Annotated in this window: 51 protein-coding genes and 1 tRNA gene (1 of these 52 running past the window's edge); 25 read left to right on the top strand and 27 right to left on the bottom strand. The window is 73.9% G+C overall.

Annotated elements, in window-relative coordinates:
- The 3 genes in view from GFJ45_RS04015 to mfd are tightly spaced (at most 26 nt apart) and all read right to left on the bottom strand, a layout consistent with a single transcriptional unit that may run on beyond the window.
- Window positions 1–954, bottom strand: partial view of a MazG family protein gene (locus tag GFJ45_RS04015; protein WP_228386450.1) — the 5' portion only. It extends 102 nt beyond the left edge of the window; only the first 954 of its 1,056 coding nucleotides appear in the window; it begins with the start codon at window positions 952–954; the stop codon falls past the left edge of the window.
- Window positions 903–1,460, bottom strand: a complete 558-nt coding sequence (locus GFJ45_RS04010; RefSeq protein ID WP_153394396.1) for a SurA N-terminal domain-containing protein — start codon at window positions 1,458–1,460, stop codon at window positions 903–905. The genes GFJ45_RS04015 and GFJ45_RS04010 overlap by 52 nt, the downstream gene beginning before the upstream one ends.
- A gap of 26 nt (window positions 1,461–1,486) precedes the next feature.
- Entirely contained in the window at window positions 1,487–5,065 is a 3,579-nt protein-coding gene (mfd, locus tag GFJ45_RS04005; protein WP_407670376.1) for a transcription-repair coupling factor, read from the bottom strand.
- A gap of 139 nt (window positions 5,066–5,204) precedes the next feature.
- Between mfd and GFJ45_RS04000 the strand changes: the two genes are divergently transcribed.
- Together GFJ45_RS04000 and GFJ45_RS03995 are read left to right on the top strand one after the other, a co-directional pair.
- Window positions 5,205–7,247, top strand: coding sequence for a TPM domain-containing protein (locus GFJ45_RS04000; RefSeq protein ID WP_194288506.1), 2,043 nt, complete (start codon window positions 5,205–5,207; stop codon window positions 7,245–7,247).
- 85 nt (window positions 7,248–7,332) lie between these two features.
- Window positions 7,333–8,049, top strand: a complete 717-nt coding sequence (locus GFJ45_RS03995; RefSeq protein WP_153394392.1) for a PspA/IM30 family protein — start codon at window positions 7,333–7,335, stop codon at window positions 8,047–8,049.
- Window positions 8,050–8,134: 85 nt separating this feature from the next.
- On the opposite strand, the gene pth is transcribed toward GFJ45_RS03995, so the two are convergent.
- From pth to glmU, 4 genes are all read right to left on the bottom strand, one after another.
- On the bottom strand, window positions 8,135–8,725 hold the full coding sequence (gene pth, locus GFJ45_RS03990) for an aminoacyl-tRNA hydrolase (protein WP_153394389.1): 591 nt from the start codon (window positions 8,723–8,725) through the stop codon (window positions 8,135–8,137).
- Between the two features lie 61 nt (window positions 8,726–8,786).
- Complete coding sequence (locus GFJ45_RS03985; protein WP_153394386.1) at window positions 8,787–9,485, bottom strand: 50S ribosomal protein L25/general stress protein Ctc; 699 nt, start codon at window positions 9,483–9,485, stop codon at window positions 8,787–8,789.
- Window positions 9,486–9,707: 222 nt separating this feature from the next.
- Entirely contained in the window at window positions 9,708–10,691 is a 984-nt protein-coding gene (locus GFJ45_RS03980) for a ribose-phosphate diphosphokinase (protein ID WP_153394384.1), read from the bottom strand.
- Window positions 10,688–12,166 carry a bifunctional UDP-N-acetylglucosamine diphosphorylase/glucosamine-1-phosphate N-acetyltransferase GlmU gene (gene glmU, locus GFJ45_RS03975; protein WP_153394382.1) on the bottom strand — a complete coding sequence of 493 codons (1,479 nt, stop codon included), beginning with the start codon at window positions 12,164–12,166 and terminating at the stop codon, window positions 10,688–10,690. Before glmU ends, GFJ45_RS03980 begins: the two co-directional genes overlap by 4 nt.
- A gap of 187 nt (window positions 12,167–12,353) precedes the next feature.
- Between glmU and GFJ45_RS03970 the strand changes: the two genes are divergently transcribed.
- The gene (locus GFJ45_RS03970; protein WP_153394380.1) at window positions 12,354–12,686 is read left to right on the top strand and encodes a PadR family transcriptional regulator; all 333 of its coding nucleotides are present in this window, start codon (window positions 12,354–12,356) and stop codon (window positions 12,684–12,686) included.
- 39 nt (window positions 12,687–12,725) lie between these two features.
- Window positions 12,726–13,730, top strand: a complete 1,005-nt coding sequence (locus GFJ45_RS03965; RefSeq protein WP_153394378.1) for a permease prefix domain 1-containing protein — start codon at window positions 12,726–12,728, stop codon at window positions 13,728–13,730.
- On the opposite strand, the gene GFJ45_RS03960 is transcribed toward GFJ45_RS03965, so the two are convergent.
- Window positions 13,719–13,797 (bottom strand) — tRNA-Gln (locus tag GFJ45_RS03960). The genes GFJ45_RS03965 and GFJ45_RS03960 overlap by 12 nt on opposite strands.
- An 82-nt stretch (window positions 13,798–13,879) precedes the next feature.
- Between GFJ45_RS03960 and GFJ45_RS03955 the strand changes: the two genes are divergently transcribed.
- Window positions 13,880–14,536: a TetR/AcrR family transcriptional regulator gene (locus tag GFJ45_RS03955; protein WP_228386454.1), complete on the top strand. Its 657-nt coding sequence runs from the start codon at window positions 13,880–13,882 to the stop codon at window positions 14,534–14,536.
- 9 nt (window positions 14,537–14,545) lie between these two features.
- Here the strand turns inward: GFJ45_RS03955 and GFJ45_RS03950 are convergent, their stop codons facing one another.
- The 9 genes from GFJ45_RS03950 to GFJ45_RS03910 form a co-directional block, all read right to left on the bottom strand.
- Window positions 14,546–15,055: a MarR family winged helix-turn-helix transcriptional regulator gene (locus tag GFJ45_RS03950; RefSeq protein ID WP_153394374.1), complete on the bottom strand. Its 510-nt coding sequence runs from the start codon at window positions 15,053–15,055 to the stop codon at window positions 14,546–14,548.
- 123 nt (window positions 15,056–15,178) lie between these two features.
- Window positions 15,179–16,999: an ABC-F family ATP-binding cassette domain-containing protein gene (locus GFJ45_RS03945; protein ID WP_153394372.1), complete on the bottom strand. Its 1,821-nt coding sequence runs from the start codon at window positions 16,997–16,999 to the stop codon at window positions 15,179–15,181.
- Entirely contained in the window at window positions 16,999–17,958 is a 960-nt protein-coding gene (locus tag GFJ45_RS03940) for a 4-(cytidine 5'-diphospho)-2-C-methyl-D-erythritol kinase (protein ID WP_153394370.1), read from the bottom strand. Before GFJ45_RS03940 ends, GFJ45_RS03945 begins: the two co-directional genes overlap by 1 nt.
- Window positions 17,959–17,968: 10 nt before the next feature.
- A complete protein-coding gene (gene rsmA / locus GFJ45_RS03935; RefSeq protein WP_153394368.1) occupies window positions 17,969–18,832 on the bottom strand; it encodes a 16S rRNA (adenine(1518)-N(6)/adenine(1519)-N(6))-dimethyltransferase RsmA in 864 nt (287 codons plus the stop codon).
- A 4-nt stretch (window positions 18,833–18,836) separates the two neighbouring features.
- A complete protein-coding gene (locus tag GFJ45_RS03930; protein ID WP_153394366.1) occupies window positions 18,837–19,682 on the bottom strand; it encodes a TatD family hydrolase in 846 nt (281 codons plus the stop codon).
- A 3-nt stretch (window positions 19,683–19,685) separates the two neighbouring features.
- Complete coding sequence (gene metG, locus GFJ45_RS03925; protein ID WP_153394364.1) at window positions 19,686–21,500, bottom strand: methionine--tRNA ligase; 1,815 nt, start codon at window positions 21,498–21,500, stop codon at window positions 19,686–19,688.
- A gap of 87 nt (window positions 21,501–21,587) precedes the next feature.
- Window positions 21,588–22,688 (bottom strand): hypothetical protein, encoded by a 1,101-nt coding sequence (locus tag GFJ45_RS03920; protein ID WP_153394362.1) that lies wholly within the window; start codon window positions 22,686–22,688, stop codon window positions 21,588–21,590.
- A complete protein-coding gene (locus GFJ45_RS03915; RefSeq protein WP_228386449.1) occupies window positions 22,672–23,181 on the bottom strand; it encodes a SigE family RNA polymerase sigma factor in 510 nt (169 codons plus the stop codon). The genes GFJ45_RS03920 and GFJ45_RS03915 overlap by 17 nt, the downstream gene beginning before the upstream one ends.
- 81 nt (window positions 23,182–23,262) lie before the next feature.
- Window positions 23,263–25,110 (bottom strand): hypothetical protein, encoded by a 1,848-nt coding sequence (locus GFJ45_RS03910; protein ID WP_153394358.1) that lies wholly within the window; start codon window positions 25,108–25,110, stop codon window positions 23,263–23,265.
- 160 nt (window positions 25,111–25,270) lie between these two features.
- Between GFJ45_RS03910 and GFJ45_RS03905 the strand changes: the two genes are divergently transcribed.
- On the top strand, window positions 25,271–25,882 hold the full coding sequence (locus tag GFJ45_RS03905) for a DUF4126 domain-containing protein (RefSeq protein ID WP_153394356.1): 612 nt from the start codon (window positions 25,271–25,273) through the stop codon (window positions 25,880–25,882).
- Window positions 25,883–25,945: 63 nt separating this feature from the next.
- On the opposite strand, the gene rsmI is transcribed toward GFJ45_RS03905, so the two are convergent.
- The 4 genes from rsmI to GFJ45_RS03885 are packed head-to-tail and all read right to left on the bottom strand — an operon-like array spanning window position 25,946 to window position 30,250.
- On the bottom strand, window positions 25,946–26,791 hold the full coding sequence (gene rsmI / locus GFJ45_RS03900; protein ID WP_153394354.1) for a 16S rRNA (cytidine(1402)-2'-O)-methyltransferase: 846 nt from the start codon (window positions 26,789–26,791) through the stop codon (window positions 25,946–25,948).
- 18 nt (window positions 26,792–26,809) lie between these two features.
- A complete protein-coding gene (locus GFJ45_RS03895; protein ID WP_153394352.1) occupies window positions 26,810–27,550 on the bottom strand; it encodes a succinate dehydrogenase/fumarate reductase iron-sulfur subunit in 741 nt (246 codons plus the stop codon).
- Complete coding sequence (locus GFJ45_RS03890; protein WP_153394350.1) at window positions 27,547–29,517, bottom strand: fumarate reductase/succinate dehydrogenase flavoprotein subunit; 1,971 nt, start codon at window positions 29,515–29,517, stop codon at window positions 27,547–27,549. Before GFJ45_RS03890 ends, GFJ45_RS03895 begins: the two co-directional genes overlap by 4 nt.
- 31 nt (window positions 29,518–29,548) lie before the next feature.
- A complete protein-coding gene (locus tag GFJ45_RS03885; RefSeq protein ID WP_153394348.1) occupies window positions 29,549–30,250 on the bottom strand; it encodes a succinate dehydrogenase cytochrome b subunit in 702 nt (233 codons plus the stop codon).
- Between the two features lie 47 nt (window positions 30,251–30,297).
- Between GFJ45_RS03885 and GFJ45_RS03880 the strand changes: the two genes are divergently transcribed.
- Complete coding sequence (locus GFJ45_RS03880; RefSeq protein WP_153394346.1) at window positions 30,298–31,881, top strand: dolichyl-phosphate-mannose--protein mannosyltransferase; 1,584 nt, start codon at window positions 30,298–30,300, stop codon at window positions 31,879–31,881.
- Window positions 31,882–31,903: 22 nt separating this feature from the next.
- On the opposite strand, the gene GFJ45_RS03875 is transcribed toward GFJ45_RS03880, so the two are convergent.
- The 6 genes from GFJ45_RS03875 to GFJ45_RS03850 are packed head-to-tail and all read right to left on the bottom strand — an operon-like array spanning window position 31,904 to window position 37,440.
- Window positions 31,904–32,221 carry a tetratricopeptide repeat protein gene (locus GFJ45_RS03875; RefSeq protein ID WP_153394344.1) on the bottom strand — a complete coding sequence of 106 codons (318 nt, stop codon included), beginning with the start codon at window positions 32,219–32,221 and terminating at the stop codon, window positions 31,904–31,906.
- 20 nt (window positions 32,222–32,241) lie between these two features.
- Window positions 32,242–33,924, bottom strand: a complete 1,683-nt coding sequence (locus GFJ45_RS03870; protein ID WP_153394342.1) for a PH domain-containing protein — start codon at window positions 33,922–33,924, stop codon at window positions 32,242–32,244.
- Window positions 33,921–34,448, bottom strand: coding sequence for a PH domain-containing protein (locus tag GFJ45_RS03865; protein ID WP_153394340.1), 528 nt, complete (start codon window positions 34,446–34,448; stop codon window positions 33,921–33,923). Before GFJ45_RS03865 ends, GFJ45_RS03870 begins: the two co-directional genes overlap by 4 nt.
- Window positions 34,445–34,858: a Rossmann-fold NAD(P)-binding domain-containing protein gene (locus tag GFJ45_RS03860; RefSeq protein WP_153394338.1), complete on the bottom strand. Its 414-nt coding sequence runs from the start codon at window positions 34,856–34,858 to the stop codon at window positions 34,445–34,447. Before GFJ45_RS03860 ends, GFJ45_RS03865 begins: the two co-directional genes overlap by 4 nt.
- A gap of 3 nt (window positions 34,859–34,861) precedes the next feature.
- Window positions 34,862–35,062, bottom strand: a complete 201-nt coding sequence (locus GFJ45_RS03855) for a hypothetical protein (protein WP_153394336.1) — start codon at window positions 35,060–35,062, stop codon at window positions 34,862–34,864.
- 5 nt (window positions 35,063–35,067) lie between these two features.
- The gene (locus tag GFJ45_RS03850; RefSeq protein WP_323368707.1) at window positions 35,068–37,440 is read right to left on the bottom strand and encodes an MMPL family transporter; all 2,373 of its coding nucleotides are present in this window, start codon (window positions 37,438–37,440) and stop codon (window positions 35,068–35,070) included.
- An 81-nt stretch (window positions 37,441–37,521) separates the two neighbouring features.
- On the opposite strand from GFJ45_RS03850, the gene GFJ45_RS03845 reads away from it, so the two are divergent.
- From GFJ45_RS03845 to GFJ45_RS03760, 18 genes are all read left to right on the top strand, one after another.
- On the top strand, window positions 37,522–38,853 hold the full coding sequence (locus GFJ45_RS03845; protein WP_153394408.1) for a replication-associated recombination protein A: 1,332 nt from the start codon (window positions 37,522–37,524) through the stop codon (window positions 38,851–38,853).
- Between the two features lie 80 nt (window positions 38,854–38,933).
- Window positions 38,934–41,615 (top strand): alanine--tRNA ligase, encoded by a 2,682-nt coding sequence (gene alaS / locus GFJ45_RS03840; RefSeq protein WP_153394334.1) that lies wholly within the window; start codon window positions 38,934–38,936, stop codon window positions 41,613–41,615.
- Window positions 41,616–41,617: 2 nt separating this feature from the next.
- The gene (ruvX, locus tag GFJ45_RS03835; protein WP_153394332.1) at window positions 41,618–42,130 is read left to right on the top strand and encodes a Holliday junction resolvase RuvX; all 513 of its coding nucleotides are present in this window, start codon (window positions 41,618–41,620) and stop codon (window positions 42,128–42,130) included.
- Complete coding sequence (gene mltG / locus GFJ45_RS03830) at window positions 42,127–43,380, top strand: endolytic transglycosylase MltG (RefSeq protein ID WP_153394330.1); 1,254 nt, start codon at window positions 42,127–42,129, stop codon at window positions 43,378–43,380. The genes ruvX and mltG overlap by 4 nt, the downstream gene beginning before the upstream one ends.
- Entirely contained in the window at window positions 43,374–44,210 is an 837-nt protein-coding gene (locus GFJ45_RS03825; RefSeq protein WP_153394327.1) for a shikimate dehydrogenase, read from the top strand. Before mltG ends, GFJ45_RS03825 begins: the two co-directional genes overlap by 7 nt.
- Window position 44,211: 1 nt before the next feature.
- The gene (locus tag GFJ45_RS03820) at window positions 44,212–44,943 is read left to right on the top strand and encodes a prepilin peptidase (RefSeq protein WP_153394325.1); all 732 of its coding nucleotides are present in this window, start codon (window positions 44,212–44,214) and stop codon (window positions 44,941–44,943) included.
- Between the two features lie 21 nt (window positions 44,944–44,964).
- Complete coding sequence (aroC, locus tag GFJ45_RS03815) at window positions 44,965–46,239, top strand: chorismate synthase (RefSeq protein WP_153394323.1); 1,275 nt, start codon at window positions 44,965–44,967, stop codon at window positions 46,237–46,239.
- On the top strand, window positions 46,236–46,751 hold the full coding sequence (locus GFJ45_RS03810) for a shikimate kinase (protein WP_153394321.1): 516 nt from the start codon (window positions 46,236–46,238) through the stop codon (window positions 46,749–46,751). The genes aroC and GFJ45_RS03810 overlap by 4 nt, the downstream gene beginning before the upstream one ends.
- Window positions 46,748–47,878: a 3-dehydroquinate synthase gene (gene aroB, locus GFJ45_RS03805; protein WP_153394319.1), complete on the top strand. Its 1,131-nt coding sequence runs from the start codon at window positions 46,748–46,750 to the stop codon at window positions 47,876–47,878. Before GFJ45_RS03810 ends, aroB begins: the two co-directional genes overlap by 4 nt.
- Window positions 47,875–48,312, top strand: coding sequence for a type II 3-dehydroquinate dehydratase (locus GFJ45_RS03800; protein ID WP_228386445.1), 438 nt, complete (start codon window positions 47,875–47,877; stop codon window positions 48,310–48,312). Before aroB ends, GFJ45_RS03800 begins: the two co-directional genes overlap by 4 nt.
- A gap of 82 nt (window positions 48,313–48,394) precedes the next feature.
- Window positions 48,395–48,955 carry an elongation factor P gene (gene efp, locus GFJ45_RS03795; RefSeq protein WP_153394317.1) on the top strand — a complete coding sequence of 187 codons (561 nt, stop codon included), beginning with the start codon at window positions 48,395–48,397 and terminating at the stop codon, window positions 48,953–48,955.
- 4 nt (window positions 48,956–48,959) lie between these two features.
- Complete coding sequence (gene nusB / locus GFJ45_RS03790) at window positions 48,960–49,373, top strand: transcription antitermination factor NusB (RefSeq protein ID WP_153394315.1); 414 nt, start codon at window positions 48,960–48,962, stop codon at window positions 49,371–49,373.
- Window positions 49,374–49,545: 172 nt separating this feature from the next.
- A complete protein-coding gene (gene pyrR, locus GFJ45_RS03785; protein WP_153394313.1) occupies window positions 49,546–50,154 on the top strand; it encodes a bifunctional pyr operon transcriptional regulator/uracil phosphoribosyltransferase PyrR in 609 nt (202 codons plus the stop codon).
- Window positions 50,151–51,086 (top strand): aspartate carbamoyltransferase catalytic subunit, encoded by a 936-nt coding sequence (locus GFJ45_RS03780; RefSeq protein ID WP_153394311.1) that lies wholly within the window; start codon window positions 50,151–50,153, stop codon window positions 51,084–51,086. The genes pyrR and GFJ45_RS03780 overlap by 4 nt, the downstream gene beginning before the upstream one ends.
- Window positions 51,083–52,399 (top strand): dihydroorotase, encoded by a 1,317-nt coding sequence (locus GFJ45_RS03775; RefSeq protein ID WP_228386443.1) that lies wholly within the window; start codon window positions 51,083–51,085, stop codon window positions 52,397–52,399. The genes GFJ45_RS03780 and GFJ45_RS03775 overlap by 4 nt, the downstream gene beginning before the upstream one ends.
- Window positions 52,396–53,613 (top strand): glutamine-hydrolyzing carbamoyl-phosphate synthase small subunit, encoded by a 1,218-nt coding sequence (gene carA, locus GFJ45_RS03770; RefSeq protein WP_153394308.1) that lies wholly within the window; start codon window positions 52,396–52,398, stop codon window positions 53,611–53,613. Before GFJ45_RS03775 ends, carA begins: the two co-directional genes overlap by 4 nt.
- A complete protein-coding gene (gene carB, locus GFJ45_RS03765) occupies window positions 53,600–56,938 on the top strand; it encodes a carbamoyl-phosphate synthase large subunit (protein WP_153394306.1) in 3,339 nt (1,112 codons plus the stop codon). Before carA ends, carB begins: the two co-directional genes overlap by 14 nt.
- A 42-nt stretch (window positions 56,939–56,980) precedes the next feature.
- Window positions 56,981–57,671 (top strand): ferredoxin reductase domain-containing protein (locus GFJ45_RS03760; protein ID WP_153394305.1); only part of this gene is annotated, 691 nt, incomplete at its 3' end.

The following is a 57,671-nucleotide window of genomic DNA, read 5'->3' as shown; positions in this document are numbered from 1 at the left end:
GCCCGCCTCGCGGGCCCGGACGACCTCGGCCATCAGCTGGGCGCCGCGGTCGTCCCCGGCGGCGGCGACCTGCCCGCGCAGCCAGTCCCCGAGCCCGGCGCGCTCCAGCCGGGAGGTGACCTTGGCGGCGCGGGACAGCTCGGGCAGGGCGGCCGGCACGCCCTCCAGCGGGTGCGTCCGGGAGGGCTTCTCCTGCGCCTTGATGCGCTCCCAGCCGGCCTCCACGGCTGCGGCGTCGGAGGCGTCGGCGTCGCCGAACACGTGCGGGTGGCGCCGCACCAGCTTCTCCACCAGGCGGGCCGCGACCTCGTCCACGCCGAACGGCTCCTCCTCGTGCTCCTCCGCCAGCCGGGCGTGGAAGAGCACCTGCAGGAGCACGTCGCCGAGCTCCTCGGCCATGTGCTGACGGTCACCGGACTCCAGCGCCTCGACCGCCTCGTGCGCCTCCTCCAGCAGGTAGGGCACCAACGAGCCGTGGCTCTGCGCCGCGTCCCAGGGACAGCCGCCGGGCGAGCGCAGCCGGTCCATGACCGCCACCGCGTCCAGCAGCCGGGCCCCGGGGGTGTCCCAGGACCCGATGAGGACCTCCACCTCGGGTGCCTGGCCGCTCCTGGCCACCTCGGCGGCGAGGGCGTCCGTGAGCCCCGGGTCACCGTCCGGCGAGCCGACCCAGACGACGGTGCCGTGCCGGGCGCGGTCCAGCAGCTCGCGCGCGAGCGCGGCCGGGTGCTCGGCCTCGGCGACCGCCACCGCCAGCCCCTCCTCGGCGAGCGCGGCCGGCTGCGGGTCCTCCGGGCGCCGGGCGAGCACGACCGCGGCCTCCTCCAGCGCCCGCCAGGCACTGCGGGCCAGCAGCCCCGGCGCCAGCCGGGGGCTGGTCAGCAGCAGGACGAGTCGCTCGCTCAGCGCTGGTCCTCGCCGGAGGCCTGCTCCTCCTCGACGGGGGTGATCCACTCCGGCGGGTCGGCGCTCACGGTGGCCGACTCCGGGTCCCAGCTGCCGTACCGCGGGTTGAGCTGGACGTCGAGCTCGGCCAGCGCCTCGGCCGGGACCTCCTCGCCCAGCTGCGGGAGGGTGTTCTGGATGTTGAGCCCGCGCAGGAAGTCCACAGCGAGCGGGTGCGGGTCGGACAGGCCGGCCTCGACCATCGCGTTGCGGTACTCGTCGTCGGTGAAGTCCACGCCCGCCTGGTCGCCCACCTCGTCCAGCACCGGCAGCTGCACCAGCACCTCGAGCACCTGCGCCGGGGTCACCGGCTGCTGGGCGATCTGGTTGAACTGGCGGGTGGCCTCGTGCAGGCCGGACTCGCTGATCTCCTGCCCCTCGACGGTCGCGGCGGTGCCGGCGTCCATGGCGCAGCCGGAGAGCAGCAGCAGGCCGGCGGTCACCACGGCGACCACCCGGCGCACGGGAGGCAGCGCGCGGCCGCGGGCACGCGTCATACGGGTCGAGTCGGTCACGGCGTCCATGATGACATCCCCTGCGGTCAGCGCTGCGCCGCGGTCCCCGCGGTAGCGGCCTGGTCCAGCAGCACCGCCCGGAGCAGCGTGGCGGCCCACTCCAGCACCGCCTCGTCGCGCAGCGGCTTGCCCCCGACCCGGGCGGTCTTGGGTGCGGGCACGAGCAGGGTGCGCGTGGCCGGCTTGAGGATGACGCCTGGGTAGAGCCGGTTGAGCCGCAGCTGCTGGCTCTCCCGGAGCTGCCCGACCGGGGCGAACCGGATCATCGCGCCCTGCATGCCGATGTCGCTGACGCCGGCGGCCCGCGCGACGGTCCGCAGCCGGGCGACCTCCAGCAGCACCTGCACCGGACGCGGCGGCGTGCCGTAGCGGTCGACCAGCTCGGCCTTGATCTCCTCCAGCTCGGGCTCGTCCTTGACCTGGGCCAGCTTGCTGTAGGCCTCCAGCCGCAGCCGCTCCGAGGGCACGTAGTCGTGCGGCAGGTGGGCGTCGACCGGCAGCTCGATCTTCACCTCGGCCGGCGTCTCGTCCTTCTCGCCCTTGAACTCGCTGACCGCCTCGCCGACCAGTCGCACGTAGAGGTCGAAGCCGACGCCCTCGATGTGGCCGGACTGCTCGCCGCCGAGCAGGTTGCCGGCGCCGCGGATCTCCAGGTCCTTCATCGCCACCGCCATGCCGGACCCGAGGTCGGTCTGCGAGGCGATGGTCTGCAGCCGGTCCACCGCGGTCTCGGTCAGCGGCCGCTCCGGCGGGTAGAGGAAGTAGGCGTAGGCACGGTCCCGGCCGCGCCCGACCCGCCCGCGCAGCTGGTGCAGCTGGGAGAGGCCCATCTGGTCGGCGCGCTCGACGATGAGGGTGTTGGCGTTGGAGATGTCCAGCCCGGTCTCCACGATGGTGGTGCACACCAGGACGTCGGAGCGCCGCTCCCAGAAGTCCACCACGACCTGCTCCAGCTTCCGCTCCCCCATCTGGCCGTGCGCGGTGACGACCCGCGCCTCGGGCACCAGGTCGCGCAGCCGGCTGGCCGCCTTCTCGATGGTGGTCACCTTGTTGTGCACGTAGAACACCTGGCCCTCGCGCAGCAGCTCCCGGCGGACCGCGGCGGCGATCTGCTTGTCGTCGTAGGCGCCCACGTAGGTGAGCACCGGGTGCCGCTCCTCCGGGGGTGTGGCCAGGGTGGACATCTCCCGGATGCCGGTGACCGCCATCTCCAGCGTCCGCGGGATCGGCGTGGCCGACATCGCCAGCACGTCGACGTTGGTCCGCAGCGCCTTGAGCTGCTCCTTGTGCTCGACGCCGAAGCGCTGCTCCTCGTCCACGACCACGAGCCCGAGGTTCTTGAACCGCACGGCCGACGACAGCAGCCGGTGGGTGCCGATGACCAGGTCGACCGAGCCGTCGGCCAGCCCGTCGATGGTGGCCTTGGCCTCGGCGTCACTCTGGAACCGGGACAGCGCCCGCACCGTCACCGGGAACTGCGCGTACCGCTCGGAGAAGGTCTGGAAGTGCTGCTGCACCAGCAGCGTCGTCGGCACCAGCACGGCGACCTGGGCGCCGTCCTGGATCGCCTTGAACGCCGCCCGCACCGCGATCTCGGTCTTGCCGTACCCGACGTCCCCGCACAGCAGCCGGTCCATGGGCACGGTGCGCTCCATGTCGGCCTTGACCTCCTCGATGGTGGTCAGCTGGTCCGGTGTCTCCACGAACGCGAACGCGTCCTCCAGCTCCCGCTGCCAGGGGGTGTCCGGCCCGAACGCCCGGCCCTGGCTGGCCATCCGGGCGCTGTAGAGGCGGATCAGCTCCCCGGCGATCTGCCGGACGTGGCGGCGGGCCCGGGACTTGGTCTTCTGCCAGTCCGAGCCCCCCAGCCGGTTCAGCGTGGGCGCCTCCCCGCCGACGTAGCGGGTGACCTGGTCCAGCTGGTCCGTGGGCACGAACAGCCGGTCGGCCGGCTGGCCGCGTTTGGACGCGGCGTACTCGAGCACCAGGTACTCGCGGGTGGCGCCCTGCACGGTGCGCTGGGCCATCTCCACGAACCGGCCCACGCCGTGCTGCTCGTGCACGACGTGGTCCCCGGGGCGCAGCTGCAGCGGGTCCACCTGCTTGCGCCGCCGCGAAGGCATGGTGCGCATGTCCTTGGTGGAGGCCGCGGCCTGGGTGCCGGTCAGGTCGCTCTCCCCGACCAGCACCAGCGCCGCGTCCGGCGCGACGAAGCCGCGGCCCACCGAGCCGGTGGTCACGTGCACCACGCCCGGCTCGGTGGACTGCAGCGGCACCTCCACCCGGTGCGGCACCTCGTGCTCGCTGAGCACCTCGGCGACGCGCCGGGCCAGCCCGGCCCCCTCGAGCGCGACGACGACGTGCTGGTCCTCGCTCACCCAGCGCCGCAGGTCGGCGACGACCGCGTCGGTGTCGCCGCGGTAGGCCGGGGCGTCCTGGGCCGCGACGGTGCGCTGCACGGGCCCGCCGCCGCTACCGGTCTCCTCGGCCAGCTCGGCGTCACCGGCGAACGGGGTCAGCGTCCACCAGCCCCGGTCGGTCTGCAGCGCGTGGGCGCGGACGTCGGCCAGGGACCAGTAGGCGCCGGCGCCCAGCACCTCCTGGAGGTCCACCGGCACGGCGTTGCCCGCGGCGGCGTTGGCCCAGCTGGCCTGGAGGAACTCCTCGCTGGTGGCCAGCAGGTCGTGGGCGCGGGTGCGGACCCGCTCCGGGTCCAGGACGACCACGCGGCTGCGGTCGGGCAGCACGTCCAGCAGCGGCTCCATGCCGTCGACCAGCACCGGCGCCAGTGACTCCATGCCCTCGACGGCGATGCCGTCGGCGACCTTGGCCAGCAGGTCGGCCACGCCGGGGAGGCGGTCGGTCAGCGTGGCGGCCCGCTGCCGCACCGCGTCGGTGAGCAGCACCTCCCGGCACGGCGGCGCCCAGAGCCCGTGGTCGGCGACCTCGAGGGAGCGCTGGTCAGCGACCCGGAACCACCGGATCTCCTCGACCGTGTCGCCCCAGAACTCCACCCGCAGCGGGTGCTCCTCGGTGGGCGGGAACACGTCGATGATCCCGCCGCGGACCGCGAACTCTCCGCGCCGCTCGACCATGTCCACCCGCGCGTAGGCGGCACCCGCGAGCGCCTCCACGACCTCCTCGGGGTCACGCTCGTCACCGGCGTGCAGCTGCACCGGGACCAGCTCGCCCAGCCCCTGGACCAGCGGCTGCAGCACCGCCCGCACCGAGGCGACGACCACCCGCAGCGGCCCGGAGGCCTCGTCGGCGGCGTCGGGATGGGCCAGCCGGCGCAGCACGGCCAGCCGGCGGCCGACAGTGTCGCTGCGGGGGCTGAGCCGCTCGTGCGGCAGCGTCTCCCAGCTCGGGAAGGTGGCGACCTGCTCACCCGGCAGGTAGCAGCCCAGCGCGGCGGTCAGGTCGTCGGCCTCCCGCCCGGTGGCGGTGACCGCCAGCAGCGTCCGCTCCGCCGCCATCGCGCCCAGCAGCGCCGGCCGGGCCCCCGCGGGGATCGCCACGTCGGTCTCGTCGGTCTCGAGCGCGCCGAGGAGCCCGGCCACCTGCGGGTCGGTGGCGAGCAGGTCGCGGACGGGGTGCAGGCTCACGGGTCCTCCAGGGTCTGGGCACGCACGAACGCCCCCGACCGGCACGCGGGAGGGGGTGGCAGCCAGTCTAGTTGTCCGGTGGCACGCCGGAGCCTGCCGCTGGTTGCGTCGACCGCCCTTCCCGACAAGGATCGAGGACGTGCGACGTCAGGCGGGACCACCAGGGACGGCCCCGCTGTGGCGGGGGCTGCTCGCAGCTGTGCTCACCGGCCTGCTGCTGTGCGTCCCCGGCGCGGCCGCCCTCGCCGAGCCCCCGCTCGACCTGCCCGACCAGGTCTATGACCCGGCCGGCGCGCTCGAGGGCGGCGACGAGGAGGTGCAGGCGGCGCTGGAGCGGGCCCAGCAGGAGGCCGGCGTGCAGCTGTTCGTCGCCTTCGTCGACAGCTTCGACGGCCGCTCCGGGGCCGAGTGGGCCCAGCAGACCTACGACGCCTCCGGCATGGGCGGTGACGACGTGCTGCTCGCGGTCGCCGTGCAGGACCGCCGCTACGGCTCCGCCGCGCACGAGTCCGGACCGGTCGGCCCCGGCCAGGTCGCCGCCGTCGAGCAGGAGTACGTCCAGCCGGCGCTGGGCCAGGAGGACTGGGTCGGGGCCGTCGCGGCCGCCGCGGACGGCTACACCGAGGTCGTCGCCGACGGCGGGGGGCAGGCCCGGTCCGGCGGCGGCGCGGTCGCGCCCTCGGCTCCCTCGGTCGGCCTCGGCTGGCTGCTGCTGGTGCCGCTGCTGGCGGTCGGCGCCTCGGCGCTGGTGTCGATGCGTGGCAACAAGTCCGCCCGGCGTCACCCGCACGCCGGCCAGCAGGTGCCGGCCGAGCCGGAGGAGCGTCGCGGGCTGTCCACCCCCGAGCTGCAACGGCAGGCCGCCGCCGCGCTGGTCTCCCTGGACGACGAGCTGCGCTCGGCGCAGGAGGAGCTCGACTTCGCCGAGGCCCAGTTCGGCCGGGAGCGCACCGAGCCGTTCCGGCAGGCCATCGAGGGCGCCCGCGAGCAGGCCCGGCAGGCGTTCGCGATCCGGCAGGAGCTGGACGACGACGTGGCCGAGCCGGAACCGGTCGCCCGCACCATGCTGGGGCAGCTGCTGACCCTGGCCGCCTCGGCGCAGGAGACGATCGAGCGGCACGCCGAGCAGTTCGCCACGCTGCGCTCGGTGCGGGAGCGGGTGCCGCAGGTGCTGGAGGACCTGGCCGGCCGCTCCGGGGAGGTCGGCCAGCGGCTACCCGCAGCCCGGCAGACCCTGGAGGGGCTGGCCGCTCGGCACCCCGAGGCGGCCCTGGGCACGGTGCGCACCCACCTGGAGCAGGCCGACGACCTGGTGGAGAGCGCCCAGCAGTTCGTGGTGGCCGGCCGGGCGGCGCTGGAGCGGGGCGACCGGGAGTCGGCTGTCGAGGCCGCCCGCGCGGCCGAGGAGTCGCTCGGGCAGGCGGTGCGGCTGCTGGCGGCCATCGAGCGCGCCGGGGAGGACCTGGACAACGCCCGCGAGTCGCTGGCCCGCGCCATCGGCGCGCTGCAGGCCGACATCCAGGACGCCGAGCGGCTGGCGCCGGCCGACCCGTCGGTGCGCGCGGCGGTCCAGCACGCGCGCGAGGTGATCGCGCAGGCCCAGCAGCGGCGCGAGGGTGACCCACTGGCCCAGCTGGCCCGCCTCGACGAGGCCGAGTACGACCTGGACGCGCTGCTGGAGCCGGCCCGGGACGCGGCGGAGCACCGGGCCAAGCAGCAGCGCGACTTCCAGGCCCGGGTGGACCGGGTCGGCGCCCGGCTGCGCAGCATCGACGAGACGATCGGCACCCGCCGCGGTGCCGTCGCCGCCGGCGCCCGCACCCGCATCTCCGAGGCGCTGCGGCTCTACGACCAGGCGCAGCAGGTGGCCGCCGACGACCCCGCCCGGGCCGCGGGGCTGCTCAACCGCGCCGAGCAGCTCGGCGAGCGGGCGCTGGTGGAGGCCGATCGCGACCTGGACCGGTTCTCCGGTCCGGGCGGGAGCGGCTACGGCGGGGTCCGCGGGGGGCGGCATCACAGCCACGACGTGCTCGGAGCCCTGGTCCTCGGCGGCATCCTGAGCGGCGGGGGCCGGCGCCACCACGGCGGCTGGGGCACCGGCGGCGGGTTCGGCGGCAGCTTCGGCAGCGGCGGCGGCTTCGGGGGAGGAGGGGGCAGCTTCGGCAGCGGCGGGCGCTTCTGACCCCACCGGCGCCCTGCCCGGCAGCGGACCACCACACCAGCACACCGGCCGTCGCCGACGGCCGCAGGAGAAAGGACCAACCCGGATGACCCAGAAGCAGACCATCCTCGGACGCATCAGCCAGCTGGGGCGTGCCAACATCAACGCCATGCTCGACCGGGCCGAGGACCCGGAGAAGATGCTCGACCAGCTGGTCCGCGACTACACCAACTCGATCGCCGAGGCCGAGGAGGCGGTCGCGCAGACCATCGCCAACGTGCGGATGGCCGAGTCCGACCTGCGCACCGACGAGGCGGCCGCCCGCGAGTGGGGCGACAAGGCGGCTGCGGCCTCCCGCAAGGCCGACGAGCGGCGCGCCGCCGGCGACACCGCCGGCGCGGACAAGTTCGACCACCTGGCCAAGGTCGCGATCGGCCGCCAGATCGGGTACGAGCGCAACGTCGAGGCGGCCCGTCCGGCCATCGAGCAGCAGAACGCCACCGTGGACCAGCTCAAGACCGGCCTGACGCAGATGAAGACCAAGCTCGCCGACCTGAAGAGCAGGCGGGACACCCTGGTCGCGCGGGCCCGCTCCGTGGCGGCGCAGGACCGGGTGCAGTCGGCGCTGGGCCACCTGGACGTGATGGACCCGACCAGCGAGCTGGGCCGGTTCGAGGACAAGATCCGCCGGGAGGAGGCGCTCGTGCAGGGCCGGGCCGAGGCCCAGTCCACGTCGCTGGAGGACGCCTTCGACGAGCTGGAGGAGGCTGACACCGACGCGGAGGTGGCGGCGCGGCTGGCCAGCCTGAAGAACCAGTCCTGAGACCGGCTACCGCTGAGCCGATGGTGTGACAGACCGTGCGCCGGAGCGCACGGTTTGTCACACCGTCAGCGGTGTCACCGTCGGCTCAGCGGGAGTGGAACCGCTGCTGGGCGGCAGGGAGCCCGAGGTGGACCAGCTCCTCCACGGCGTCTGCGCCGTCACCGGCCAGCAGCTCCACCTCGTCCCGGTCCCGTGCCGGGAAGTCGGTCAGCACGAAGTCGGCCGGGTCCTGCCGCCCCGGGGGCCGCCCGATGCCCAGCCGCACCCGTAGGTAGTCCCGGCCGCCGAGGGACTGGCTGATCGAGCGCAGCCCGTTGTGGCCGCCCTCGCCGCCGTCCCGCTTGACCCGGACCGCCCCGAAGTCGATGTCGAGCTCGTCGTGCAGCACGACGACCTGCTCGCGGGGCACCTTGTAGAAGCTCGCCAGCTCCGCGACCGGCCCGCCGGAGACGTTCATGTAGGTCATCGGCCGGGCCAGCACCGCCCGGGGGCCGGGCAGCCCGCCGGGCGCGGTGCCGAGCCGGACCTCGGCGACCCAGGCCCGGCTCTTGTGCTGCTTCAGCGTGGCGGAGCAGCGCCGGGCGAGCTCGGCGAGGGCCATGGCGCCGACGTTGTGCCGGTTGCCCTCGTACCGCGGGCCGGGGTTGCCCAGCCCGACGACCAGCCACGGCTCCACGGCCGACCTCCTCGTGCGGTGCGCGGCCCGGGGCGACGCCCGGCGGATGGACGCAGCGGGCTCAGCCCTCCTGGGTCTCCTCGGCCGGCTCGCCCTCGGCGGTCTCCGTCTCGGCGGCCTCGGCGGCCCCGCCGTCGGCGGCCTCCTCGGTCTCCGGCTCCTCCTGCTCGATGCCGGCCTCGGCCTCGGCCTCGGCGAGCTCGGCCTCGAGGGCCTCCTCGGAGATCGCCTGGGTAACGTTGACGACCAGCAGCTCCGCGTCGGAGGCCAGGGTCACGCCCTGCGGCAGCGTCACCTCGCCGGCGTGGATCTGGGTGCCGGCCTCCAGGCCCTCGACCGAGACGGTCAGCTGCTCGGGGATCTGGGTGAAGTCGGCCTCGACGGTCAGCTCGTTGTGGTCCACCGTGACGACGGTCTCGGGGGCGGCCTCGCCCTCGACGTGGACCGGCACGTCGACGGTGACCTTCTCGCCCTTGCGCACGATGACCAGGTCGACGTGCTCGATGAAGCGGCGGATGGTCTCCCGCTGCACGTCCTTGGCCAGCGCCAGGTGCTCCTGGCCGTCGACGACGATGTTGAGCACGGCGTTGGCGTGCTTGAGCGCCATCATCGTGTCGTGGCCGGGCAGGGACAGGTGCACCGGGTCGGTGCCGTGGCCGTAGAGGACGGCGGGCACCTTGTCCGTGCGGCGCAGCCGGCGGGCCGCGCCCTTGCCGAACTCGGTGCGCTTCTCGGCGTTGATGGTGATGGCGTCGGACATCTCGAGGCCTTTCGGTCACGGGGACGGATCGGTGGGTGCGGCGGCCTCGACGTGGGACGCGGCGCGAGGTGGACGCAGCGACGACCCAGCGGATCGGCACGCCGCGTCGATGGCGGACGCCGGGTGCAAGGCGGGTGACCGCCTCGTGCCGCGTCCCTCGCCGAGGCAACAGTCGGCCAGTCTAGCGGGCAGCCCCCGCCGCTACCCAATCGGTGCGCGCTCTCAGGCCCGACCGTCGAACATGCTGGTCACCGACCCGTCCTCGAAGACCTGCCGGATCGCCTGGCTGACGAGGGGGGCGATCGACAGCTCGGTGATCTTGGGCAGGTCCCGGGCGGCCTGGCTGAGTGGCAGCGTGTTGGTCACCACCACCTCGCGCGCCGCGGAGGCCTCCAGCCGCTCGACCGCCGGGCCGGAGAAGATCGCGTGCGTCGCGGCGATGACGACGCTGCTGGCGCCGTCGGCCATCAGCGCGTCGGCGGCCTGGCAGATGGTCCCGCCGGAGTCGATCATGTCGTCGACCAGGACGCAGGTGCGCCCGGTCACCTCGCCGACGACGCGGTTGGCCACGCTCTGGTTCGGCCGGTGGATGTCGCGGGTCTTGTGGATGAAGGCCAGCGGCGCACCGCCGAGCCGGTGCGACCACTGCTCGGCGACCTTGATCCGGCCGGCGTCCGGGGAGACCACGGCCAGGTCCTCGTGGCCGTACTTGTCGCGCACGTGGTCGGACAGGATCGGCAGCGCCATCAGGTGGTCGACCGGGCCGTCGAAGTAGCCCTGGATCTGCGCGGTGTGCAGGTCGACCGCCATCAGCCGGTCGGCGCCGGCGGTCTTGAACAGGTCGGCCACCAGCCGGGCCGAGATCGGCTCGCGGCCACGGTGCTTCTTGTCCTGGCGCGCGTACCCGTAGAACGGCAGCACCACGGTGATCCGCTTGGCGGAGGCCCGCTTGAGGGCGTCCACCATGATCAGGTGCTCCATGATCCACTCGTTGATCGGCGCGGTGTGGCTCTGGAGGACGAACGCGTCACAGCCGCGCACCGACTCGTCGAACCGGACGTAGATCTCGGAGTTGGCGAACTCGTAGTTCTGGCTGGGGACCAGCTCGGTCCCGAGCTCGGCGACCACCTCCTCGGCGAGGGCGGGATGGGCCCGGCCGGAGAAGACCATCAGGTTCTTGTGGGTGGTGCGCTGGATGCCGGTCACGCCTGCTCCTCCTGGTCGCCGCGCCCGAGCGCCTCCTCGGCGGCCCGCGCCTGCGGGGTGCCGGCGCGCCGGGCCTGCGCCCAGCCCTCGATGTTGCGCTGCCGGGCCACGGTGATGGCCATCGCCCCTGGCGGCACATCGGTGCGGATGACCGTGCCCGCGCCGCTGCCGGCGCCGTCGCCGATGGTGACCGGGGCGACATACATGGTGTCGCTGCCCATCCGGCAGTGCCGGCCCACGGTGGTGTGGTGCTTGGCGACCCCGTCGTAGTTGACGAAGACGCTGGAGGCGCCGATGTTGCTGCCCTCGCCGATGGTGGCGTCTCCGACGTAGGACAGGTGCGGGACCTTGGCGCCGGGGCCGATGTCGGCGTTCTTGGTCTCCACGAAGGTGCCGATCTTGCCGCCCTCGCCGAGCCGGGTGCCCGGCCGCAGGTAGGCGAACGGGCCCACCGTCGCCCCCGCGGCGACGACCGCGTCCTCGCCGTGGGTCCGCACCACCTGGGCGCCGTCGCCGACCTGGACGCTGGTCAGCGTCGTGTCCGGCCCGATGACCACGTCGGCACCCACGCTGCAGGCTCCCAGCAGCTGGGTCTGCGGACGGATGACGGTGTCGCGCCCGAGGGTGACGTCGGCGTCGATCCAGGTGGTCGCCGGGTCGATGACCGTGACGCCCTCCCGCATCCAGTACTCGACGGTGCGGCGGTTGAGCTCGGCGCCCATCCGGGCCAGCTGCACCCGGTCGTTGACGCCCTCCGTCTGCCACAGGTCCGCCACGACGTGGGCGCGGACGGAGCCGCCGGCCTCGCGGGCCAGCCCGAGCACGTCGGTGAGGTACTTCTCGCCCTGGGCGTTGTCGGTGGAGACCCGAGCCAGGCAGTCGCGCAGCACCGCGGCGTCGAAGGCGTAGATCCCGGAGTTGATCTCGGTGATGTCCAGCGCGTGCGCCAGCGGGCCGCCGGCCTCGCGCGCAGCGAGAGCGTCCTTGTGCTCGATGATGCCGGCCACCTCACCGGCCTCGTCGCGCAGGATGCGCCCGTACCCGCCGGGGTCGGCCAGCTCGGCCGTCACCACGGTGACGGCGTTGCCGGCCTCCTCGTGGGCGCGGGTCAGCGCCTGCAGCGTCGCGGCAGACAGCAGCGGCACGTCGCCGTAGGTGACCAGGATGGTGCCGGACAGGTCCGGCGGCAGCACGGCCAGCCCGCACTCGACGGCCCGGCCGGTGCCCTTGGTCTCGTCCTGGTCGGCAAGCAGGGCCCGCGGGTCGCACTCGGCGACGTGGGCCGCTACCCGCTCGCGCTCGTGCCGGACCACCACGGCCAGGTGCTCGGGGCGGCAGCCGCGCGCGGCGCGCAGCGCGTGACCCAGCAGCGACCGGCCGCCGATCGGGTGCAGGACCTTGGGGGTGGCCGACTTCATGCGGGTGCCCTCGCCGGCGGCGAGGACGACCACGGCGGCCGGATGGTGCGTGCTCACGCCGACTGGTGTCCTTCGGTCTCGACAGCCCGGTCACGACGGGCACCGCTCGGGTGCCGGTGTCGGGCCGATGCTACCCCGCGCCCTCCTCCGTCCCCCGCTCGCGTCCGGGGTGCGGCTTGCTGGCGGGGGTCCAACAACGTTGTGTGATTGACGATACTGTGTGTGACACAGTAACGTGCCGCTCATGAGCACACCGGACGAGGAGATCCTGGCGGGGCACCTGCAGGAGCTGCGCCGCGGCACCGTCGTCCTGGCGTGCCTCGCCACGCTCCAGGAGCCCGGCTACGGCTATGCGCTCCTGGAGACGCTCGGCCGGGCGGGCCTCAGCGTGGAGGCGAACACGCTGTACCCGTTGCTGCGGCGGCTGGAGAGGCAGGGCCTCCTGGACGCCGAGTGGAACACCGAGGAGTCCCGGCCGCGCAAGTTCTACCGGACCAGCGCTCAGGGCGGCGTCGTGCTCGACGCGCTCCTGCGCGACTGGGAGAGCCTGCACTCCGCCGTCCGCCGCCTCGGCTGACCACCCACCACCAACCGAACCGACACCTCGGGGGCCACCATGACCACCTCCCTGACTGACCGCTACGTCGCGGCGACCGCGCGTCACGTCGATGAGGCCCAGCGTGCCGAGCTCGAGCGCGAGCTGCGGGCCACCATCCAGGACATGGTCGACGGCCGGCTGGACGCCGGTGCGCCCGACCGCGCCACGGCCGAGCGGGAGGTGCTCGTCGAGCTCGGTGACCCGCTGCGGCTGGCGGCGAGCTACTCCGGCCGGCCGCTGCACCTGCTCGGACCGGCGGTGTACCCGGCCTGGCGCCGGCTGGTGACCCTGCTGCTCGCCACCATCGTGCCGCTGGCGGCCGCCGTGACGATGACGGCCCGGGCGCTGCTCGGGGACGACCAGACGATCGGCACGGTGGTCGCCGGTGGGATCACCACCGCCCTGATGGCCGCGGGCCAGGTGGTCTTCTGGGTCACCCTGGTCTTCGTCGTCATCGAGCGCACCGGCGCGGCCGGCACCCTGCCGGACTGGGACCCCGACCAGCTCCCTGAGCCGCAGGGCACCCGGGCGGTCACCATGACCGACACCGCCGCCACCATCATCGTCGTGGTCGTGGGGGTGCTCGCGGTGGTCTGGCAGCAGTTCGACTCGCCGGTGAGGCGCGGGGGCGAGCAGGTCCCCGTCCTCGACCCGAGCCTGTGGTCCTCGTGGATCCCGTGGATCCTCGGGGTCTGGCTGGCCACCGCGGTGTTCGGCGTGGTGCTCCATCGGACCGGGCGGTGGACGTGGCGGCTGGCCGCGGGCAACGCCCTCCTCGAGGCGGCGTTCGCGGTGCCGGTCGTCGTGCTGCTGCTCAGCCACCGCCTCCTCAACGACGAGTTCGTGGCCGCCCTCGTCGACGGTGGCTGGCAGGACGCCGAGCAGCACCTGGCGCTGACGGTCGCCGCGACCGTCGTGGTGGTCACCGTCTGGGGCGCTGTGGACGGGCTGGTCAAGGCCCGGCGGCACCAGGCGGAGCAGCCTGCCGCGGCTGCTGACCTGCGAGGCCGGCTCCCCGGGTAGGAATCGAACCTACGTCTCTCATCCTGATTCAAAGTCAGGCGGCCCCTACCAACAGAGCAACCGGGGACGGTGCCCGCGGCTGCGGGCTGGTCCCAGCCTAACGAGGCCGACCGGCCGGCCCGACCCACTGCGGTGGGTGGGTTGGCATGATGGGGCCCGTGACCTCCCCCAACCCCAAGCTCCAGCCCGCCGCTGCCCGGCACCGGATGACCGGTCCGCAGCGGCGCGAGCAACTGATCCAGGTGGGGCGCGCGCTCTTCGCCGAGCGCGGCTTCGAGGGCACCACGGTGGAGGAGATCGCCACCTCCGCCGAGGTCTCCAAGCCGGTGATCTACGAGCACTTCGGAGGCAAGGAGGGCCTCTACGCCGTCGTCGTCGACCGCGAGATCCAGGCGCTGCTCAGCGCCATCACCGAGGCACTGACCGAGCACGGCCACTCCCGCGAGCTGCTGGAGCGGGCGGCGATGGCGCTGCTGGACTACATCGAGAACTCCACCGACGGCTTCCGCATCCTGGTGCGCGACTCGCCGCCGGGCCAGTCCACCGGCTCGTTCGCCAGCCTCATCAGCGACGTCGCCACCCAGGTGGAGCACATCCTGGCCGCCGAGTTCCGGCGGCGGAAGCTGGACCACGAGATGGCCCCCCTCTACGCCCAGATGCTGGTCGGCATGGTCGCCATCCCGGGCGGCTGGTGGCTGGACTCCCGCCGGATCAAGAAGGAGGACGTGGCCGCCCACCTGGTCAACCTGGCATGGAACGGCCTCGCCGGGCTGGAGCCCAAGCCGCGGCTGCGCGGCCGCCGCTGACCGGGCCGGTCAGCTCCCCAACTCGTCGAACGGCGTCAGCAGCCGGCGCAGCAGGTCCCCCAGCGCCTCCTGCTCCTCGGACGTGAGCCCGGCCAGCAGTGCCTGCTCCCCCGCCAGCAGGTCCGCCAGTGCGGCATCGACCACGGCCAGCCCCTCCCGGGTCAGCGTCACCACCACGCCCCGCCGGTCGGTCGGAGAGGGACTGCGCTCGACGAATCCCTGCACCGCGAGCCGGTCGATCCGGTTGGTCATCGTGCCGCTGGTCACCAGCGTCTCCCGCACCAGCTGGCCCGGGGTCATCCGGTAGGGGGCACCGGATCGGCGCAGCGCCGACAGCACGTCGAACTCCCAGCTCTCCAGCCGGTGCTCGGCGAACGCGCGACGGCGGGCCAGGTCCAGGTGCCGCGCCAGCCGGGAGACCCGCGAGAGCACGTGCAGCGGGCTGCTGTCCAGGTCGGGTCGCTCCCGTTGCCAGGCGGCGACGATACGGTCGACCTCGTCGGGGCCCGCGCTGCACATGCCTCCAGCCTAGGACCTGTCAAGATTCTCGGCATCGAGAGAGCTGCTGGTCGCGCCGGCCACGACGCCGGGCCGGAGGTGTGCGCCCGCGCCATCCGGGGAACGGGGAGCTGACCCGAGGGCTCAGCCCTCGACGACCTCGGCCGTCTCCAGCCACTCGGCCTCCAGCCCCGCGATCTCCTCGCGGACCGCGTCCAGCTCGCGCGTCAGCTCGGTGAGCCGTTCAGGGTCGGTCGCCGCCTCGGCCATCCGGTGCTGCAACCGCTCCTCGCGCTCGTGCAGCCGGGTCAGCGCCTTCTCGACGCGGGCCAGCGCCTTGCGGGCCACCCGCGCCTCGGCGGCGCTGGGACCGCTCCTCTCCGCCTGCTGCGCTGCAGCCCCTCCGGAGGCGGGTCGCCCGTCACCGGAGGGCTGTTGCTGCTGGGCGTGCCGCAGTCGCAGGTACTCCTCCACGCCACCGGGCAGGTCGCGCAGCGTGCCGTCGCCCAGCAGCGCGACCTGCCGGTCGGTGACCCGCTCGAGCAGGTAGCGGTCGTGGGAGACCACTAGCAGCGTGCCGGCCCAGCCGTCGAGCAGGTCCTCCATCGCGGCGAGGGTGTCGATGTCCAGGTCGTTGGTTGGCTCGTCGAGCATCAGCACGTTGGGCTCGTCCATCAGCAGCCGCAGGAACTGCAGCCGGCGCCGCTCCCCGCCGGAGAGGTCGCCGACGCGGGACTGCTGCCTGCCCCCACTGAATCCCAGCCGGGTCGCCAGCTGACTGGCGGAGACCTCCTTGCCGCCGAGGGTCGTGAACGAGCGCACGTCGGTGATCGCGTCGATGACGCTGCGGCCGGCGACCTCGTCCAGCTCGCGCAGCTCCTGGCTGAGGTAGGCCGTCCGCACCGTGGCCCCCACCTTGAGCTTGCCGGCCTGCAACGGGACCCGGCGCTGCAGCACCCGCAGCAGCGTGGACTTGCCGGCACCGTTGACGCCGACGATCCCGAACCGGTCACCCGGGCCCAGCCGCCAGGTCACCCGGTCCAGGATCGTCCGGTCGCCGACGGTGACGGTCGCGTCCAGCAGGTCGAGCACGTCCTTGCCGAGCCGGGTGGTGGCGAACCGGACCAGCTCGACCTCGTCGCGCGGCGGGGGCTCGTCCTGGATCAGCGCGCTGGCGGCGTCGATGCGGAACTTCGGCTTGCTGGTGCGGGCGGGGGGTCCGCGCCGCAGCCAGGCCAGCTCCTTGCGCAGCAGGTTGGCGCGGCGCTCGGCGGTCACCTGGGCGACCCGCTCGCGCTCGGCCCGCGCCAGCACGTAGGCGGCGTAGCCGCCCTCGTAGGTGTGCACCTGTCCGTCGGCGACCTCCCAGGTGCGGGTGCAGGTGGCGTCGAGGAACCACCGGTCGTGGGTGACGACGAGCAGCGCGCTGCCGGCTCGGGGACGCCGGGTGGAGAGGTAGCCGGCCAGCCAGGCCACCCCCTCGACGTCCAGGTGGTTGGTGGGCTCGTCGAGCAGCAGCAGGTCCGGGTCGGCGACCAGCATCGAGGCGAGCGCGACCCGTCGCCGCTCCCCTCCGGACAGCGGCGCGACCGGGGCCTCCAGGCCGCCGACGCCGCTGGCGTCGAGGTCGCCGAGCAGCCCGGTGACGACGTCCCGCACCCGCGCGTCGCCGGCCCACTCGTGCTCGGCCAGGTCGCCGAGGACCACCGAGCGGACGGTGGCTGCAGGCCGGAAGTCGTCGGCCTGCCCGAGCCGGCCGACGGAGACGTCACCGGTGCGGATCACCCGGCCGGACTCGACCTCCAGCTCACCGGCGAGGACCCGCAGCAGGCTGGTCTTGCCGCCGCCGTTGCGGCCCACCACGCCGACGCGGTCCCCGTCGAGCACCCCGACGGAGACGCGGTCGAGCAGGACCTGGGTGCCGGCGGTCAGGCCGGCTCGGTCCAGGGAGACCAGACCCGCCATCAGCCGATGTGCAGGGTCGGCCCGGACGGCACGGGCGGACCGACGACCTGGGCCCCCATCACGGGGCCGACCGTCCGCCGGATGTCGCCCTCGGGCCCCCGCGCGGCCAGACCCACCGAGAGGTCGAGGGCCGCGGCGCTGGAGGCGACGAGGAAGGCCACGGTCGGGCCGGAGCCGGACACGACCGCGCCCTCCACCCCGAGCTCGCGCCCGGCCTCGATCACGTCGGCCAGCTCCGGGGCCAGGCTCAGCGCCGCCTGCTGCAGGTCGTTGCGCAGGCAGGCGCCCACCGCGGCGGTGTCCATGGTGCGCAGCGCCACCAGCAGGTCATCGGAAGGCTCCGGCTCAGTGACGGTGGCCTCCCCCCGCAGCCGGTCGGCCTCGGCGTAGACGGCCGCCGTTGACAGCCCGCTGTCGTGGCTGGCCCAGAGCACCCAGTGCAGCTCCCCGCGGGAGAGCACGGGCGCCAGCCGCTCACCCCGGCCGCTCCCGACGGCCGTGCCGCCGTACAGCAGGAACGGCACGTCCGAGCCCAGCGCGGCCGCGACGGAGACCAGGTCCTCCCGCGGCAGCCCCAGCCCCCAGAGCGCGTCGCAGGCCACCAGCGCGGCCGCCGCGTCGGCGGACCCGCCGGCCATGCCGCCAGCGACCGGGATCTGCTTGTCGATGGTGATCGCGACCGGCTCCTCGACGGCGTGCCGCTCGGCCAGGGCGTGGGCGGCCCGCAGTGCCAGGTTGCTCTCGTCGTCGGGCACCCGGGCGGCCAGGTCGCCGGTGGTGCGCACCGACCACTCCTCGGCGCGGACGACGGTGACGTGGTCGTGGATGCTCACGGCGTGGAAGACGGTTGCCAGCTCGTGGTAGCCGTCATCGCGCCGGGGGCCGACGACCAGCTCGAGGTTGATCTTGCCCGGGACGCGGACGGTCACCCCGGCGGGTGGCTGCGCGGCGGTCGTCATGCTGCTCACCCTATGGCGTCCGTCGCGCCGCTGCCGCGACGGCCGCGAACTGCTCCACGGTCAGCCGCTCCCCCCGGGTCGTGGGCTCGATCCCCGCCGTGCGCAGCACCGTCTCGGCACGCGCGGGACTGCCCGCCCACCCCGCCAGGGCGGCACGGAGCGTCTTGCGGCGCTGCGCGAACGCGGCGTTGACGACCGCGAAGACCTCCTCCCGCGAGGCCTCGGTGGTGGGCGGGTCCCGGCGTTCCAGGCGCACCAGGCCGGAGTCGACATTGGGCGCCGGCCAGAACACCGTCCGCCCGATCCGGCCGGCCGGGGACACCGAGGCGTACCAGGCGGCCTTGACGCTGGGCACGCCGTAGACCTTCGACCCGGGCGCGGCCGCCAGCCGCTCGGCCACCTCCAGCTGCACCATGACCAGCCCGGTGCGCAGGCTCGGGAGCAGCTCCAGCAGGTGCAGCACGACCGGCACCGCCACGTTGTAGGGCAGGTTGGCCACCAGCGCCGTCGGCGGCGGGTCCGGCAGCGCGTCCACCCGCAGGGCGTCCGCGTTGAGCACCGTCAGCCGAGGGAGCAGCTCCGGGGCGAGCTCGGCCACGGTGCGCGGCAGCTGCCCGGCAAGCGCCGGGTCGATCTCCACGGCGGTGACCTGGCGGACCCGGGGCAGCAGCGCGAGCGTCAACGAGCCCAGCCCTGGCCCGACCTCCACCACGACGTCCTGCTCACCGACGCCGGCGGCGCGCACAATACGCCGCACGGTGCCCTTGTCGATGACGAAGTTCTGCCCCCACTGCTTGGTCGGGCGGATCCCGAGCAGGTCGGCGAGGTCGCGGACCTCCGCGGGCCCGAGCAGGGCGGCGTCCTCCCCGCTCACCTGCTCACCATGGCCCGTAGACCGTCTCGCTGTTGGCCGAGAGGGCCTGGCACAGCGTCGGCACCGCCACGTTGAGGGTGGCGGCCATGGCCCGCACGGTCAGCGGCACGAGGTAGGAGGCGTTGGTGCGGCCCCGGTGCGGGCTCGGCGTCAGGTAGGGCGCGTCGGTCTCGACGAGCAGGTGCTCCGGCGGTGTGATCGCCAGCGCGTTCCGCAGGTCGCGCGCGTTCTTGAAGGTGACCGTGCCGGCGAAGGAGAGGTAGTAGCCGCGGCGCACGCACTCGCGGGCCATCGCCATGTCGCCCGAGTAGCAGTGCAGCACCGTCCGGTCCGGGGCGCCCTCCTCGGCGAGGATGCGCAGCACGTCCTCGTGGGCGTCCCGGTCGTGGATCTGCAGCGCCTTGCCGGTCTGCTTGGCGAGCTCGATGTGGCGCCGGAAGGACTCCTGCTGCGCTGCGACCCCCTCCGGGCCGGTGCGGTAGTAGTCCAGCCCGGTCTCCCCCACGACCCGGACCCGCGGGTGGCGAGCGAGCTCGGCGACCTCCTCGACCGCCTGCTCCAGGTCGCCGGCGGCGGCGTGCCCGGGCGCCTCGTTGGGGTGGATCGCCACACCGCCGACGACCTGGGGGTGCTGCTGCACGACCTGCACCGTCCACCGGGCGGCCTCCCGGTCACATCCGATCTGGACCAGCCGGTCCACGCCCACGGCGGCGGCGGCCGCTACCGCCTCGGACACCGGCGGTGCTGGGGTGCCGTCGCGGGAGATGTCCAGGTGGCAGTGGTTGTCCACCACCGGGATCGGCAGCGGCTCGGGGGCAGGCGGGCGCTCCTGCTCGCGGCGGTCGGTCATCGGTTACTCGTCGTCCACGGGCAGCCCCAGCCGCCGCCGCTCGTCGTCGGCGATGCCCGGGTCCAGCTTGGTGAAGATCGGGGTGGGCTTGGCCACGGGCGCCCCCACCGTCAGCGGGCGGGGCTCCCAGCGCGGCATCGAGGAGTACTCCCCGGTGATGACCGGGTAACCCGGCCGCTCGGGCTCGTCCAGGTCGGTGACCTCCTCGATGCGCGGCATCGGCATGAACTGGCCGTCCCCGCCCAGCGCCCGGTGCACCTGGTTGGAGCTGTGCGGCAGGAACGGGCTCAGCATGGTGTTGAGGTCGGTCACGGCCTGGGCCAGCACGTGCAGCACGGTGCCGAGCCGCTCACGCTGGTCCTCGCCCTTGAGCTTGAACGGCTGGGTGCGGGACACGTAGCCGTTGGCCTCCCCCACCAGGCGCATCGCCTCGGTCAGCGCCGCCTTCTGCCGGTGCGCGCCGATCAGCGGCCCGACGGTCTGGAAGCCCTGGCGGACGGCCGAGAGGAGCTCCTCGTCGACCGGCTCGAGCGGTCCGGCGACCGGGATCTCGCCGAAGTTCTTGGCGACCATGCTGGCGGTGCGGTTGACCAGGTTCCCCCAGCCGGCCACCAGCTCGTTGTTGGTGCGCTCGACGAACGCGGGCCAGGAGAAGTCGCTGTCGGCGTTCTCCGGCGCCGCCGCGGAGAGGAAGTAGCGCAGCGCGTCCACCTGGTACCGCTGCAGGACCTCCCGCACGTAGATGACGACCCCACGGCTGGAGGAGAACTGCCGGCCCTCCATGGTCAGGAACTCGCTGGAGACCACCTCGGTGGGCAGCTGCAGCTCCCCGTAGGGGCCAGGCTCACCCCCGCGGTCGCCCTGGCCGTTGTGGGCGATCATCTCCGCCGGCCAGATCTGGGAGTGGAAGGTGATGTTGTCCTTGCCCATGAAGTAGTAGGACAGCGCCTGCGGGTCGTTCCACCACTGCCGCCAGCGGTCCGGGTCCCCGATCCGCCGCGCCCACTCCACCGACGCCGACAGGTAGCCGATCACGGCGTCGAACCACACGTAGAGCCGCTTGGTCGGCTGCTCGCGCCAGCCCTCCAGCGGGATCGGGATGCCCCAGTCGATGTCGCGGCTCATCGCGCGCGGCCGGATGTCCTCCAGGATGTTCTTGGAGAACCGGATGACGTTGGGCCGCCACAGCCCGGAGGCCTCCCGCTGGTCCAGCCACTCCCCGAGCGCCTCGGCCAGCGCCGGCAGGTCGAGGAAGAAGTGCTGGGTCTCGACGAACTCCGGCACCTCCCCGTCGACGCGGCTGCGCGGCTCGATCAGGTCGGTCGGGTCGAGCTGGTTGCCGCAGTTGTCGCACTGGTCGCCGCGGGCCTCGGGGTACTCGCAGATCGGGCAGGTGCCCTCGATGTAGCGGTCCGGCAGCGTCCGCCCGGTGCGCGGGCTGACCGCGCCGTGGGTGGTCTTCTCGACCATGTACCCGTTGCGGTGCACGGCGGTGAACATCTGCTGCACGACCCGGTAGTGGTTGGCCGTGGTGGTGCGGGTGAACAGGTCGTAGGAGATGCCCAGGTCGACCAGGTCCTGCACGATGAGCCGGTTGTTGCGGTCGGCGAGCTCGCGGGCCGGGACGCCCTCCTTGTCGGCGGCCACCAGGATCGGGGTCCCGTGCTCGTCGGTGCCGGAGACCATCAGCACGTCGTGACCGGCCATCCGCATGTAGCGGCTGAACACGTCGGAGGGCACGCCGAACCCGGCCACGTGGCCCAGGTGGCGCGGCCCGTTCGCGTAGGGCCAGGCGACGGCGGACAGGACTCGGGTCATGGCGCCGCAGTCTAGTTGGGCCGGTCAGCCGCCCCGCTGCCAGACGGCGGTGGTCACCCCGTTGCCCGACGCCCGGCCCTCCCCGCCTTACCCGGCGTCCCGGGCGAGGTCGGAGAGGTGCCGTGGCTCGCCCGAGGCGTCCCGCCACGCCACGTCCCAGACGCCCGTGTCGGACTGCGCCACCTCCACGCCGTCGAGCAGCCGGTAGGCGAGGGTCTCCGGGCCGAGGGGGACGGTCTCGAAGGGCACCACCGTGCCGACCTCGTCGTCCAGCACGGCGCGGACCTGCTGAGCGCCCTCGGGCAGCACCACGAAGCTCCACAGCCGGCTCACCTGGCCCTCGGCCCCCTCGCCCCGGACCGGAGAACGGTAGAGCGCGTACCGGGTGAAGTGCGATGCCATCAGCGGGCTCGGCGGATCCTGGAAGGTCCCGACCAGGTCGCTTCCTGGCGACCGCCAGACCACCAGCCGCTCCCCGGCCGACTCCACCTCCGCCTGCTGCACCTCCTCCCCGCTGGCCAGCCCGATGGTGCCGTCCACCACCCAGACGACCTCGCCCACCGCGTCCGGTGGGACCGGTGTCGCGGCGGCCATCGCGTGAACCAGCAGGGTCTGGCCACCGTCGTCCACCACGCGTGCCGTCTGACCGACACCGGAGTTGCCCAGCGCACTCCAGTCGAACAGCCACTCGGTGCTCCTGCCGTCCACGCCTCGGGGGGCGGGGATGAGGAGCACGGCGTAGTCCTCCCCGGCGAAGAGCTCGCTTCCCGGCAGCCCCTGCGCGGGGGCACCGTCGAGCTGCTCCCCGTTCGTCGTGTCGGTGACCGTGAACCGCTCGGCTCCCGCGCTGCGCGTGACCTCCAGCGCGGGGACCGGTCCGTGCAGCTCCTCACCGTCGTAGGCGGACAGGCCGGTCTCGACCACCGCGGAGAAGTCGCGCGTGGTGTCCCACTCCGGGACCGACGCCGGCTCCGTCGAGGAGCGCAGCTCACCCAGGGGCCCGGTCAGCCCGAGAACCAGGGCGGTGACCAGCACCGCGGCCGCCCCGAGGGTCCCGACGGCCCGCCACATCGTTCGGCGACGACGGGCCTGCGCCGCAGCGATCACGGCGTCCGGCTCGAGGTGCATCGGGGGCGCCTCGGCGGCCGCGGTGGCGAGCAGCCGGCGCAGGTCATCGGCTGTGCGCACGCGACTCATCTCCCTCCGAGAGCAGCTCCCTCATGCGGGCCAGCCCACGCGACGCCGAGCTCTTCACCGTCCCCGGGCTCACGCCCAGCTCCTCGGCAGTGCGCTGCTCGGACTGGTCCAGGTAGTAGCGCCACACCACCACCTGCCGCTCCCGCGGCGGGAGCTGCTGCAACGCCCGCACCACGTCCACGCCCGCGCCACCGGGAGGGGATGGCCGCTCGCTGGCCGGACGTTCGGGCACGGCCTCGACCAGGACCTCACGCCGACGGCGGCGCCACCGGTCGGTGTGCAGGTTGGTCATGACCTTCCGCGCGTAGGCCAGCGGCTGCCCCGACCGCAGCCGTGGCCACCGGAGATAGACCCGTTCCAGCGCATCCTGCACCAGCTCCTCGGCGCTGTGGCGATCGGCCGTGAGCAGCCAGGCGGCGGCCAGCAGCCGCGGCGAGGCGTCGCGGACGAAACCCGCGAACTCCTCGTCGGACTCTCCTCCCACGCGGCCCCTCCTGCCGGTCATTGGCCCTCTCTACCCCAACGGCGTGCCCTCGCCGAAGGTTGAGTCGTTGCCGCGCGCCGCTCAGGAGGGGGGAGCCTCGTGCACACCGGCCAGCGACCGCCGGGTGCCGCCGGCGCTGGTCCAGGACAGCGCCGGCTGGTCGTTCTCCGTGGCGACGTCGACCCCCCGCACGACGGCGGAGCCAAGCGTGTGCTCGCCGAGTGTCGCGGTGTGCAGCCGCAGCTGGGTGCGGTCCCGGTCGTCGAGCCGCACCCGGGGCTCGCTCGCGCCACCCGGCAGCAGCGCCAGGAGCAGCCGGGCCCCGTCGGTCCGCCCGGGGCCGACGCTGCCCACGGCCAGGCTGAGCAGCTGCGGCTGGCCGGTGGTGGCCACCTGCAGCGGGAGGGCGCTCCAGGGCAGCAGCGCCCCGGCGACCTGGTGCTCGGGCACCACGAACGCCTGGCCGCCCTCACCGACGTCCGCGAGCTCGGTTGCCAGCACCGGCGTCCCGCTGGCGGCCACTACCCGGTCGCCGGTGACCCAGAGCACGTCCCGCACGTCGCTGGCCCGGACCGGGGCGTCGGCCCGGAAGACGTGCGCGAGCAGCCGCTGGTCACCGTCCTGGGTGACCACGGTGTGCTGGGTGCCGCGGCCGGGCAGGGTCCCGAGCAGCTGCGTCTCCTCGGCGTCGACGTCACCCGAGACCGGGGTGAGCAGCACGGACGTCAGCTCGCCGTCACTGAACAGCTGCGCCTGGCCCGGCAGCTCGCCCGGTACCGGCTGCAGCGGCTGGGTGCCGTCCGGCCGTTGCAGCAGCACCGTGAAGCGGTCCGCCGCTGCCTCCCTGCGGACCAGGACGGGCACCGCGAGACCGGACTCCACCGGCGCCAGCTCGACGTCGAGCTCAGCCGTGGGGTCCAGCGTCGGCGCGGAGCCCGGCGCTGCCGCACCTTCCCCCTCCCCCGCCGCTGCCTCGACGACGTCACGGCGCACGCCGGCTGCATCGAGCCAGGACAGCTCCCAGTGGCCCGACGCGCGGCGCTCCACGTCCACGCCGTCCAGCAGCCGGTAGGCGACCGTCTCCGACCCGAGCGGGACGGTCTCGAACGGCATCACCGTCCCCACGCTGTCATCGAGGACCGCCGTCACCTCACGCACCCCGGCCGGCAGCACGGCGAAGCGCCACTGCCGCGACGTCGCTCGCCCGGCCTCCCCGTCCTCGCGGACCGCCACGCCGTAGAGGTGGCCCCGGTCGAGCCCGGCACCCCACAGCCGCGGACCCCGGTCACGGGTGACGTAGCCGACCAGGTCCTGCTCGGGGGCGCGCCAGACGAGGAGCCGCCGGCCCCCGGACTCGAGGTCTGCCTGGTGCACCGTGGCACCGCTGGCCAGCCCGACCGTGCCGTCGACCACCCAGGCGATGTCCCCTACGTCCTCGGCGCGGATCGGGTGCCGCGACACCAGGACCTGCACCAGCAGGGTGTGGCTGCCGTGCTCGACCACCCGCGAGGTGCCGTAGACGGCGGAGCGGCCGAGATCCGCCGGGCCGGACAGCCAGTAGTGGGCACCGTCCTCGAGGCCCCGGGGGGCGGGCGTCAGCAGCACGGTGACCCCCGGACCCACGAACAGCTCGCTCCCGGGCAGGCTCGCGAGGGCGGTGCCCTCGAGCTCGGTGGCCGTGGAGATGGTGGAGCTCACCCGGAACCGGTCCGCACCGGCCTCGCGGACGACGTCCAGCCGGGGGTAGGTTCCCTCGCCCAGCTGGAACCGGAAGTCACGGGTGGAGTCCCACTCCGGCACGGCCACCGGGTCCGCAGGCCTCGCGAAGCGATCGGCGAGACCGGTCGCGGTCAGCACCGCGGCCAGGGCGAGCAGGCCGGCCACCGTCAGCCCGGCCGCTACGGCCCGTGCCCGGTGGCGTCCTCGCACCCGCGTCGCCTCCTCCTGACCTCATCCTCGCGCAGCCGTCACCTCCCGGGAAGGACACCGACGGCGGAACGGGCCACGAGTGCCCTGCGTCAGAGCGCAGCCGTGGAAAACTGGACGGTGCCCGGTTCCGGGGCGCCGGTACGACGAAGGGGGCGAGGAGATGCTCGCGACACTGACTGGGATGGGGCTGTCGGCAGCGGCCGGCCTGAACGCCTACATCCCCTTCCTCATCGTCGCGCTGCTGGCCCGCTTCACCGACGCCGTGAGCCTGCCGGCGCAGTACGGCTGGATCGAGTCGTGGTGGGCGATCGGCATCGCCTCCGGTCTGCTGCTGCTCGAGGTCGTCTTCGACAAGGTCCCCGTGGTGGACCACATCAACGACGCGGTCGGCACCTTCGTGCGCCCGGCGACCGGTGGGCTGATCTTCGCCGCGACGCAGGCGGCCGAGGACTACGAGCAGAGCTCCTCGTTCCTGCAGCAGAACCCCTGGGTGGGCGTCGTCCTCGGCATCGTCGTCGCGGGGGTGGTGCACACCGGCAAGGCGGTCGCCCGCCCGCTCGTCAACGGCAGCACCGGCGGGCTCGGCGCACCGGTGGTCTCGGCCGCCGAGGACACCGCGTCGGTGGGGCTCAGCCTGGCGGCGGTATTCTTCCCGGTCGTCGTGCTGCTGGTCCTGGTCCTCCTGCTGTGGGGGCTGTGGCTGCTGTGGTCCTCCACCCGACGCCGGAGACGGGAGCGGGACCGCGCGCTGTCCGAGGCCGGGTACCGCTGACGACGCCTCGGCGCGGCTCGCTGCTCCGGAGGACGCCACCGACCGGCAGCCGGCGGCCCGCCGCTACCGCCGGGCGGCGAGCACCGCCTCGTAGAGGTCCTTCTTGGAGAACCCTGCTCCGGCCTCGGCGGCGCAGGCGTCCTTGAGCCGCTCCCCCTGCGCGACGCGCGCCTCGACCGCGGCGACGACCGTCGAGACATCGCGGGCGGGGGGCTCACCGGAGGCGCCCGCGACCACCACGGTGATCTCGCCGCGCACGCCGTCGGCCGCCCAGCTCACCAGCTCCGCCAGCGGCCCGCGACGCACCTCCTCGTAGCTCTTGGTGAGCTCGCGGCACACCGCGGCCGGCCGGTCGGCCCCGAACGCCCCGGCCATCGCCTCCAGCGTGGCCGCCAGCCGGTGCGGCGCCTCGAACAGCACCATGGTGCGCCGCTCCTCCGCCAGCCCGGCCAGCACCCGCCGGCGCTCCCCGGCCTTGCGCGGCAGGAACCCCTCGAAGCAGAACCGGTCCACCGGCATGCCGGACACCGCCAGCGCGGTCAGCACCGCGCTGGGCCCGGGCACGGCCGTCACCGGCAGCCCACGCTCCACCAGGGCGCTGACCAGCCGGTAGCCGGGGTCGGACACCGACGGCATCCCCGCGTCGGTGACCAGCACGACCCGGTCGCCCGCGGCGACCCGCTCCACCAGCTCGGGCGTGCGCCGGGCCTCGTTGTGCTCGTGGTAGCTGAGGACCTCCCCGCGAGGTCGGATGTCCAGCCGGTCGCACAGCCGCCGCAGCCGCCGGGTGTCCTCGGCCGCGACGACGTCGGCGCCGGTGAGCTCCTCCAGCAGCCGCGGCGGGGCGTCGCGTGCGTCACCGATGGGGGTAGCGGCCAACACCAGCGCCGGCTGACGCTGCTCGCCCACGGTGGCCGCCCCCGCCCGTCAGCGGTGCCGGTGCGCCGCGTTCAGGTCGCGGTTGAGCTGGGAGATGACGTTGAGCGGGATGCCCTTCGGGCAGGCGTTGGAGCACTCCCCGAGGTTGGTGCAGCCGCCGAAGCCTTCCGCGTCGTGCTGGTCGACCATCTGCAGCACGCGGGCGTACCGCTCCGGCTGCCCCTGCGGCAGCTCACCCAGGTGGGTGACCTTGGAGCCGGTGAACAGCATCGCCGACGCGTTCGGGCAGGCCGCGACGCAGGCGCCACAGCTGATGCACTCGGCGGCCATGAACGCCCGGTCGGCGTTCTCCTTCGGCACCGGGGTGGCGTGGGCGTCCGGCGCGGCGCCGGTGTTGACCGAGATGTAGCCGCCCGCGGCGACGATCCGGTCAAAGGCGGAGCGGTCCACGACCAGGTCCCGGATGACCGGGAAGGCGTCGGCCCGCCACGGCTCGATGGTGATCTCGTCGCCGTCCTTGAAGGAACGCATGTGCAGCTGGCAGGTCGTGGTGCGCTCCGGCCCGTGGGCCTCGCCGTTGATGACCAGGCCGCACATGCCGCAGATGCCCTCGCGGCAGTCGGAGTCGAAGGCCACCGGCTCCTCGCCGCGGGCGGTGAGCTCCTCGTTGAGGACGTCCAGCATCTCCAGGAACGACATGTCCTCCGAGACGCTCTCCAGGGCGTAGGTCTGCATCCGCCCCTCGTCCTGCGGGCCGTCCTGCCGCCAGATCTTGAGGGTGACCTTCACTTGTAACTCCGTTGCTTCAGCTCGATGAACTCATACTGCAGGTCTTCCTTGTGCAGGACCGGGGCGCCGTCGTCGCCGCCCCACTCCCACGCCGCGACGTAGGCGTACTCGTCGTCGTGACGCAGCGCCTCCCCGTCCTCGGTCTGCGACTCGGCACGGAAGTGCCCGCCGCAGGACTCGCGCCGGTGCAGCGCGTCGATGCACATCAGCTCGCCCAGCTCGAGGAAGTCGGCCACCCGGCCGGCCTTCTCCAGCGACTGGTTGAGGGTGTCGGCGGCGCCCAGCACCCGGACGTTGCGCCAGAACTCCTCCCGCAGCGAGCGGATCAGGTCGACGGCCTTGCGCAGGCCCTCCTCGCTCCGCTCCATGCCGCAGTACTCCCACATGATGTTGCCGAGCTCGCGGTGGAAGGAGTCCACCGAGCGCTCGCCGTTGACGGCGAGCAGCTGCTGCACGCGGTCCTGGACCGACTGCTGGGCCTCGACCACCGCCGGGTGGTCCTCGGGCACCGGCTCGTACGGGCCGTCGGCGAGGTAGTGGCGGATGGTGTTCGGGAGCACGAAGTAGCCGTCGGCCAGGCCCTGCATCAGCGCCGAGGCACCCAGCCGGTTGGCGCCGTGGTCGGAGAAGTTGGCCTCCCCGGTCACGAACAGGCCGGGGATGGTCGACTGCAGGTCGTAGTCGACCCACAGCCCGCCCATCGTGTAGTGCACCGCCGGGTAGATGCGCATCGGCACCTGGTAGGGGTCCTCCCCGGTGATGCGCTGGTACATGTCGAAGAGGTTGCCGTACTTGGCCCGCACCGCGTCCTCGCCCATCCGCTCCATCGCGGAGGCGAAGTCCAGGTAGACACCGCGGCGGAAGTCGCCGACCTTCGGGCCGACGCCGCGGCCCTCGTCACAGACGTTCTTGGCCTGCCGGGAGGCGATGTCTCGCGGCACCAGGTTGCCGAAGGAGGGGTAGATGCGCTCCAGGTAGTAGTCGCGGTCCTCCTCGGGGATGTCCCGCGGGTCCTTGTCGCAGTCCTCCCGCCGCTTCGGCACCCAGATCCGCCCGTCGTTGCGCAGCGACTCGCTCATCAGGGTGAGCTTGGACTGGTGCTCGCCCGAGACCGGGATGCAGGTCGGGTGGATCTGGGTGTAGCAGGGGTTGGCGAAGTGGGCGCCCTTGCGGTGGGCCCGCCAGCTCGCGGTGACGTTGGAGCCCATGGCGTTGGTGGAGAGGAAGAACACGTTGCCGTAGCCGCCGCTGGCCAGCACCACCGCGTCCGCCAGGTGGGTCTGCACCTCCCCGGTGACCAGGTCACGGGCCACGATGCCGCGCGCCCGTCCGTCGGCCACGATCAGCTCGAGCATCTCGTGCCTGGCGTACATCTGCACCGTGCCGGCCCCGACCTGGCGCTCCAGCGCCTGGTAGGCGCCGATGAGCAGCTGCTGGCCGGTCTGGCCGCGCGCGTAGAAGGTGCGGGAGACCTGCACCCCGCCGAAGGAGCGGTTGTCCAGCAGGCCGCCGTACTCGCGGGCGAACGGCACCCCCTGGGCGACGCACTGGTCGATGATGTTGGCGCTGACCTCGGCCAGCCGGTAGACGTTGGTCTCCCGGGAGCGGTAGTCGCCGCCCTTCACCGTGTCGTAGAACAGCCGGAAGATCGAGTCGCCGTCGCCCTTGTAGTTCTTCGCGGCGTTGATGCCACCCTGGGCCGCGATCGAGTGGGCCCGGCGCGGGCTGTCCTGGTAGCAGAACGCCTTGACGTTGTAGCCGCCCTCGCCGAGGGTGGCGGCCGCCGAGGCGCCGGCCAGGCCGGTGCCGACGATGATGACCGACAGCTTGCGCCGGTTGGCCGGGTTCACGAGCTTGGCGTCGAAGACGCGGGTGCGCCACTTGTCGGTGATCGGCCCCGCCGGGGCCTTGGTGTCGACGATCGGCTCGCCCTCGCGGTAGAGGCCGTCGATCAGGGTCTGCGTCATGGGTGGACTCCTCGGGCGGTGGCAGCAGGCGTCACGGGGTCAGGCCGAGCAGGATCGCGAACGGCGGCACCATGAAGCCGACCACGGTCACGACGGCCACGGCGATCGCGACCTGGTGGATCCGCCGCTGGGCGGTCAGTGAGGTGTTGAGGCCCAGCGTCATGGCCGCGCCGTGGATCCCGTGCCGCAGGTGCAGGCCCAGGGCGAGCACCGCCAGCAGGTAGATCAGCACCGCCCACCAGACCTCGAAGCTGGAGACCAGCCGGTCGGACGGGGCTGCGAAGTCGCCGTTGATCTGGATGGTGTTGGTCGTGAAGTGCAGGATGTGGAACACGACGAACAGCAGCAGCGCGACCCCGCCCCAGCGCATCGCCTTGGCGTAGAACTGCCCGTAGCCCTGCTTGGTGACGGCGTAGCGCTGGTGGCGTGCCCTGCCCGCGCGGGCCCACAGCGTGAAGGCGGCGTAGGCGTGCAGCACCAGCGCCACGATCAGCGTGATGCGCATCAGCCACAGGAAGCCGCTCTCGGGCAGCATGGGCGCGCCGAGCTCGCGCAGGTGGTGGGCGTACTCGTCGAAGGCGGCCTGGCCACCGAAGATCATCAGGTTGCCGTACATGTGGGCCAGGATGAAGCCCACGAAGATCAGCCCCGTGATGGCCATCACGGTCTTCCAGACAACGGTGCTCGGCCCGGAACGCCGTCGCGGACCTGCAGAAAGTGTCGACGTGGCCACGCGGTGACTGTACTACCGCGGGGTCGCCGCAGGCGGACCGGCCTACGATGTGCCGCGTGACCCGGGCCGAGCCAGAGGCGCAGCTGCGCCGACGTCTCCTCGGTCCCGAACCGGGCCCCCGCCACCGGCTCTGGGGGTGGCTCGGGCCGCTTCTGGTGACGGCGGTCGCGGCGGTGCTGCGGTTCTTCCGCCTCGAGCACCCGCACCAGCTGGTGTTCGACGAGACCTACTACGTCAAGCAGGCGTGGTCGCTGGTGCTGCACGGCCACGAGCGGGAGGTCCGGGGCGGGCTGGAGGAGCCGGACGCGCTGTTCACCGCCGGCACCCCGGACGTGTGGGGCACCGCGGCGGACATGGTCGTCCACCCGCCGGTCGGCAAGTGGATGATCGCCGTCGGCGAGCTGGTCGCCGGTGTCGACACCGGGCTCGGCTGGCGGCTGGCCTCGGCGGTGGTGGGGACGCTGTCGGTGCTGCTGGTCGGGCGCGCGGCCTGGCACCTGTTCCACCACGCCACGCTGGCCACGGCGGCCTCGCTGCTGCTCGCGGTGGACGGCCACCACTTCGCGCACTCCCGGATCGGGCTGCTGGACGTGTTCGTGATGTTCTGGGTGCTGTGCGCGTTCCTGGCGCTGCTGCTGGACCGGCGCCAGGCCCGCTCCCGGCTGGCGGAACGGTGCGCGGGCCTGGACCCCGGGGCGGCCGTGCTCCGCTGGGGCCCGGGGCTGGGCCTCCGCTGGTGGCGGGTCGCGGCCGGGCTGTGTCTGGGCCTGGCGCTGGGCACCAAGTGGTCGGCCGGGTTCTTCCTGGCCGCGTTCGGGCTGATGACCGTGCTCTGGGACGTCGGGGCCCGCCGCGCCGCGGGCGTGCGCCGCTGGCTGCCGGCGGGGCTGCTGCGGGACGGGGTGCCAGCGTTCCTGGCGATGGTGCCGGTGGCCCTGCTCACCTACCTGGTGTCGTGGGCAGGATGGTTCCGGGCCGACGACAGCTACAAGCGGCACTGGGCGGCCTCCCACCCGGCGACCGGCTGGGAGCAGCTGGTGCCGGACGCGCTGCGCTCACTGGGCAGCTACCACGCCGAGATCATGCGCTTCCACGTCGGCCTCCAGAACGAGCACGCCTGGTCCGCCAACCCCTGGTCGTGGATCGTGCAGGGGCGGCCCACGCTGTTCTTCGCCGAGTGGCCCAGCCGCGGGGAGGACGGCTGCCAGGCCGCCGAGTGCGTGCGCTACATCGCCTCGCTCGGGAACCTGGTGCTGTGGTGGGGGGCGGTGGCGGGCCTGCTGGTGGTGGCGTTCTGGTGGCTGCTGGGACGTGACTGGCGGGCGGGGGCGGTGCTGTCCGGTGTCGCCGCCGGCTGGCTGCCCTGGTTCCTGTACCAGAGCCGGACCATCTACTCCTTCTACGCCGTGGCGTTCGTGCCGTGGCTGGCGCTGGTCCTCACGTTCTGCCTGGGGCTGCTGCTGGGGGGCACCGCGGCCAGCGAGCGCCGGCGGCGCTGGGGCACGGCGGCGGTGCTGGGGGTGCTGGCACTGGCGGTGCTCTGGTTCGCCTGGTACTACCCCGTGCACACCGCCGAGCTGCTCACCCGGGAGCAGTGGCTGGCCCGGATGCGGTTCGACTTCTGGACCTGATGCCGCGCCTGATGCCGCGCGGCTACCCGTCCAGCCCCATGGCCTGGGCCAGCAGCAGGTGCTGGCGCCCCTCCTCGGCCCGCCCCGCGCGCTGCAGCGTGCGCGCGAGCAGCAGGTGCGCGTAGGCATCGGAGGGCCAACGGTCCAGCAGCACCCGCAGCCGCTCCTCGGCCCGGCCCAGCTGGGCGGAGTGGTAGAGCGCCCGCGCCAGCGTCAGCTGCAGCTCCTGCTTGTCCGGCTCCCGCCGCACCAGCTCGGCGAACAGGTCGGCTGCGCCGGCGTAGTCCCGGGTCTCGAACAGGTACGTCGCCCGGTCGTAGGTCTCGGCAGCATCCGTCATGGCTCCAGCCTGCCACCTGCTCAGGAGCGGTGCCGTCCGCGTCCGGCGCCGTCCCCGGCGGGCAGCAGCCACTCGTCGAGCAGCCCGGGGGTCGCGGCGTCGGCCAGCGCCACCGCCTGCGGCAGCGGGAGGTCGCGGATCTCGACCTGCTCCGGGCCGGCCGCCGTGGTCGCCACCAGGGTCGCCAGTCCGCGGCGGCGCTGGAAGAAGGTCTGTCGCACCACCCAGCCGATGATGCCGCCGCGCTCCAGCACGGTGCGGCTGCGGTTGAGCGCCCCGCTGCCGGCGATCAGATGGTCCTCGGTGAGCTCGTGCCCGAGGTTGCGGTAGGCCAGCAGCCCCACGCCCACCGACAGCAGCAGTGCCACGGCGGCGCCGGCTGGCACCACCGGCCACGGCCAGTCCAGGAACCAGGTCGCGACCGCCAGCGCCGCGGTCACCAGCACCGCGCCGTCCAGGGTCTGGATGACCTGCCGGGTCCGGGCGCGGGGGCCGTGCCGCACCAGCGGGACGGACAGCGCCCGGTCCGACCTCAGGACGGTGTGGCCCACGTCCCGGGTCACCGTCCACGGGCAGGGCGGCAGCACCCGCGTGGTGCCGCCGCTGCCGACGCCGGTGGCCAGCGTGAACAGCTCGGCGCCGTGCACGAGCCGCAGCAGCAGCGGCTCCACGACCCGGGCGCCGCGGACCCGCGTCTCCTCGACGGTGGTGGACCGGGTGGTGAGCAGGCCCCGGGTGAGCCGTAGCGTCCCGCCCGGCTCGCGCACCAGCCGCAGCCGCCACCACTGGAGGACGTAGTTGAGCGTGGAGACCACCACCCACGCCAGCAGCACCAGCAGCACGGCCGCCAGCACGAGCAACGGCACCGCCTGGGCGGTCAGCCAGCCCCAGGCGTCCTGCACCACCGTCTCGTCCACGTCGACGTCACCCAGCACCTGCGAGCCCACGCCCCCGACGCCGGCGACCACCGCGAGCGAGGAGAGGCTGAACGGCGCGTACCGCAGCCAGGACCAGTCGATCCGGGCCAGCTCGGTGCCTTCACCGGCCTCCTCCGCCGGGCCGGTCGCCTCCGGCCCCACGCCGGCAGCCGCCGGCCGAGTCACCGTCTGCTCGATCCGGCGCAGCAGGTAGCGGCGCAGCTCGGCGGCCGCGTCCCGGCCCAGCGAGTCCAGCTCGATGCGGGTGTCGTCCACGCCGGTGCCGATGCGGACCTTGGCCAGCCCGAGCACCCGGTGCAGCACGCCGGCCTCGAGGTCCACGCTGCGGACCCGGTCCAGCGGAGCGGTGAGCACGGTGCGGTTGAGCAGGCCGCGACGCACCTGCAGCTGGCCGCTGGTGACCCGGTACCGGGTGGTGAACCACGGGATCAGCCCGAACAGGACCGCCAGGGTGGCGAACAGGCCGGCGAACCGCACCGCCATCTGGCTCCCGCCGCCCTGGCCGAAGCCGAACACGGCGACCAGCATCGGCACCGCCAGCGACAGCAGCGTGCGGGCCGGCCCCAGGAAGAGCATCCGCGGGTCCAGCTGGCGCCACTGCTCGCCCACCGGCACCGCAGCAGGGGCCGGTGGGGGCGGCGCGTCCGGCGGGGGCGGCAGGTCGTAGGGCTGCCCCTGCGGGGGCGGCAGGTCGGCGGGCTGCCCCTGCGGGGGCGGCAGGTCGGCGGGCTTCCCCTGCGGGGGCGGGAGGGAGGGCTCCGTCACGTCGCGTCGCCCTCGTCGCGCCCGGTGATCTCGGTCAGCTCGGCCACGACCCGCTCGGCGGTGGCCGAGTCGACGCAGTCGATGCTGACCGGCCCGGCGGCCGAGGCGGTGGTGACGGTGATCGAGGCCAGGTCGAACATGCGCATCAGCGCGCCGCGCAGCGAGTCCACGGTCTGCACCCGCGACAGCGGCGCGATCCGCTGCTCCCGGGTCAGCCAGCCCCGGCGGGCCACGACCGCGGTCGGGGTGACCTCCCAGCGGTGGACCGCGTAGCGCACCCGGGGCTTGACCAGCACGTCCACCAGCGCCTGCAGCGCCAGCAACCCGTAGATCACGGTCGTCCACCACCAGCGCTCCGGCAGCAGAGTGAAGTAGACGGTGCTGGCGACCGCCAGCACGATGGTGTGGACGATGAGCGCCTGGACCGTCCAGTAGGGGACGGCCCGCGGCGAGACCCGGTGGGCCGGCTCGCGCAGCCGGAGCCCGTGGTCCCGCGCCCCCGTGGTCTCCGCTGTCTCCGTCACGCCAGCGTCGCCACCATCAGCGCCTTGATGGTGTGCATCCGGTTCTCGGCCTGGTCGAACACGATGCTCGCCGGAGACTCGAACACCTCGTCGGTCACCTCGACGCCGTCGGCCAGGTGGGCGTAGCGGCCGATCAGCTCCCGGCCCACCTCCGTGCCGGTGTCGTGGAAGGCCGGCAGGCAGTGCATGAACAAGGCGTCCTCGCGGCCGGTGGCCGTCATCAGCCCGGCGTTGACCTGGTAGGGCAGCAGCATGTCGATGCGACGCTCCCACTCCGCCATCGGCTCCCCCATGGAGACCCACACGTCGGTGTGCACGAAGTCGACCCCGGCCACCGCCTCCTTCGGGTCCTCGGTGACCGTCACCCGAGCACCCGTGGTCGCGGCGATCTCGCGGCAGCGGCTGACCAGCCACTAGCCCCGACGCCGGCCACGGCGCTCGACGGCCACCGCCTCACCGGTGGTCAGCGCCAGCCCGTCCAGCGGCCGCGGCACTGCCCACCGGACCCACGCGTCCCCGTCGGTCAGCGCCAGCAGGGCGGCGTGGTCCTCGACCTGCCGGGCCTGCGCGACCTGCCGGGTCTGCCGGCCCGGACGGGGCGCGCGCGGGCCCACCGCGCTCACCGCGCGTCGGCGGCCGGCTGCGGCCGAGCAGCGAGCCGCGGAGAGTGCTCGGTGATCCCGAACCGCTCGTGCGCCCGCCGCAGGTATCGGGGGGCCCACCAGTTCCACCGCCCGAGCATCGTCATCGTCGCGGGGACGATCACCATCCGCACCAGGGTGGCGTCGATCGCCACGGCCAGCGCCAGCGCGAACCCGGTCTCCTGGATCACCAGCATGTCCCCCATCGCGAAGCCCGCGAAGACGATCACCATGACCAACGCCGCCGAGGTGATGATCCGCCCGGAGCGCTGCAGCCCGAGCCGGACCGCGGTGTCGTCATCCAGCCCCTGCTCGTGCAGCTCGATGATGCGGGAGAGCAGGAACAGCTCGTAGTCCATCGCGAGGCCGAAACCGAAGGCCAGCACCAGCAGCGGGATGACTGACTCGATCCCGCCCACCGAGGTGAACCCGAGCAGCTGCTCCAGGTGGCCCTGCTGGAAGACCCACACCAGGATCCCGAGGCTGGCGCCCAAGGAGACGATGTTGAGCAGCAGCGCCTTGACCGGGATGACCACCGACCCGGTCAGCAGGAACAGCAGCACGAACGTCGCGCCCACGATCCACAGCGCGGCCCACGGCCCGCCGCCGGCGACCGCCTCCGTGAAGTCGGCCAGCGACGACGCCTGCCCACCGACCCACACCGGGAAGCCGGCCTCCCCGGCAGCCGCCCGGAGCGCGGCGGTCACCTCCCGCGCGGTGTCACCCTGCACGCCGCCGTCGACCTGGACGTGGACCTCGACCAGCTCTCGGTCCGGCAGCGCCGCAGCGGTGACCCCCGGTGGCGGCGGGCCGTGCTGCTGCGGGTCGGTGACGGCCGTGACGCCGGGGTGGTCACCGACCTCGTCGTGCACCCAGTCGGCGACCTGCTGCGGCTCCTCCTGGGCCACGACCGTCACGGCCGGGAAGGCCAGCGCCGGGTAGTCCTCGGCGAGGTCCTCGGCGAACACCCGCTGCTCGGCTCCGGCGGGGAGCAGCTGCTCGGCAGAGGCGGTCAGCCGAAGGTCCAGCGCCGGGAGCGCCGCGAGCACCAGCAGCACGACCGAGACCAGGGTCGTCAGCGCCGGCCGCCGCTGCACCAGCCGCGCCAGCCGGCTGAACCAGCCCTCGTCCGGGGCCACCTCGGCGCCGCGGCGGCGCCCGAGCCGGCGCGCCGCGAGAGCGCACAGCGCCGGCACGAGGGTGAGCGCGACCAGGAGCGCCACCAGCACCACGGAGACGCCGGCGGCGGCGATCGCACGCATGATCGGGGCCGGCACCAGCGCCAGCCCGGAGAGCGAGATCGCCACGATGAGCCCGGAGAAGAGCACGGTCCGCCCGGCCGAGGCCACCGCGACGGCGACGGCGTCCTCGACCTGACCGCGGGACAGGTCCCGGTGCGCCACCCCGGGCGCCAGGCGGCGCACCTCCTCTCGGTAGCGGCTGACCAGCAGCAGCCCGTAGTCGATGCACAGCGCCAGCCCCATGACCGTGACGATGTTGACCACCGAGGCGTCCAGCTCCAGCGCGTAGGAGAACCCCAGCAGCATCACCAGCGCGCCACCCACCGAGGCGACGGCGCCGAGCAGCGGCATGCCGGCGGCGAGGACCCCACCGAACACCACGACCATCACCAGCAGCGAGATCGGCAGTGCGATCGCCTCGCCGGTGACCAGGTCCTGCTCGATCTGGTGGACGATGTCGGTGAACAGCAGCGCCGATCCGCCGACGCGCACCTGGCCGTGCTCGGACAGCGCCGGTGCCGCGAGTGCCGCCACCTGCTCGGCGGCCTGCTCCATCCCGGAGGTGGTCAGGTCGGGGTCCAGGGTGGCCACCACGACGAAGGAGCGGGAGGCGGGGTCCTGCTCGGCGACGAGCGCGTACGCCTCGGGCGCCTCCGGCCACCCCGGCGTGGTCATCGGCGCGCGCGCCGAGGTCACCTCGGGAAGCACGGTGAGGTCCTCGGCCAGGGCGGCCACATCGGCCGCCAGCGCCGGGTCCGTCACCGCCGCGTCGTCCACCCGGACGACGACGGCCGCGCCCTCCTCGTCCGCGCCGCTGAGCAGGTCCCGGGCGGTCAGCGCCTGCCCGGGCGCGGTGATGTCGCCGTTGCTGAGGCGGTCGAACAGCGACGGCCCGCCGGCCAGCCCCAGGCTGGTCACGAACGAGGCGACGACCGCGAGCAGCCAGGCCACCAGCACCCAGCGCCGCCGGCGCGCCATGACCCGGCCGTGCCGGGCCAGGAACGGCTCGCGGACGGGCCGGTGCCGGCCCCGCGAGGGACCGGCGGAGGGGACTCGCGCGGAGCGGGACAGCGCCTCGGGGCGGGCTCCCGGGGTCACGGCTCGGGACACGGCGCTAGCCTGCCATGCGTGCCCGCCCCCGCCGACGCCGACCTGTTCGGAGCCGAGGAGAACTCCTCGGCGCCGCACGCCATGCCGTTGGCCGCCCGGATGCGGCCGCGGACGCTGGAGGAGGTGCGGGGCCAGCGGGAGGTCCTGCGCCCCGGTAGCCCGCTGCGGCGGCTCATCGAGGGCCACCGCGGCAGCGCGGGGCCGCTGTCGGCCATCCTGTGGGGCCCACCCGGCACCGGCAAGACCACGCTGGCCCACCTGGTGGCCACCGCCACGGACCGCACCTTCGTGCAGCTCTCGGCCGTCACCGCCGGCGTGAAGGACGTGCGGGCCGTGATGGACCAGGCCCGCCGAGAGCGGGACCTGTACGGCCGGCAGACGGTGCTGTTCCTCGACGAGATCCACCGCTTCAGCAAGGCGCAGCAGGACGCCCTGCTGCCCGGCGTGGAGAACCGGCTGGTCGTGCTCGTCGCGGCCACCACCGAGAACCCCTCGTTCAGCATCATCGCCCCGTTGCTGTCCCGGTCGGTGCTGGTGCGGCTGCAGCCACTGGACGAGGACGACCTCGCGGCGCTGCTGCGGGAGGCGCTGGCCGACGACCGCGGACTGGCCGGCCAGTTCACCCTGGAGGACGACGCCCAGGCCCACATCGTGCGCATCGCCGGTGGGGACGCCCGCCGGGCTCTCACCACGCTGGAGGCCGCCGCGGGCGTGGCGCTGGACGCCGTCGCTGCCGGCAGTGACGCGGAGACCTCCGGCGAGCCGGTCGCCATCACCCTGGCCGCGGCCGAGCAGGCCGTCGACCAGGCCGCGGTGCGCTACGACCGCGCCGGCGACCAGCACTACGACGTCGCCAGTGCCTTCATCAAGTCGATGCGCGGCAGCGACGTGGACGCCGCGCTGCACTACCTGGCCCGGCAGCTGGAGGCGGGGGAGGATCCCCGGTTCATCGCCCGCCGCATCGTCATCGCCGCCAGCGAGGACGTCGGGATGGGCGACCCGACCGCGCTGCAGACCGCCGTCGCGGCGATGCACGCGGTCGCCCAGATCGGCATGCCGGAGGCACGGATCGTGCTCGCCCAGGCGGTCGTGCACAACTCGCTCGCGCCCAAGTCGAACGCGGCCTACGGCGGGATCAACGCCGCGATCGCCGACATCCGGGCCGGCCGCGGCGGGCCCGTCCCGCCGCACCTTCGGGGGACCGGGTACGCCGGAGCGACCCGGCTCGGGCACGGCGAGGGCTACCGGTACACCCACGACGAGCCGGCCGGCGTCGGGCCGCAGCAGTACCTGCCAGACGACCTGCTGGAGGCCGACGTGGACTACTACCGGCCGACCGGGCGCGGCTGGGAGGAGCGGCTCGGCGCCCGGTGGCGCGAGCTGCGCGCGATCATCCGCGGTCGCCGCGGCTGAGCCCTGCCACGCCAGGTCCGCAGGTCAGCCGACCGGAGCCGACTAGAGTGGCCCCGACCCCATCCGAGGACGAGGAGCGCATGGAAACCGCCGAGATCCGCCGCCGCTGGCTGGAGTTCTTCGAGCAGAAGGACCACGCCGTGGTGCCGAGCGCGTCGCTGCTCAGCGACGACCCGACGCTGCTGTTCACGGTGGCCGGGATGGTGCCCTTCATCCCGTACTTCACCGGCCAGCAGACCCCGCCGTGGCGGCGCGCCACCTCGGTGCAGAAGTGTGTGCGGACACTCGACATCGAGGAGGTCGGCAAGACCACCCGGCACGGCACCTTCTTCCAGATGAACGGCAACTTCTCGTTCGGGGACTACTTCAAGTCCGAGGCGATCGCCTACGCGTGGGAGTTCGTGACCGGCTCCCAGCAGGAGGGCTGCCTGGGGTTCGACCCCGACAGCATCTGGGTGACCGTGCTCGACGGCGACGACGAGGCCGCCCGGATCTGGCAGCAGGAGGTGGGGCTGCCGCCGGAGCGGATCCAGCGCCGCGGGCTGGCCGACAACTACTGGCACACCGGGGTGGCCGGCCCCGGCGGGCCGTGCAGCGAGATCTACGTCGACCGCGGGCCGGAGCACGGCCAGGAGGGCGGCCCGGCCGTCGACGAGGACCGCTACCTGGAAATCTGGAACCTCGTGTTCATGCAGGAGGAGCTCACCGAGGTCCGCTCCAAGACCGACTTCGACGTCGCCGGCGAGCTGCCCAAGAAGAACATCGACACCGGGATGGGCCTGGAGCGGGTCGCCTACCTGCTGCAGGGCGTGGACAACCTGTACGAGATCGACGAGATCTACCCGGTCATCGAGGCGGCCGAGGAGCTGAGCGGGCGCCGCTACGGGGCGCAGGAGGGCGATGACGTGCGGTTCCGCGTCGTGGCCGACCACGTGCGTACCGCGCTGATGCTCATCAACGACGGCGTCACACCCGGCAACGAGGGCCGCGGCTACGTGCTGCGGCGGCTGCTGCGCCGCGCGGTCCGCTCGATGCGGCTGCTGGGCGTCACCGAGCCGGCGCTGCCGAGGCTGCTGCCGGTCAGCCGCGACGTCATGGCCAAGTCCTACCCGGAGCTGGTCTCCGGCTGGTCCCGCATCAGCCAGATCGCCTACGCCGAGGAGGAGGCCTTCCGGCGCACCCTGTCGGCCGGCACCTCCATCCTGGACGCCGCCGTCCGGCAGGCCCGCGAGAGCGGCCGCGCCCAGCTGGCGGGGGACCAGGCCTTCACGCTGCACGACACCTACGGCTTCCCGATCGACCTCACCCTCGAGATGGCGGCCGAGAACGGGCTCACCGTCGACGAGGGCGGCTTCCGGCGGCTCATGGCCGAGCAGCGGGAGCGCGCCAAGGCCGACGCCCGGGCCAAGAAGTCCCGGCACGGCGACACCTCGGTCTACCGGCAGGTCGCCGACGCGCTGGGGCGGCAGGTGGAGTTCACCGGTTACGACGAGGTCGCCTCCGAGGGCCGGGTCGCCGGACTGCTCCTGGACGGGACCGTGGTCCCGACCGCCCAGGCCGGCCAGGAGATCGAGCTGGTGCTGGACCGCACGCCGTTCTACGCCGAAGGCGGCGGCCAGCTCCCCGACGGTGGCACCGTCCGGCTGGCCGGCGGCGCCGTCGTCGAGGTCTACGACGTGCAGTCCCCGATCACCGGGCTGATCGTGCACCGGGCACGGGTGCTGTCCGGGGAGGTCGGCACCGGCGAGCAGGCGCACGGCGAGGTCGACGTCGCCCGGCGCCGCTCGATCTCCCGGGCGCACACCGCCACCCACATGGTGCACAAGGCCATCCGCGAGGCGCTGGGCGACACCGCGACCCAGGCGGGCTCGGAGAACGCCCCCGGGCGGTTCCGGTTCGACTTCAACGCCACCCAGGCGCTGCCGCCCTCGGTCATGCGCGACGTCGAGGCCCGGGTCAACGCGCTGCTCATGGACGACCTGCCGGTACGGGCCGAGGTGATGTCCCAGCAGCAGGCCCGGGAGGCCGGCGCGATGGCGCTGTTCGGTGAGAAGTACGGGGACCAGGTCCGCGTCGTCTCCGTCGGGGAGTGGGCCCACGAGCTGTGCGGCGGCACCCACGCCCGGCGCTCAGGCCAGCTGGGGCTGGTCAAGCTGCTGGGGGAGTCCAGCATCGGCTCCGGTGTCCGCCGCGTCGAGGCCCTCGTCGGCACCGACGCCTACGACTTCCTGGCCCGCGAGCACGCCATCGTCGGGCAGCTCTCGGAGGTGCTCAAGGCCCGGCCGGAGGAGCTGCCGGAGCGCATCGACGGGATCCTGTCCCGGCTCAAGGAGGCCGAGCGCGAGATCGCCGCCGCCCGCCAGCAGCAGGTCCTCGGCGCCGCCGCCACGCTGGCCCAGCAGACCCGCGACGTGGCCGGGGTGAGCCTGCTCACCCACGACGCCGGTGACGGCGTCGGCGGCGACGACCTGCGCCACCTGGTCACCGACCTGCGGGCCCGCCTCGGAGCCGAGCGGCCCGCGGTCGTCGCGGTCACCGGCGCCGCCAAGGGTCGGCCCGTGGTCGTGGTGGCCACCAACGAGACCGCCCGCGCCGCGGGACTCAAGGCGGGCTCGCTCGTCAAGGTCGCCGCCGGGGTGCTCGGCGGCGGGGGCGGCGGCAAGGACGACCTCGCCCAGGGTGGTGGCCAGGACCCCAGCCGAACCAGCGAGGCGCTCGCTGCCGTGGAGCACGCGGTCGCCGAAACCGCCGGGGGTCGCTGACCGTGCGGCGGGGAGTACGGCTCGGCGTCGACGCCGGTGAGGCCCGGGTGGGGCTGGCCGCCTCCGACGCCGACGGCGTGCTCGCCACCCCGGTGGTGACGCTGCCGCGTGACCACGACCACGAGTCCGACCTGCGCGCGATCGCCCGCGAGGCGCTGGAGCGGCGGGCCGTGGAGGTGGTCGTCGGGCTGCCGCGGGGACTCGACGGCCGGGAGGGGGTGGCCGCCGCCCGGGCGCGCGACTACGCTGCCGCCCTGAACCGGCACCTCTCCGGGGTGCCGGTCAGGCTCGTGGACGAGCGCCTCACCACGGTGGACGCCCACCGCGCGCTGCACGCCAGCGGGGTCGCGGGCCGGCGGCACCGGGACAGCGTCGACCAGCAGGCGGCGGTGCTGATCCTGCAGTCGGCGCTCGATCGTGAGCGCAGCACCGGAGAACCAGCAGGGACCGTCGTCGGGGGACGCAGGCCCCGAGCCCGCCGGGCTCGGGTGGGAGGAGAAGGAAGGCAGTCGTGAGCCGACCCCCCGAGGACCCGTGGTCGTCCCGTGAGTCGCCGCGTCCGGACTACCCGGACGAGGACTACGTCACCGACGAGCCGGGCCGGTACGAGGATCCCTACGAGGCCGGGCAGCACGACGAGTCCCTGGCCGCTGACGTGCTGGACCCCGCCGAGGAGGACGAGCCGCTGCGCAGCAGGCGGCACCGCCGCCGCCCGAGGCGCCGCCACCGGTGGCTGGCGCTGCTGGTCGCCGCGGGCCTGGTCGTGGTGGGCGGGGTCGTCGGCGTGCAGGCACTGCAGGGCCTGATCCCCTCGTTCGAGTTCGGCAGCGCCCCGGAGGACTACGAGGGTCAGGGCAGTGGCGAGGTGACGATCGAGATCCCGCAGGGGGCCGGCGGCGGGCAGATCGGCCAGATCCTGGCCGAGAACGACGTGGTCGCCTCCGCCGAGGCGTTCTCGGTGGTGGCCGCGGCCGACCAGCGCGCCACCGGCATTCAGCCGGGCACCTACCGGATGGCCGAGCAGATGAGTGCCGCCGCGGCGCTGGAGCGGCTGCTGGACTCCGAGTACCGCCAGGTGGCCCGGGTCACGGTCCGGGAGGGGCTGTGGGTGGACGAGATCTTCGCCGCGCTCGCCGAGGGCACCGACCACGAGGTGGCCGACTACGAGGCCGTCGACCCGCAGCAGGACCTGGAGCTGCCGGACGCCGCACAGGGCGAGCTGGAGGGGTTCCTGTTCCCCGAGACCTACTCGTTCTCTCCGAACTCCACCCCCCAGGAGCAGCTGCAGCAGATGATCGACCACGGCCTGCAGCGCTACGAGGAGCTGGGCATCGCCGATGACCAGCTGCGCCGCACCGTGATCGTCGCCAGCCTGGTGCAGGGCGAGGGCATGTTCGCCGAGGACCTGCCCAAGATCGCCCGCGTCGTGGAGAACCGGCTGGAGCAGGAGGAGCCGCTGGGCTTCGACTCCACCATCCACTACATCGCCCAGGAGCGCGGCCGGGCGGGCACCACCGACGAGCAGCGCAGCGTGGACAGCCCCTACAACACCTACCTCAACGCCGGGCTGCCGCCCGGCCCCATCAACAGTCCCGGCGAGGACGCGCTGGCGGCCGCGCTGGAGCCGGCCGAGGGCGACTGGATGTACTTCGTCACGGTCAACCCGGACACCGGCGAGACGCTGTTCGCGCAGACCTATGAGGAGCACCTGGAGAACCAGGAGCAGTTCCAGCGCTGGTGCCGCGAGAACCGCGACCGGTGCTGAGCGGCGTGCGGCGCTGCGCGGTCGTCGGTGACCCGGTCGACCACTCGCTGTCACCGGTCCTGCACCGCGCCGCCTACCGTGCCCTCGGGCTGCCCGACTGGTCCTACCAGCGGGTCCGCGTGCCGGCCGGCGGCCTGGCCGGCCTCGTGGCCGGGCTGGGCCCGGAGTGGGTCGGCCTGTCGGTCACCATGCCCGGCAAGGAGGAGGCGCTCGCGCTGGCCGAGCAGGCCGGCGAACAGGCCCGTCTCGTCGGCGCCGCCAACACCCTGGTCCGGGACGGCACCGCCGGCGGCTGGCGGGCCGAGAACACCGACGTGGACGGCATCCGCCGGGCGCTGCAGGAGCAGGGGGTCCGACACCCGCAGCGGGCGGCCCTGGTCGGCTCCGGCGCGACCGCCCGCTCCGCGCTGATGGCGCTGCACGGCCTCGGCGTGCGGGAGGTCGCGGCCGTGGTGCGCCGGCAGGTCCGCCCGGAGACCGCCGCGCTCGGCGACCGGCTGGGGGTCACCCTCAGCGCGGTACCGGAGGCGGAGCTCGCGGCGGCCGTCGAGGGCGCCGACGTCCTGGTCAGCACCGTCCCGCCCGGTGCGTCCCCGGTCCCGGAGACGCTGCTGGTGCGCCCTGACCTGGCGGTGCTGGACGTGGTCTATGCTCCGTGGCCGACGCCCTTCGCCGCCCGGCTGGCCGCGGCCGGCGCCCGGGTCCAGGGGGGCGGCACCATGCTCGTGCACCAGGCGGCCGAGCAGGTGCGGCTGATGACGGGTCTGGAGGCCCCGCTGGCACAGATGCGGGCGGCGCTGGCCGAGGCGCTCAACGACACGGGGGAGTGAGATGGACTGGCGGGAGCTGGCGCCGGCGGCGCTGGCGGTGCTCGGCGTGGCCTGCGGGGTCCCGGTCGCCCGGTGGCTGCGGTGGGTCACCTACCGCAAGCCGGACGAGGAGGAGCTGCCGCTGCCGGGCAGCCGCTGGTGGGTGGTGCCGGTCCTGGGCATCAACTGGTGGCTGCTGGCCCGTCACGCCCTCACCGCCGGGCCGCTCACCGGGGACGGTCCCCGGGCGGCCGCCGGGGACGTCCTGGTGATGCTCACCCTGCTGGTGGTGGGCCTGGCCTGCACCTGCCTCGCGGCGATGGACATGGACGTGCACCGGCTGCCCGACCGGGTGATGTGGCCGACCATGGGGGTGCTCACCGGCGGACTGGCGGTGGCCGCGGTCGTCGCCGGCGAGCCCTGGCCGTGGCTGCGGGCGCTGCTGGCGGGACTGGCGTGCGGGGGCTTCTACCTGCTGCTGGCGCTGCTGTCGCTGGCGCGCGGCTCGCTCGCACTGGGGCTGGGCGACGTCAAGCTCGGGGCGCTCCTCGGGGCGGGACTGGGCTGGTTCGGCTGGGGCACGGTGCTGACCGGGGTCTACGCCGGGTTCCTCGCCGGCGGCCTGTTCGGGCTGGCCCTGCTGCTGCTGCGACGGGTCACCCGTGGTGGGGAGTTCGCCTACGGCCCACCGATGATGGTCGGCGCCCACGTCGGGCTGCTGGTGGCACCGGAGTCGCTGACCCTGCTCGGGTGAGGCCATGACAGGATCGTGCGCATGCTGCGCTGGTTGACTGCCGGGGAGTCGCACGGCCCCGCCCTCACCGCGGTCCTGGAGGGACTGCCTGCCGGGGTCCGGGTCGAGCGGGCCGCCGTCGAGGGCGCGCTGGCCCGCCGCCGGCTGGGCTACGGGCGCGGCGCCCGGATGAAGTTCGAGGCCGACCGGCTCAGCTTCCTCGGCGGCCTGCGCCACGGGGTCAGCCTCGGCTCCCCGCTCGCGCTGCAGATCGCGAACACCGAGTGGGCCAAGTGGGAGTCGGTCATGGCTCCCGAGCCGGTCGACCCCGAGGAGCTCAGCCGCGCCGACGACGTCGGCGCGCCCAAGGAGCTGGCGCGCAACAAGCCGCTGACCCGGCCCCGTCCCGGGCACGCCGACCTGGCCGGCATGACCAAGTACGGCTTCGAGGACGCCCGGCCCGTCCTGGAGCGGGCCTCCGCGCGGGAGACCGCCGCACGGGTGGCCCTCGGCGCGGTCGCCGCCGGCTTCCTCGAGCAGGCCTGCGGCGCCACGCTGGTCAGCCACACCGTCCAGATCGGCCGGGCCGGGCTCGCCGCCCCGGACGCCGACGGCCCCACCGAGGAGGCGCTGCCGCGCGCGAGCGACGTCGCGCGGCTGGACGCCGACCCGGTCCGGACGCTGGACCCCGCGCTGTCCGAGGCGATGGTCGCCGAGATCGACGCCGCCCGCGCCGACGGCGACACCCTCGGGGGCGTGGTCGAGGTCGTGGCCTGGGACATCCCGCCCGGCCTGGGCTCGCACGTGCACTGGGACCGGCGGCTGGACTCCCGGCTCGCGGCCGCGCTCATGGGGATCCAGGCCATCAAGGGGGTCGAGATCGGGGAGGGCTTCCGCACCGCGGCCCGCCGCGGCAGCCAGGCCCACGACGAGATCGAGCGCGACGACCGTGGCCGGGTCCGCCGGCGCACGCTGCGCTCCGGCGGCACCGAGGGCGGGATGAGCACCGGCGAGCCGTTGCGGGTGCGGGCCGCGATGAAGCCCATCTCCACCGTCCCCCGCGCCCTCGACACCGTCGACGTCGCGACCGGTGAGCCTGCCACCGCCATCCACCAGCGCTCCGACGTCTGCGCCGTGCCCGCCGCCGGTGTGGTCGCCGAGGCGATGGTGGCGCTCGTGCTGGCCGAGGCGGTGCTGGAGAAGTTCGGCGGCGACAGCGTCCCCGAGGTCCGGCGCAACGTGGCCGGCTACCTGGAGGCCGTGCCGGGCGCCCTGCGCGGACGGTGGGCCACGCCCGAGAGCGAGCACGCACCATGACCCGTCCCCGCGCGGTGCTGATCGGGCCGCCCGGCGCCGGGAAGTCCACCATCGGCGCCCTCCTCGCCCGCCGCTGGGGGGTGTCGTTCTACGACACCGACCAGGCCATCGAGCAGGAGCAGGGCCGGACCATCACCGACATCTTCGTCGAGGACGGTGAGGCAACCTTCCGGGCGCTGGAGCGCGCCGAGGTCATCCGGGCCCTGGCTGCCACGACCGGCGTCGTGGCCCTCGGCGGCGGCGCCGTCATGGACCCCGGCACCCAGCGAGCGCTGGCCGGGCACGCCGTCGTCTTCCTCGACGTGGGCATCGCCGACGCCGCCGGCCGGGTCGGCTTCGACAGCTCCCGGCCGTTGCTGGCGGTGAACCCGCGCGCCACCTGGAGCCGGATGATGCAGACCCGCCGCCCCACCTACGAAGGGCTGGCCGCAGTGATCGTCGACACCGCCGGCCGCACCCCCGAGCAGGTGGCCGACGAGGTCGCGACCCAGCTGGAAGCGGAGCCGCGGTGACCGAGCGGCGCACCGTCACCGTCGGGCCCGGTGGCACCCCGGGCGACCAGGGCGGCTACCGGGTGCACGTGGGGCCCGGCGCGCTGCGCGAGCTGGCCGGCCACGTGCGGCCCGGACAGCGGGTGCTGGTGGTGCACCAGCCGGGCCGGGAGCGGGTGGTCCAGGACGTCGGCGCCCTGGTGGCGCAGGCCGGCGCGGAGCTGCACCCGGTGCGGGTCCCCGACGGGGAGGCGGCCAAGGAGGCCTCGGTGCTGGTGGACCTGTGGGGCCGGCTGGGCCGGGCCGGGTTCACCAGGGACGACCTGGTGGTGGGCGTCGGTGGCGGCGCCACGACCGACCTGGCCGGCTTCGTCGCGGCCAGCTGGCTGCGTGGCGTCGCCGTGGTGCAGCTGCCCACCTCGCTGCTGGGCATCGTCGACGCCGCGGTCGGCGGCAAGACCGGCATCAACACCGCCGAGGGCAAGAACCTCGTGGGCGCCTTCCACCCGCCGCAAGCGGTGCTGTGCGACCCCGGCTGGCTGGCCAGCATGCCCCGGGCCGACTACGTGGCCGGCCTGGCCGAGGTCATCAAGTGCGGGCTGGTCGCCGACCCGCGGATCCTGGAGCTGGTCGAGGCCGACCCCGAGGCGGCCGGCCGGCCGGACGCGCCGGTGGCGGTCGAGCTCATCGCCCGCGCGGTCCAGGTCAAGGCCGACGTCGTGGGCGCCGACCTGCGCGAGGCCGGGCTGCGGGAGGTGCTCAACTACGGCCACACCTTCGGCCACGCCATCGAGCACGTCGAGGGCTACACCTGGCGGCACGGGGACGCGGTCGCGGTCGGGATGGTCTACGCCGCCGAGCTGGCGCACCGGGCCGGGCGGATGGACGCAGCGCTGCTCGCCCGGCACCGGGAGCTGCTGACCGCGGTCGGCCTGCCGACCGGGTACCGGCCGGGGCGCTGGGAACAGCTGCGCGCGGCGATGGCGCGGGACAAGAAGTCCCGGGGGGCCACGCTGCGGTTCGTCGTGCTGGACGGGCTGGCCCGACCGGGCCGGCTGGAGGGGCCGGACGAGGAGCTGCTGCTGGGTGCCCACGCCGCCGTCACCGGCGCCCCCGCGGCCCCGGGCGCCCCTAGGGTGGGTCCGTGAGCAGCCACGTGCTGGTGCTGAGCGGCCCCAACCTGGCCGCCCTGGGCACCCGGGAGCCGGAGGTGTACGGCTCGACCACGCTGGCCCAGCTGCACGACCAGGTGACCGCCGAGGCGGACGCGGTCGGGCTGACGGTGGACTGCCGGCAGACCGACGACGAGGCCGAGCTGGTGGGCTGGCTGCACGAGGCCGCCCGCGCCGGCTGGGACGTGGTGCTCAACCCGGCCGCCTTCACGCACTACTCCTACGCGCTCGGTGACGCGTGCGCCCACCTGGTCGGCTGCGGGTCGCGGCTGGTCGAGGTGCACCTGTCCAACCCCGCGGCGCGGGAGTCCTTCCGGCAGCACTCGGTGGTGGCCCGCTCGGCCACCGGCACCGTCGCGGGCTTCGGACCAGGCTCCTACCTGCTGGCTCTTCGCGCCCTGGCGCGCTGAGCCGATAGACTGGCGCGGATCCCGACCCCCCTCGCGGCGCGAGCGTGCCCGCGGGCCCCGAGACGAAGGTGACCGACGAACAGTGGCGACCACGAACGACCTCAAGAACGGCATGGTGCTCTCCCTCGACAACGCGCTGTGGCAGGTGCTGGAGTTCCAGCATGTCAAGCCCGGCAAGGGGCCGGCGTTCGTGCGCACCAAGCTGAAGAACGTGCTCTCGGGCAAGATCGTGGACAAGACGTTCAACGCCGGCACCAAGGTCGAGACCGCCACGGTGGACCGGGCCGACATGACGTACCTGTACCACGACGGGACCGACTACGTGTTCATGGACACCCGCACCTACGACCAGATCCCGGTGCCCGAGGACGTCATCGGGCCGGCCAAGGACTACCTGCTCGAGAACGGCGAGGCCATGGTCGCCACCCACGAGGGGCGGGTGCTCTACGTCGAGCTGCCGCCGTCGGTGGTGCTGGAGATCACCCACACCGACCCGGGCGTGCAGGGAGACCGCTCCACCGGCGGCACGAAGCCGGCCACCCTGGAGACCGGTGCCGAGATCCAGGTCCCGCTCTTCCTGGAGTCCGGCACCAAGGTCAAGGTGGACACCCGGGACGGGTCCTACCTGGGCCGGGTGAGCTGACCGGGTGGCAGCCCGGAGCAAGGCCCGCAAGCGGGCCCTCGAGCTGCTCTACGAGGCCGAGCAGCGCGGCCTGAACGTCACCGACCTGCTGGAGCAGCGGCTGGCCGCGCCCACCACCCAGCACCCGCTCCCCGAGTACACCGCCCAGCTGGTCCGCGGCGTGGTGCAGCACTGGGCCACCATCAACGAGACGATCGCCACCTACAGCCAGGGCTGGCCGCTGGAGCGGATGGCCTCGGTGGACCGGGGCCTGCTGCGGCTGGCCACCTGGGAGATCGTCTGGAACCCGGAGGTCCCCGACGCGGTGGCCATCTCCGAGGCCCGCGAGCTGGCGCGGACGCTGTCCACCGACGAGTCGCCGGCGTTCCTGCAGGGTCTGCTGGGCCGGATCGCCGAGGTCAAGGACACGGTCGGCTGAGGCCGCGCCCGCCGCTGCTCCCCACCACCGAGGCGCAGGGGGCACCCGGTGGTCGGCTCCGCTGCGCGGGCCGCCGACCCGGGATGCGGCGCACGTCGCGGCTGCCGCTACGCTGGCCCGCGACACGTCCTTTAACCACCGTCCGGTGAGGCGGGGAAGGAGAGTGGGCCGCATGAGCCCTGCCCGCGAGCGGGTCCCCGAGGGGACCACCCCCACCGCAGAGTCCGGCCGGGTGGTCCTGGCCGGGGAGGAGATCGGCAGGGCGCTGCGACGCATCGCCCACGAGATCCTGGAGACCAACAAGGGACCGCAGGACCTGCTGCTGCTGGGCATCCCCACCCGCGGGGTGCACCTGGCGCGCCGGCTCGGCGCCGCCCTGCACGACGTCGAGGGCGTCGAGGTGCCGGTGGGCAGCCTGGACGTGACCATGTACCGCGACGACCTGCGCCGGCAGCCGGTGCGCCACCTGGAGCCCACGGACGTCCCCGGTGACCGGGTCGAGGGCAAGGTCGTGGTGCTGGTCGACGACGTGCTGTTCTCGGGCCGGACGGTCCGGGCAGCGCTGGACTCCCTGGCCGACCTGGGCCGGCCCCGCGCGGTGCGGCTGGCGGTCCTGGTCGACCGCGGCCACCGCGAACTGCCGATCCGGGCCGACCACGTCGGCAAGAACCTGCCGACCTCCCGCGGGGAGCGCGTCTGGGTGCGGCTGGTGGAGCAGGACGGCGCCGACGAGGTCCGCATCGCCGCTGACCCGGCCCGCCGCGAGGGGGAGCGCCAGTGAGGCACCTGCTCTCGATCGGCGACCTGTCCCGCGAGGAGATCCTGGAGCTGCTCGACACCGCCGAGTCGATGCACGAGGTGCAGCACCGCGAGGTCAAGAAGCTGCCCACGCTGCGCGGCCGCACCATCATCAACTTCTTCTTCGAGGACTCCACCCGCACCCGCAGCTCCTTCGAGCTGGCCGGCAAGTGGCTCTCGGCCGACACCATCAACCTGTCGGGGAAGGGCAGCTCGGTCTCCAAGGGCGAGAGCCTGCGGGACACCGTCATGACCATCGACGCCATGGGCGTGGACCTGATGGTGGTGCGCCACATGGCCTCCGGGGCCCCCGCCCAGATCGCCTCCTGGACCGGCTGCTCGATCGTCAACGCCGGCGACGGCACCCACGAGCACCCGTCCCAGGCGCTGCTGGACGCCTACACGATGCGGAGGCGGCTGGGCGGGGACCTAGCGGGCCGCCACGTCGCGATCGTCGGCGACCTGACCCACTCCCGGGTGCTGCGCAGCAACCTGCTGTGCCTGCGCACGCTCGGCGCCAGCGTCACCCTGGTGGCTCCGCCGACGCTGATGCCCAGCGGCATCGGCCCCTGGGCTGACACCGACGGCTTCGGCACCAGCTACGAGCTGGACGACGTGCTGCCCACCGTGGACGCGGTCATGATGCTGCGGGTGCAGCGGGAGCGGATGAGCGGAGGCTTCTTCCCGACGCCGCGCGAGTACGCGGTCCGCTACGGGCTCACCCCCGCCCGGCTGGCGCGGATGCCCGAGCACGCCGTCATCTGCCACCCCGGCCCGATGAACCGCGGGCTGGAGATCTCCGCCGACGCCGCCGACGCCGCCCAGTCGCTGGTGCTGGACCAGGTCTCGGCCGGCGTGGCGGTCCGGATGTCGATCCTCTACCACCTGCTCGCCGGCGAAGGGAGCACCTCGTGACCACCCCACCCCTGCTCATCACCGGGGCCGACCTGGCCGGCGCCGGCCGCGGGGACCTGCTGGTCGCCGACGGCCGGATCGTCGCGGCCGGGCCGGACGCGGCCGCGGAGGCGCCCGGCGGGACTGCCCGGACCGACGCCGACGGGTTGGTGGCGCTGCCGGGCCTGGTGGACCTGCACACCCACCTGCGAGAACCGGGACGGGAGGACGCCGAGACCGTGGAGACGGGGTCGCGGGCGGCCGCGGCAGGCGGCTACACCGCCGTGCTGGCGATGGCCAACACCACCCCGGTCACCGACACCGCCGAGGCCGCCGAGCGGGTCCTCGACCTGGGCCGGCGCGCCGGCTACGTGGACGTGCACCCGGTCGGGGCGGTCACCAAGGGGCTGGCCGGTGCGGAGCTCGCCGAGCTGGGGCTGATGGCCGCCTCGCGGGCGCGGGTGCGGGTGTTCTCCGACGACGGCCGGTGCGTGCACGACGCCCGGGTGATGCGGCGGGCGCTGGAGTACGTGCGTGCCTTCGACGGGGTCATCTCCCAGCACGCCCAGGACCCGGCGCTGGCCGACGGCAGCGCCTGCTGCCACGAGGGCGAGCACTCCGGTCGGCTGGGGCTGCCCGGCTGGCCGGGCGTGGCCGAGGAGACCGTCGTGGCCCGGGACGTGATGCTGGCCCGGCACACCGGCTCCCGGGTCCACATCGCCCACGTGTCCACCGCCGGCAGCGTCGAGGTGCTGCGGTGGGCGAAGGCGCAGGGCATCGCGGTGACCGCCGAGGTGACCCCCCACCACCTGATGCTGACGACCGACCTGCTGGCCGGCTACGACCCGGTCTACAAGGTCAACCCGCCGCTGCGGCCCGCCGAGGACGTCGAGGCGCTGCGGGCGGCGCTGGCCGACGGCACCATCGACGCGGTCGCCACCGACCACGCCCCGCACCCGCGGCAGGACAAGGAGCACGCCTTCGCCGACGCGGCGTTCGGGATGCTGGGCCTGGAGACCGCGCTGTCGGTGGTGGCCACCACCATGGTCACCGAGGGACGCGTCGGCTGGCGCGAGGTGGCGCAGGTGATGTCGCACGCACCGGCCCGGATCGCCGGCCTGGCCGGTCAGGGTCAGCCGTTGGAGCCGGGCAGCCCGGCGACGATCACGCTCGTCGACCCCGGCCGGCGGGTGAGCGTTGACGCCGCGCTCTCACAGTCGTTGTCCCGTAACAACCCCTGGCATGGCCGGGAGCTGACCGGCGCGGTCCACCTGACCATGCTGCGGGGGCAGGTGACCGCCCGCGAGGGTCTGGTCTGGGGAGGAGTGGCATGAGCACCCAGCGTGAGCACCAGGAACAGCAGGAGCACCTCGCCGACGCGGACGTGCCGGCCGTGCTCGTCCTGGAGGACGGGCGCAGCTTCGCCGGTCAGGCCTACGGTGCGGTCGGCCGCACCGTCGGGGAGGCGGTCTTCTCCACCGGGATGACCGGCTACCAGGAGACGCTGACCGACCCCTCCTACCACCGGCAGGTCGTGGTGATGACCGCCCCGCACATCGGCAACACCGGGGTCAACGCCGAGGACATGGAGTCGGCGCGGATCTGGGTCGCCGGCTACGTGGTGCGCGACCCGGCGATCCGCCCGTCCAACTGGCGCTCGCAGGGGGACCTCGGCACCGCGCTGCGCGAGCACGGCGTGGTCGGGATCAGCGGGGTGGACACCCGTGCGCTGACCCGGCACATCCGCGACCGCGGCGCGATGCGGGCCGGCATCTTCTCCGGCGCCGACGCCCGGCGGCCGGTCGCCGAGCTGCTCGAGGAGGTGTCCGCGGCGCCGCTCATGGTGGGCGCCGCGCTGGCCGCCGAGGTCACCACCGCCGAGCCCTACGTCGTGGAGCCGGCCGGTGAGCACCGCTACACCGTGGTCGCGCTGGACCTGGGCATCAAGGGCAGCACCCCGGCGCTGCTGGCCCAACGCGGGATCCGGGTGCACGTGCTGCCGGCCACCAGCAGCGTCGACGAGGTGCGCGCGCTCAACCCGGACGGGGTGTTCTTCTCGAACGGGCCGGGCGACCCCGCGACGGCCGAGCACGAGGTCGGCCTGCTGCGGAAGGTGCTGGCGGCCGAGCTGCCCTTCTTCGGCATCTGCTTCGGCAACCAGCTGCTCGGGCGTGCGCTCGGGCTGGACACCTACAAGCTGCCGTTCGGGCATCGCGGGATCAACCAGCCGGTGCTCGACCGCCGCACCGGCAAGGTGGAGGTGACCAGCCACAACCACGGCTTCGCCATCGCCTGGCCGACTGCCACCGACACCCCCGTGGACTCGCCGTTCGGGCGGGTGCGGGTCTCGCACGTGGCCCTCAACGACGAGGTCGTGGAGGGCGTGGAGTGCCTCGACGCCCCGGCCTTCTCGGTGCAGTACCACCCCGAGGCCGCCGCGGGCCCGCACGACGCGGCCTACCTGTTCGACCGTTTCGTCGAGCTGATGGAGAGCCGGCCCAGCCCGGCGAGCGTGGACGACAAGGAGCGTGGCGATGCCCCGGCGTGAGGACCTGCAGACCGTACTCGTCATCGGGTCCGGCCCGATCGTCATCGGCCAGGCGGCCGAGTTCGACTACTCCGGGACGCAGGCCTGCCGGGTGCTGCGCGAGGAGGGCATCCGGGTCGTGCTGGTCAACTCCAACCCGGCGACGATCATGACCGACCCGGAGGTGGCCGACGCGACCTACGTCGAGCCGATCACCCCCGAGGTCGTGGAGTCGATCATCGCCCGGGAGCGCCCGGACGCGGTGCTGGCCACCCTCGGCGGGCAGACCGCGCTCAACACGGCGATCGCGCTGCACGAGCGAGGGGTGCTGGAGAAGTACGGCTGCCCGCTGATCGGCGCCAACGTCGAGGCGATCCAGCTGGGCGAGGACCGCGAGGCGTTCAAGGGCGTGGTGAAGCGCTGTGGGGCGGACGTGGCCCGCAGCGCCATCTGCCACTCCATGACGGAGGTGCTGGCGGCCGCCGAGGACCTCGGCTACCCGGTGGTGGTGCGGCCCTCGTTCACGATGGGCGGGCTGGGCTCGGGCTTCGCCCACGACGCGGAGTCGCTGCGCCGGATCGCCGGCGCCGGCCTGCAGGACAGCCCCATCACCGAGGTGCTGCTGGAGGAGTCCATCCTGGGCTGGAAGGAGTACGAGCTGGAGGTGATGCGCGACCGCGCCGACAACGTGGTGGTCGTGTGCTCCATCGAGAACCTGGACCCGATGGGGGTCCACACCGGTGACTCCATCACGGTCGCCCCCGCGATGACGCTCACCGACCGCGAGTACCAGCTGCTGCGCGACATCGGCATCGCCGTGATCCGGGAGGTCGGCGTCGACACCGGCGGCTGCAACATCCAGTTCGCAGTCAACCCCGAGGACGGGCGCGTCATCGTCATCGAGATGAACCCGCGCGTCTCGCGATCCTCGGCGCTGGCCAGCAAGGCGACCGGGTTCCCCATCGCGAAGATCGCGGCCAAGATGGCGCTGGGCTACACCCTCGACGAGGTGCCCAACGACATCACCCGGCAGACCCCCGCCAGCTTCGAGCCCACGCTCGACTACGTGGTCGTCAAGGTGCCACGGTTCGCCTTCGAGAAGTTCCCCGCCGCCGACCCGACGCTGACGACCACGATGAAGTCGGTCGGCGAGGCGATGGCCATCGGCCGCAACTTCACCGAGGCGCTCAACAAGGCGCTGCGCAGCACCGAGCGGCGGGGCTCCTCCTTCCACTGGCGCAGTGACGACGCGCCCGGCCGGGAGCAGGCCGAGGCGCTGCTGGAGCAGGCCCGCACCCCCACCGACGGCCGGCTGGTCCTGGTGCAGCAGGCGCTGCGGGGCGGCATGACCGTCGAGGAAGTGCACGAGGCCACCCGGATCGACCCCTGGTTCCTGGACCAGATCGCCCTCATCAACGAGGTCGCCGAGCGGTTGCGGACGGCGACGGCCGGGGGCGGCCGCGTCACCCCCGGGCTGCTGACACTGGCCAAGCGGCACGGCCTCTCCGACGCCCAGATCGCCCAGGTCACCGGGATGGCCGAGGCGGTCGTGCGGGGCGTGCGCCACGCCCTGGGGGTACGGCCGGTCTACAAGACCGTCGACACCTGCGCCGGCGAGTTCGAGGCCACCACCCCCTACCACTACTCCAGCTACGACAGCGAGACCGAGGTGACCCCACGGGAGCGGCCGGCGGTGATCATCCTGGGCTCCGGACCGAACCGGATCGGGCAGGGCATCGAGTTCGACTACTCCTGCGTGCACGCCTCGCTGACCCTGCGCGAGGCCGGGTTCGAGACCGTCATGGTCAACTGCAACCCCGAGACCGTCTCGACCGACTACGACACCTCCAGCCGGCTGTACTTCGAGCCGTTGACGCTGGAGGACGTGCTCGAGGTCGTGCACGCCGAGCGGGCCGCCGGACCGCTGGCCGGGGTGATCGTCCAGCTCGGCGGGCAGACACCGCTGGGGTTGGCGGCCGCGCTCAAGGCCGAGGGCGTCCCGGTGGTCGGCACCAGCCCGGAAGCGATCCATCTGGCCGAGGACCGCGGCGCGTTCGGCCGGGTGCTCGCCGAGACCGGGCTGGCCGCCCCGCGCCACGGAACCGCCTACAGCACCGAGGAGGCGCTGACGGTGGCCCACGAGATCGGCTACCCGGTGCTGGTGCGCCCCTCCTACGTGCTGGGCGGCCGAGGCATGGAGATCGTCTACGACGACCAGGCCCTCGCCGAGTACGTGGGGCGGGCCACGCTGGCCTCGCCCGAGCACCCGGTGCTGGTGGACCGGTTCCTGGACGAGGCGGTCGAGATCGACGTGGACGGCCTCTACGACGGCCACGAGCTCTACCTCGGCGGGATCATGGAGCACATCGAGGAGGCCGGGATCCACTCCGGCGACTCCGCGTGCGTGCTGCCGCCCATCACGCTGGGCCGCGAGGAGATGTCCCGGGTCCGGGAGGCGACCCGGCTGCTGGCCGAGAGCATCGGCGTACGCGGCCTAATCAACGTCCAGTTCGCCCTCGCCCAGGACGTGCTCTACGTGCTGGAGGCCAACCCCCGGGCCAGCCGCACCATCCCGTTCGTGGCCAAGGCCACGGGCGTGCCGCTGGCCCGCGCCGCGGCCCGGGTCATGCTGGGTGCCACCATCGGTGAGCTCCGCCGCGAGGGCGTGCTCCCCCCCGAGGGTGACGGCGGCTCGCTGCCGGTCGACGCGCCGGTCTCCGTCAAGGAGGCGATCCTGCCGTTCCGCCGGTTCCGCACCCAGACCGGGCAGGCCGTCGACTCGATCCTGGGCCCGGAGATGCGCTCCACCGGTGAGGTCATGGGCATCGACGCCGACTACGGCACCGCCTTCGCCAAGAGCCAGCTGCGGGCCGGGTCGGCGCTGCCGACCAGTGGCACGGTGTTCGTCTCGGTAGCCAACCGCGACAAGCGCTCGATGATCTTCCCCGTCAAGCGCCTGGTGGATTTGGGGTTCACGGTGCTGGCCACCGAGGGCACCGCCGACGTGCTGCGCCGCAACGGGATCGCCTCGCAGGTGGTGCGCAAGCTGAGCCAGGGCACCGGCCCGCACGGCGAGCCCACCGTGGTGGACCTGATCACCTCCGGAGAGGTCGACATGGTCATCAACACCCCCTCCGGGCGCGACGCACGGGCCGACGGGTACGCCATCCGCGCCGCCACGACCAGCCTCGACAAGCCGATCATCACCACGGTGCAGCAGCTGGGTGCCGCGGTGCTGGGGATCGAGGCGATGCGGGCCGGTGACCTGCGGGTGCGCAGCCTGCAGGAGCATGCCGCCGGACTGGACCTGTACCAGCGCGCCGGTGCGCCCCCGGCCGCGGGCTGAGGACCGGCCGTTGGCACCGGGCAGCGGCGGGACCGGCGCACGGTGAGCCAGCCGCAGCCGGACGCAGCCACCGTCGGCGCGCCGCTCAGCGCCGAGGTGGTCACCGTGCGGCCCAGCGGGAAGCAGCGGCACCTGACGCTCAGCGTGCCCGGTGAGCCGGGTGCCCGGCCCGGGCAGTTCCTCGTGCTCCCGCCACGGCCAGGAGCGGGGACGGTGCTGCCCGGGCAGTGGTGGCTGGCCGGCAGCCGCTACGAGCGGCGTGTCGGGACCAGCTGGGAGGTGCTGCTCACCGAGACCCAGGCTGGTGAGCACGACGCCAGCTGGGGCCCCGTGCTGCCCGGTGCCGTGCTGCCCGTGCGTGGCCCGCAGGGCCGGGGGTTCGCGCTGCCGCGCAGCACCGTCCCGGCCGTCCTGGTCGGGGACGCCCGCGCCGCGGGTCCGCTGGGCTGGCTGGCACGGCTGCTCACCGAGCGTGGGTGCCCGGTCCGGCTGCTGCTGGTGGAGGACGGCGAGCCCCCCGACGTCGCGGCGCTCGGCAGGCAGACCGAGGAGCTGGTGCTGCGGGAATCGGCCGACCCGGGTCAGCTCACCGAGGAGACCGGGCGGCTGCTGGCCGCGGCGCGTGCCCCGGTCGCCTACGCGGCCGGCTCGCCGGCGGTGGTGCGTGCCGTCGCCCGGGCCGCCGCGTCCGGTGGCGCTCACGCCCAGGTGACGGTGTACCGACCCGGGGCGA

The sequence above is a fragment of the Ornithinicoccus halotolerans genome (assembly GCF_009602535.1).
GTDB lineage: Bacteria > Actinomycetota > Actinomycetes > Actinomycetales > Dermatophilaceae > Ornithinicoccus > Ornithinicoccus halotolerans.
The sequence above is the reverse complement of the archived record's forward strand: the minus strand, read 5'-3'. Positions and strand labels throughout refer to the sequence as shown.

Excerpts from the sequence above, each read along its gene's own strand:
- GFJ45_RS03995 (WP_153394392.1), top strand. The coding sequence starts at position 7,333 with ATGACCCAGAAGCAGACCATCCTCGGACGCATCAGCCAGCTGGGGCGT.
- GFJ45_RS03985 (WP_153394386.1), bottom strand. The coding sequence starts at position 9,485 with ATGTCCGACGCCATCACCATCAACGCCGAGAAGCGCACCGAGTTCGGC.
- GFJ45_RS03970 (WP_153394380.1), top strand. The coding sequence starts at position 12,354 with ATGAGCACACCGGACGAGGAGATCCTGGCGGGGCACCTGCAGGAGCTG.
- GFJ45_RS03965 (WP_153394378.1), top strand. The coding sequence starts at position 12,726 with ATGACCACCTCCCTGACTGACCGCTACGTCGCGGCGACCGCGCGTCAC.
- GFJ45_RS03955 (WP_228386454.1), top strand. The coding sequence starts at position 13,880 with ATGGGGCCCGTGACCTCCCCCAACCCCAAGCTCCAGCCCGCCGCTGCC.
- GFJ45_RS03950 (WP_153394374.1), bottom strand. The coding sequence starts at position 15,055 with ATGTGCAGCGCGGGCCCCGACGAGGTCGACCGTATCGTCGCCGCCTGG.
- GFJ45_RS03945 (WP_153394372.1), bottom strand. The coding sequence starts at position 16,999 with ATGGCGGGTCTGGTCTCCCTGGACCGAGCCGGCCTGACCGCCGGCACC.
- GFJ45_RS03940 (WP_153394370.1), bottom strand. The coding sequence starts at position 17,958 with ATGACGACCGCCGCGCAGCCACCCGCCGGGGTGACCGTCCGCGTCCCG.
- GFJ45_RS03930 (WP_153394366.1), bottom strand. The coding sequence starts at position 19,682 with ATGACCGACCGCCGCGAGCAGGAGCGCCCGCCTGCCCCCGAGCCGCTG.
- metG (WP_153394364.1), bottom strand. The coding sequence starts at position 21,500 with ATGACCCGAGTCCTGTCCGCCGTCGCCTGGCCCTACGCGAACGGGCCG.
- GFJ45_RS03905 (WP_153394356.1), top strand. The coding sequence starts at position 25,271 with ATGCTCGCGACACTGACTGGGATGGGGCTGTCGGCAGCGGCCGGCCTG.
- GFJ45_RS03890 (WP_153394350.1), bottom strand. The coding sequence starts at position 29,517 with ATGACGCAGACCCTGATCGACGGCCTCTACCGCGAGGGCGAGCCGATC.
- GFJ45_RS03880 (WP_153394346.1), top strand. The coding sequence starts at position 30,298 with ATGTGCCGCGTGACCCGGGCCGAGCCAGAGGCGCAGCTGCGCCGACGT.
- GFJ45_RS03875 (WP_153394344.1), bottom strand. The coding sequence starts at position 32,221 with ATGACGGATGCTGCCGAGACCTACGACCGGGCGACGTACCTGTTCGAG.
- GFJ45_RS03845 (WP_153394408.1), top strand. The coding sequence starts at position 37,522 with ATGCCGTTGGCCGCCCGGATGCGGCCGCGGACGCTGGAGGAGGTGCGG.
- alaS (WP_153394334.1), top strand. The coding sequence starts at position 38,934 with ATGGAAACCGCCGAGATCCGCCGCCGCTGGCTGGAGTTCTTCGAGCAG.
- GFJ45_RS03820 (WP_153394325.1), top strand. The coding sequence starts at position 44,212 with ATGGACTGGCGGGAGCTGGCGCCGGCGGCGCTGGCGGTGCTCGGCGTG.
- aroC (WP_153394323.1), top strand. The coding sequence starts at position 44,965 with ATGCTGCGCTGGTTGACTGCCGGGGAGTCGCACGGCCCCGCCCTCACC.
- GFJ45_RS03810 (WP_153394321.1), top strand. The coding sequence starts at position 46,236 with ATGACCCGTCCCCGCGCGGTGCTGATCGGGCCGCCCGGCGCCGGGAAG.
- pyrR (WP_153394313.1), top strand. The coding sequence starts at position 49,546 with ATGAGCCCTGCCCGCGAGCGGGTCCCCGAGGGGACCACCCCCACCGCA.
- carA (WP_153394308.1), top strand. The coding sequence starts at position 52,396 with ATGAGCACCCAGCGTGAGCACCAGGAACAGCAGGAGCACCTCGCCGAC.
- carB (WP_153394306.1), top strand. The coding sequence starts at position 53,600 with ATGCCCCGGCGTGAGGACCTGCAGACCGTACTCGTCATCGGGTCCGGC.